Genomic DNA, 57,671 nt, shown 5'->3' on the forward strand with positions numbered 1-57,671 from the left:
TAGCCTGAACGATAGGAGGCCCTAAGGTAATATTGGATACAAAATGACCATCCATGACATCCACATGAATCCAGTCTGCTCCTCCTGCTTCAGCTTCCGCAACTTCACTGCCCAAACGGGCAAAATCAGCGGATAAAATCGACGGTGCTATTTTTAACATATGCTCAGTACCTCCGCTTTTTTTCTTTTAACTCCTGATAAAACTGTAAATAGTTATCATACCGGCCCTGCGAAATATGTCCTTCTGACAAGGCCTCTCTCACTTTACAGCCAGGTTCGTGAATATGAGTACAACCTCGAAATTTACACCCATCAGCGTACGGTTGGAATTCACGGAAACACGGGGATAACTCATCCACGCCCAGCTCCAAAAAATCCAGCTGGCTGAAACCCGGTGTATCTGCTACAAAACCGCCATTGTCGAGTGGAATTAATTCTACATGACGAGTCGTGTGCCGTCCTCGGCCCAGCTTATTGCTAATGGCACTCGTCTCCAGCGTTAGGCCCGGTTCCAGCGCATTAAGCATGGAAGACTTCCCGACACCTGACTGTCCGGAAAACACGCTGATTTGACCAGCCAACAGCTTTTTAAGCTCAGCCGTACCTTCCCCGGTACGAGCACTGGTCACCAGTACCTCATAACCAATCTTCTGGTACATTTCCTGAACAGCCAAAACCGTCTCATCCTCCGAAGGACTACCCTCATACAAATCGCGCTTTGTCAGACAGATAATCGTATCCAGCCCTGCGTGCTCAATATGCACCAAAAATTTGTCCAGCAGAGGCAGATTTAAATCCGGCTCACGCAGGGAAAACAACAATACGGCAAGCGTAGTGTTAGCCACTGGCGGGCGAATGAGCTCCGTCGTGCGCTTCCGAATCTCATTAACCATACCTTCCCCGTTTTCAGTCAGTTCGTAAACGACCCGGTCGCCGACAAGCGGCGTAATCTCTTTTTTCTTAAAAATTCCGCGTGCTCTGCATTGTACCGTAGCTTCGCCGGATACCGGCCGCCCATTCTGATCCAGACTGGAGACATAATAATATCCGCTGAGCGCCTTGACGATCAGACCTTCAGGCATGTGTAAGCTGTCCTCCTTTATTTTTTTAGGTTCCAAAATTCGAATAGTGAAAGCGAATAACGGATAGTATTATACTGACCTCCGGCAAGATTACTGATGCTTTACAGCCTCAATGACTTCACCCTGTTTTTTGTGGAGGCCCTTTTCCTTACCTGAATGGTTTGTGTGTTTAACAGCAAACTCACCACCCGCTAGGCCCGTGGAGCCCGTTTCGGGGGCAAGAGCGGACGGTTCACCGTTACTATTGGTACCATCCTGATTGCTTGGGTCACCCCCAGTATTACCATCATTTGAAGTATCCCCGCTATTCCCTTGTTCGCCACTGCCATTCTGTGAAGAAGTACCTTCTGGCGTATCCGTCGGTGTAGTTCCAGCAGGCGGAGCGATTTGAGGCATCGTCACCGTTCCATTCTTCGCGTCAATATAAGAAACGGGATACGTATCAACAAATTGTCCATCTCTGTATACAGAGACAACACTGTCCTTGTTCGGAGCCAGCAACAGATTAATAGTGAACACTTGTGTCGTATTAATCGTACGGCTTCCCCATTCCTGGTTTTCTCCACGTGCATCCGTATAAGTAATACGAATCTTGCTGTTTTTACCCTCTTCCTTCGGCGCAACTGGCACATTAAATGGCAGTGTAATCGCTTCTGGCGGATAACCAGTGCTTACATAAAACGTAATTTCCGTATTTGGAGGCAAATCACTGCCAGCCTCTGATGGCCACTGCTTGGTTACTTTTCCTTTTTCCTGCTCATAGCTGAATTCCTCTTTAATCGAGCCAACCTTCAAGCCCGCCTTTTTGACCTCATTTTCTGCTTCCTTCTGTGTATGCCCGAGCAGATCTGGCATTTTCACTGTAGCAGCGCCCTTGCTGACCGTCAGCACCACCTGTACCGTATCCTTATCAAAGGACTCATTCGCCGTCGGTGTCTGACTAAGGACGGTTCCTTCGGCCTTGTCACTGAACTGCTCATTCCGCTGAATCTGTGTCTCCTTAATTTGCTGGGAGGTCAACAGCTTGACAGCATCATCATAGCTCTGCCCTTTGACATCCGGCATCGGAGTAAGTGGCTTCGCAATCCCGACTTTCAGCTCAATTTCTGTTCCCTTCTTAACCACAGATTTCTCTGGATAGCTCTGATAGTAAACAATTCCAGGCGCAACCCCATCCTTATACTCACGCTTAATCGGATCCTTAATAACCAACCCGGACTGACTGATCAGCACTTTCGCCTGATCCTCGGTTTTGGTCACCACATTCGGCACTTCAACGTCAGGGACGACGAGCAAATTTTGCACATAGTACACTACGCCGCCCATGCAAAGAAGCAATACGAGCACCAGCGTTATCCATAAGATCGGCTTCTTTTTACTTTTTTTAGCCGTTTGCTTGCTCTGAGGCTTTTCAGAATTGCCGGATTGGACAGACACGTCGTCTCCATTGGAGGACATTCCCATTTGCTGAGGCTTAATAGCCGGAATAACCCGCGTTTGATCCTCGTCGTCCAAATGTGTAAATTCCAGCTTGGATTCATTACGTCGTCCTGGCAACAGGCATGTCTCCAAATCTTTTAACATTTCATCCGCTGATTGATAACGTTCCTCCGGATTTTTGCGCATGGATTTTAAAATGACGTTTTCCACGCTTTGCGGAATCAGCGGATTAATTTTGCGTGGTTCCTCAAACTCCTCTTGCAAATGCTTGAGTGCTACACTGATCGGGCTTTCCCCCAGAAAGGGGAGCTGCGCCGTCAGCATTTGGTATAAAACAATCCCAAGAGAATATAAGTCCGATTTCTCGCCGGTGACGATTCCCTTCGCATGCTCAGGTGAAAAGTAATGGACAGAGCCCACGACAGAGCCTGTCTGGGTAATCGTCGTTGACGTGACGGCTCTAGCAATCCCAAAATCGGTTACCTTAACCCGTCCGTTGCGCCCGATCAATATGTTATGCGGTTTAATGTCCCGGTGAATAATCTGATTTTGGTGAGCGTGTTCCAGCGCATCACAAATTTGAGAAGCGATTCGTACCGCTTCATCCACTTGCAGCGGAGCACGTTCCTTAATGATTTCGTTCAGATTTTTGCCCTCCACGCACTCCATTACGATATAATGGATTTCATCCTCTTGGCCGACATCATAAATACTGACCACATTAGGATGGGAGAGCGAGGCCGCAGACTGCGCCTCACGCCGAAACCGGCGAATAAATTCATCATCATGAACAAATTGCTGACGCAGCACCTTGACCGCCACATTACGATTCAGCAAAATGTCTTGAGCCCTGTACACCAGCGCCATACCGCCGCCGCCGATACGCTCAATAATTTCGTATCTTCCCCCAAGCAGGTGCCCGATCATGCGTCACACCCCTTTTCACTCAATGAAACTGTGTCATCGGGTAATTCAAACAAAGCTACCGTGATGTTGTCGTCGCCTCCGGCAAGCAGTGCCAGATGCAGCAGACGATCTGCTCGTTCTTCCAGAGGATTCTCGGCGGCACCTACTACTTTACTAATTTGCTCCTCTGTCACCAGATTGCTCAGCCCGTCGCTGCACAGTAACAGTACATCGCCTTTTTCCAGAGAAATGGAGTCCATATCCACCTGCACCTCGGAATCAGTACCCAGCGCCCGTGTTAACACATTGCGACGAGGGTGGTTCTCCCGCTCTTCCTTACTGATCTGACCGTTTTTGAATAACTCATTGACCAGCGTGTGATCTTCCGTAATCTGACGTACCGCCCCTTTAGAAATCACATAGGCACGGCTGTCCCCGATATGTCCGATAATCCCGGAGGCATCGTTTAGCAAAACGGCTACAACTGTTGTTCCCATATTATGATACTTGTCATCGTGGGCAGCCGTCTGGAAGATGACTTCATTAGCATGCAAAATAGCGTCGCTAAGCGCCGCTGTCAAAGAATGCGCGGATAACCCGCTCTCCAGCGTCGCCAAATCAGCGGCAAGTGTCTCAACCGCAAGGCGGCTGGCCGTATCACCGGCCAAATGCCCCCCCATGCCGTCGGCAACAATTCCAAGAATATATCCCTGCTCCAAGTGCCTGATCCAGGCAGAATCCTCATTCACCGAACGTACACGTCCGACGTGGCTGACATGAACTGTTTTGATCAAATGGTCTCACCCCAACTCCATATGCTTTGCACGCAACTGGCCGCACGCAGCGGCGATATCATGACCCTGCTCACGCCGGATCGTCACATTGACGCCTTTCTCGGCAAGAATGCGCTGGAAATTAAAAATATCGCTGCGCGATGTGCGCACATACTTGCGCTCAGGCACATGGTTAACCGGAATCAGGTTGACGTGGCACAGCATGTCCTTCAGCACGTCCGCCAGTTCTTCAGCATGTTCCGCCTGATCATTCACTCCACCAATCAAGGCATATTCAAACGAAATTCTCCGGCCTGTTTTAGCAAGATAGTAACGAAGCGATTCCATAACATCCTGAAAAGGATAACGTCGGTTTACAGGCATCAGCTTCGAACGAAGCGCATCATTGGGGGCATGAATGGATATTGCCAGATTAATCTGGGTATCCTCGTCCGCAAATTTGTAAATATTCGGCACGATACCGCTGGTCGACACCGTGATGTGACGCTGACCAATATTCAGACCCTTTTCATGAATCATCGTACGCAAAAATGTCATGGTCGCTTCATAGTTTTCAAAAGGCTCGCCCGAACCCATAATGACGATGCTGCTCACACGTTCATTCGTCTTATCCAAAATTTTCTGTGCCTGAACGACCTGCGCAGTTATTTCACCGGCGGTCAGGTTACGTTTGAGTCCGCCAAGCGTCGAAGCGCAAAATGTACAGCCGATCCGGCAGCCCACTTGAGTCGTTACACAAATACTGTTTCCGTAATTGTGTCTCATAATAACTGTCTCGATAGCATGATCATCATGCAGACCAAACAGAAATTTTACCGTACCGTCCTTCGACTCCAGCTTTGTAATTTCATGAAGCGTCACAAAACTGAACTGGTCCTCAAGCTTCTCTCTCAGCGACTTGGACAAATTCGTCATCTCACTAAAATCATTGACCCGCTTCACATACAGCCAGTCAAAAATTTGTCCTCCGCGAAAAGCAGGCTCGCCATTACGCTTGGTCCAGTCCTGCAACTCCTCCAGAGTTAAATCATATATAAAAGGTTTCATCAATGTTTGCACCCGTTCCTTCTTCATTAAGTTCTGTTTCATTCTCACAGACAGTGTTTTTCATTCTTCCTATTTTAGCACAAATCCCTTAGGGGGTAAAAATTTTTCGTCCCAATGCAAAAACCGCCGGATGATGTCCGGCGGAATGTGGAAATGTTGGTGGTTGACTGCCTTCGGGATTCTTACGAACTATTTTACCCGGCGCAAACGCGCGATATAAAATCCGTCGCTGTGAAAATGCTGCGGCAACAGCTGTATCGAGCCGCGCTGAGCATGATCCATGCCGTCAGTTACGTCTGATAAGAAATGTCCTTCTGCCAGTTCATACTCGGGATGGTCACTTAAAAAACGGGTGATTTGCCCTTCATTTTCATCCGGTTCAATCGTGCATGTACTGTACACCAGAATACCACCCGGCTTCAAAAGCTCAGCTACGCTGTCCAGCAGTTCATGCTGGAGCTGCGTGATGTCACGAACATCCTGGAGAGTTTTACTCCAGCGCAAGTCAGGCTTGCGGCGGATCACTCCAAAACCGGAGCATGGCGCGTCCAGCAAGACGCGGTCAAATGATGCCGGAGCATAACGATTTTTCAACTCAAGTGCGTCCCCGGTGACCGTTTCCACGGCATCCAGCCCTAGCCGATCTGCCTGTTCCTGGATTAGCCGATGTTTGTGAGCATGCAGATCGTTGGCGATAATCCGGCCCTGATCCTTCATTAACTCAGCCATATGAGCTGTTTTGCCGCCCGGAGCAGCGCAGCAATCCAGTACCAGCATATCCGGCTCAGGCGCAACCGCCTCGGCGACGAGCATGGAGCTTTCGTCCTGCACGGACAGCAAACCGTCTGTATACCAGGAAGTGAGCGCCATATTTCCGCCGCTGCGAACGACAATTCCGTAAGGGCTAACCCCCGATGGAACAGCATCCATCCCTTTCGCAAGCATCTCGTTCAAGAGTTGATCACGACTGGTCATTGTCGTATTCACCCGCACGCTGACCGCAGGTGGCTCATTATTAGCGCAGCAGATGGCTTCCGCAATATCCACACCGTATTGCTTAATCCAGCGCTTGACCAGCCACTGCGGATGGGAATGCTCCAATGCAATCCGTTCCTCGGCTGACAGCCCGTCCGGAATGCGCAGCTTGTCCGGCTCACGCAGCATGCTGCGCAACACGCCGTTGACCATCCCTGAAATCCCCTGGTGTCCGCGACGCTTGGCAATGGTCACTGCTTCACTAACGACTGCATGATCCGGAATGCGATCCAGATATACGATCTGATACACACTCATTCGCAACAGCGAACGTACCCAAGCCTGGAGCTTGGCTGTTCCTTTCTGAACAAACTTGTTGAGAAAATAATCCAGCGTATTCCGGCGTGCAACCGTACCATATACAAGTTCCGTGGCCAAGCCAGCGTCACTCGCGGACAAGCCCGCCTGTTGAAGCCGACGGTTCAGCTCAAGGTTGCTATATGCACCTTCCTGCTCAACTCCCGTCAGCACGTCCAACGCAACTTCCCTAGCCGTCTGGTTACGGGTCTTGCCTGCTCTTGCACCAACGTCCCTGCCTTGGCCTCCCTGACGGGAGTGACCGCCGCTCACCCGAGCACCGTGCCCGGCTTCATCTGGCCGCCACACGCAAAGTTCCCGGCTTCCATAACCTTCTTGCCTGCCGGCTGCACCTGTGTCAGCCAGAGCGTGCCCTTGCCCGTCTGTACTTCAACGCCACGGGCAGTCAATTGCAGAACTGTTCCGGGTGCTGGAGCATTTGGACCAGCCGCTTCACTATGGATGGAAGGCTGCTCAGCCGCCCATATTTTAAAAACATTTTCTTCCCACAGCGTAAATGCACCTGAAAACGGAACCAGCCCGCGAATCCGGTTGTATATTTGCTGCGCACTGTCATTCCACGGAATGCGCTCATCATCGCGGTTCAGGTTCGGAGCGTAAGTTGCCTCTTCCTCGTTTTGCGGCGTTCGACCCGATTGCCCTGCCAGCAGCTTAGGCAGCTCATCCTGTAAAAGCTCTGCTCCAGCTATGCTCAGCTTCTCAAAAATCGAACCGGATGTATCCTCCGGTTCAATAGCAACCTCAACCCGCGATATCATATCGCCGGTATCCAGTCCTTCCGCCATATACATCAGCGTTACACCTGTAACGGTTTCACCGTTAATAATTGCACGCTGGATTGGCGCCCCTCCCCGATAACGAGGAAGCAGCGAACCATGTACGTTAAGACAACCGAAACGGGGCAAGTCCAATACGGATTTAGGCAAAATCTGCCCATAAGCCGCTGTTACGATCAGATCCGGACGCAGCTCCGCCACCTGAGCCACCGCTTCCGGCTGGCGTAAGCGGGTCGGTTGAAGCACGGGCAACCCGCGCTTCTCCGCCGCTTCCTTAACTGGCGTAGGCGTTAATATTTTTTTCCGTCCCTGCGGCTTATCCGGCTGCGTAATGACACCGACTACATTATAGCCATTGTCCAGCAGCATGTTTAACGAAGGCACAGCGAAATCCGGCGTGCCCATAAAGACGATACGAATGTCTTGACTCATCGAACCTCACTCTCCTGTCTGACGGTTCGGTCCTGGCTGTTCCGGAGCAACCTCATATACTTTTTCCGCAATATCCGTAAATAAAACTCCGTTCAAATGGTCAATTTCATGTTGAAAAGCCCGAGAAAGCAATCCTGTCGCTGTAACCGTAATCGCCTTACCATCACGGTCCAGCCCCTTGACGGTAACCTTCTCGGCACGACGCACATCACCATTTAACCCAGGAATACTTAAGCAGCCCTCAGCACCCAATTGCTCGCCTTCTTCGGACATAATTTCAGGATTTATCATTTTAATTAAACCATGCTCATCCCCGGCATCCACAACGATTAGACGTTTCAAAATACCTACTTGTGGAGCAGCAAGGCCCACTCCCTCAGCTTCATACATGGTATCTGCCATATCGTCGAGCAGCTTTTGCACGTTAGGCGTAATTTTAGTAACTTCCTTTGCTACTTTGTGCAGTACATCATCCGGTTCCAACACTATAATTCTAATTGACATGACAATAGAACACCTTCCTCTTTATCCTTCATTTAAGCTTCGTCGTATTCACAACAAGCGCGACTGCTACATTATCCTATGTACGGACGGCTTGTCCGCATTAACTGTGCCGAAAACTTTTGCGCATACGCTACATAAGCATCTGCGGATCGACATCCAGACTGACCAGCAGCTTTTGGGCCTGTGCGGATTCCGCCATTTCATCAGCTACCTGCTGGGCCAGACCAATCGCATCTATATTTCCACGCCATTTTATCATACATTGAAATCGGTATCTATTCTTGATTCTCGAAATCGGTGAAGCTACAGGCCCTAAAATGTCAAGCACATCCGATGTAAGCCGATCCATATTGCCGAACCAGCCCCTTTGCCTCGCTCTCCCTTGTACTGTGGCTGAATAGTTCTCAGCCAGTCGAACCAGTACAGGGAGCTGTTCATGAGAGAAGGTCACCAAAATGAGACGGCAATACGGTGGATAATGCAGATTACGGCGGTGTTTTAACTCTTCCCTGACAAAAGAACCGTAGTCGTGCCGACTCGCGTGAATAACCGAGTAATGTTCCGGTGTATAGGTTTGCACGAACACTTCCCCAGGCAATTGATGCCTCCCGGCGCGTCCGGCTACCTGTGTTAACAACTGGAATGTCTTTTCCGCAGCCCGAAAATCCGGTAAATTAAGCGCCGAATCCGCAGTGATGACACCTACCAGCGTTACATCGGGAAAGTCCAGCCCTTTGGCAACCATTTGGGTGCCGAGCAGTACATCCGCTTTTTTATCACGAAATTGCTTGAGCAGCTTTTCATGGGCATTTTTCTCCGTCGTTGTATCGACGTCCATCCGCACGACACGTATACCGGGAAACAGCTTTGCCAGTTCCTCTTCCACTCGCTGAGTACCTGTGCCAAAGTAGCGAATATGCTCACTACCGCATTCCGGACAAACCTGAGGCACGGGCTCAGAATAACCGCAGTAATGGCAACGTAAATTGTTTGACCGCTGATGATATGTGAGCGAAATATCACAATGCGGGCAACCCGCCACATAGCCGCAGCTACGGCACATGACGAACGTAGAATGTCCGCGCCGATTCAGTAGCAATACTGTCTGTTCCTTGCGCTCCAGCCGCTCTGCGATTCCGTTATGCAATGCGCGGCTGAACATGGAGCGGTTGCCAGCACGCAGTTCCTCGCGCATATCCATGATATGCACCTCGGGTAATGAGTTCCCTAGTGCGCGAGTCTGCATTTCAAGCAGCAGCGGTGCAAACTCGTCATTACTTTGCGAGCGGGCCGCGTAATAGCTTTCCAGAGACGGCGTAGCTGAACCAAGAATAACCACAGCCCCATGCTGATGGGCTCTGCGTACAGCCACGTCACGCGCGTGGTATTTGGGTGTCTCTTCCTGCTTATAGGAGGTTTCATGCTCCTCATCCATAATAATAAGGCCAAGTTCACGAAAAGGCGCAAATACAGCCGAACGGGCGCCAATCGCCACCTTCACACGGCCTTCGCGTATTTTACGCCACTCGTCGTAACGTTCGCCTCCGGACAGTCTGCTGTGCATCACCGCGACCTGATCGCCAAAGCGACCTTTAAAACGCTCTACCATTTGCGGTGTCAACGATATTTCCGGAACCAGCACAATCGCCTGACGATTCTGCTCAATACAGCGCTGAATCGTCTGTAGATAAATTTCCGTCTTACCACTGCCCGTAACTCCATGCAGCAAATAAGCTCCTTGCTCACGCGTATCCAGCTGCCGGATGATCCGTTCATACACGTATTGCTGCTCTTCGGTGAGCGGCAACGGCTTCGTAGGCTTGAAGTTTCTACCCCGATAAGGGTCGCGGAACACCTCTACATCCTCAAGCACCGCATAGCCCTTATCCTCCAGCGCCTTGACCGTTGCGGCTGATACACTAAGCGAGGTCATGACTTCCTTCAGCGGCAGGGGCAGAAACTCGCTGCGTTCCAGCAAAAAAGCAAGTACCTCCCGCTGACGCTGCGCTTTGGCGGAAAACTGTTCAAGCGCCGCTGATGCCTCTTCTATGCCGATAGCCAAATCCACGGCCTTCATGGTCTTCTTGCCAAGCTTGTCCTTAATAACCTGACTCTCCTGAAGCACCCCCCGGCGCAACAGCGATTTAATAATCTCTGCTTCTTCGGGGAAACGGCGGCTTAGCTGCTGAAGCGGGACTTGCTCCTTCTCCTGAATAAAGCTGACAATCTGGCGTTCAGCCGGGTCGCTCATACCATCGTCGGTCAGAAGAGCCCATTCGGGTTCTCCCCTCATATCCGACCGCATGGCTCGATGTGTATCCGCTTCTGAACCGTAATTCAAAACGTCAGCAGCAGGCAGATGATCTGTGAATTCATGCTGCTCAGCGATAGAAATATAACGTTCGGCCTTGCCCTTTAACGCTGTAGGAATCATCACTTGCAGCGCCATAATTTGATTGCAGGCATAGCGTTCGCTTATCCATTTACCCAGTTCTACCAGATCCGGAGACAGGGGCGGTACCAAATCCAGCAGCTCCTGTATCGCCCTCATCCGATATTTCGGCGGCTCCTCGGCCGGTACTACCGAGATGACAAATGCCTGCACCGTCCGTTTGCCGAATGGCACTGCAACCCGGCTACCCGGCTCAATCCATGGCCGCATTGACTCAGGAATCAGATAATCGAAAGTACGATCCGTATCCTTGGCGGGCACATCTACAATAACTTTGGCAACTAAATTGCCCATTTCCATTAATGCAACACCCCACCCATACGTCCAGCCGCTATCGTAAGGAGCTTACGCGCTACTTCTTCCTTTGACTGCACAGGAATACGTTCTACCATTCCGCCACGGTCATAAATTTGTACAGCGTTCGTATCGACGCCAAAGCCTGCTCCATCAGCAGTTACGTCGTTAGCCGCCAGAAGATCACAATTTTTTCGCTCCAGCTTATCCATGGCATACGTCTCCAGGTTCCCGGTCTCCGCAGCAAAGCCGATTAAAAATTGATGCTTCTTGCTTCGTCCGAGTGACTCCAGAATATCGATATTCTTCACTAACTCCAGTGTAAATGTACTATCCTTCTTCTTGATCTTGGTCAGTGCCGCCTCACGCGGTCGATAGTCTGCAACCGCAGCAGCCATCACGACCAAATCGCTCTCTTCCCACTGTCTGAGCACAGCGCTATACATGTCGTCAGCGGACTGAACTTTTTCAATCGAAATGCCCACAGGAGGCTCCGCACTTGTATTTGCAGCAATCAAATGTACATCGGCACCCAACTCCTGAGCCACTTTTGCGATGGCAAAGCCCATTTTACCGGAAGAGTCATTCGTAATGTAACGTACCGGATCAATTCTCTCGATCGTGCCTCCAGCGGTTACAATCACTTTTTTGCCTGACAGCAACCGTTTATTGCCATTCAGCAGCGAACCTTGCGATTGTCCACCCGAATCCACAGCTTCTCCGCCAAACCAACGTGGCTCCGGCTTGTTGGTGACGCCCTTACCTTCCTGTTCTTGCTGTTCAAAAAACCGTTCTACCGTTTGTACGATGGTTTCCGGCTCTTCCAACCGTCCTTTGCCAACATAACCACAAGCCAGCAATCCTTCACCCGGCTCAATCATCATGACACCCCGGGATACGAGCGTCTCCATGTTTTGCATTACTGCGGGATGAGTATACATATGCACGTTCATAGCAGGTGCTACCATAATAGGTGCTGTCGTTGCCAGCAGCGTTGTGGATAGCATATCTTCAGCAAGCCCATGCGCCATTTTCCCGATGATATTTGCGGTTGCAGGTGCAACCAGCACCAGATCGGCTTTGTCCGCCAGATGAATATGGGATACGACGGACGGTTCTCTTTCATCAAACGTGTCACTGTATACCGGATTACGAGAGAGCGACTGAAGCGTAAGCTCGGTAATAAACTCCTTCGCGGATGCCGTCATAATGACATGAACCTCGGCTCCCTTTTGCGTTAGCTTACTACACAGCGCAGCCCCTTTATAAGCGGCAATTCCGCCGGTAATACCAAGAATAATAACTTTCCCCTTCAACATCGTTAACTCCCCCTGACCGAAAAAAATAACAACCTTGCGGTTGTCAAAGAAATTGGCATTGCGCCCGGTTATAATAATTGTCTATAATTCTTATTCGTCTTCGCCACTTTCAAGACGCAAATGATCCGCGTAGATCTCTTCCAACGCCACTCCAACTTGCTTGTGGGATTTAGGATTCTTGAGAGTCGTCTTCTCACCCTCGCGCAACTGTCTGGCACGGCGTGAAGCCGCTACAACCAACGAATACTTACTATCTGCCTTTTTCATCATTTCATCAATGGAAGGATACAGCACGAATAGACACCTCTTCATGTAGTTTTGGGACTATACAAGCTGAATTCCAGTGTACATTTCCGAGTTCAGCTTGTATAGTAATTTTCTCTTTAAGTACGCTTGGCATATATATAGTCCTCGTTTATGGATGGACCTTACAATGTTCGGCGATAATAATGGATTCTATTCGTTTACAAGCGAAATCAATCTCATCATTGACAACCGCATAATCATAGTGACGCAACAGATTCATTTCATCCACAGCTACCGACATGCGGTGATCAATGGTTGCCTGAGTTTCTGTGCCCCGTCCCCGAATCCGGTCCTTCAATTCATCCAGCGAAGGCGGAAGCAAGAAAATGAAAATGCCATCAGGAAATTTCTCCTTCACTTTGAGCGCTCCCTGAACCTCAATCTCCAGAAAAATATCTTTTCCCTGCGCAAGCGTCTGATCTACAAAATCACGTGGAGTGCCGTAATAGTTACCTACGTACTCTGCATGCTCCAGCAACTCATCCCGTTCAATCATGCCCAAAAACTGTTCACGCGACTTAAAAAAATAGTTAACTCCGTCCTGTTCACCCATGCGGGGCGTGCGGGTTGTCGCGGAAACCGAGTATGTCAATTCCGGCAGTTTTTCACGCAGTGCGTTGCCTACTGTTCCTTTGCCGACACCCGAAGGTCCGGATAATACAAATAATAATCCCTTAGCCATAGTACACTCCATTTTTATTCGTCATTGTCATCATCTTTAGTGGATAGTCGATGAGCGACCGTTTCCGGCTGCACCGCAGACAAGATCACATGATCACTGTCCGTTATAATAACAGCTCGTGTCCGGCGGCCATAGGTAGCGTCAATCAACATATGACGGTCCCTAGCTTCTTGTATAATCCGCTTGATCGGAGCAGACTCCGGACTGACGATGGAGATAATTCGGTTGGCCGACACGATATTGCCGAAACCAATATTGATCAATTTGATTGCCATATTCAGGTCTTTCCCCCTATACATGTGACTATTGCAGCCGTGCCGCTACCAGGTAGCTACTCGATGTTTGCAGCCTGCTCACGAATTTTTTCCAGCTCCGCCTTCATCTCGACGACTAAATTAACTAGCGCAAGATGATTGGCCTTGGAGCCGATCGTGTTGACTTCCCTGTTCATTTCCTGGATTAAAAAATCTAATTTGCGACCGGCTGGCTCGTCCGACAGCAGCAATCCCCTGCATTGCCCAAAGTGACTTTGAAGCCGGGTAAGCTCCTCATCAATACTGCTGCGATCCGCGAATAAAGCAATCTCCATTCCGAACTTATGCTCATCAAGCGTAAATGAACCATCCTGAAGCTCAGTAAGTCTATGTTTTAGCCTGTTACGGTAGTCGCTCACAACATGAGGAGCCAGCACAGTCATTTCATGATGCAGGGACTCCAAACGCGAAATACGGGATTCCACATCCTGCGCCAAATGCCCGCCTTCTCGTCTTCTCATGTCCAGCAGTCCCTGCAATGCTTCATTCAGAGCTTGCTGAAGCTGCTCTCCCCAGCCCTCTTCGTCTCCATTGCAAACCTCACCAGGCTCACCCAGAACGTCAGGCAGCGCAAGAATGTCGCTTATACCCAACGTTCCCTTCACGCCGTACCGATCCGCCAGCTGCTCCGCTGCATGCAAATAAGCCTGCACTACAGTGTCATTCAACCGTGCGGCGGGTATCTGTTCTTCATCACGTTCCCTGTGAATGAAGACGTCGACACGGCCGCGCTTGATTTGCTGTTGAACCGTTCTTCTCAAGCCATCTTCATAACGAGTCCATTCGCGCGGAATCCTCATCATCACTTCGCAATAGCGGTGATTCACCGATTTCAGCTCCAAGCGCACTTTATAGCCTTCATAATGAAGGATGGCTTGACCGTATCCGGTCATACTCAATGACATCGGCATCACATCCATTATACTATTGTAATTGATTATTATAGTCGAAACAAGGGGGCCTGCACACGGCCGGATTTTTGCCATACATAAGAAGTCAGCTCCGCCGTCATTTCATAGAACATAAATGGAGTCATTAAATAGATACCGTTAAAATGCTCCATCGCCGTATCTAGCAGCTCCTTGGCAATGGTCACGCCCATCGCGCGGCCTTCCGCCCCCTCCAGACCAGACATACGTGCACGAACCTCGTCCGACAACTGGATGCCGGGTACCTCGTTGTGCAAGTACTCCGCATTGCGCCCGCTGGCCAGCGGCATAATACCGATAAAAATCGGCACCTCCAAATGACGGGTCTGTTCCGCCATGGCTATAATCAGTTCGCGGTCGTAAACAGGCTGGGTCATAATGTAATCCGCACCGGAAGCAATTTTTTTCTCCAGCCGCTGCACAGCTTTGCCCAAATGCTTGACATTGGGATTAAAAGCGGCACCCACCACAAAATTAGCTTTTTGCTTGAGTGGCTTGCCGGAAAAAGCGATACCGTCATTCAATTGCTTGATCATACGTATAATTTCAAAAGAAGTCATATCATACACCGAGCTGGCACCAGGCAAATCACCGAACCGCGCCGGATCTCCTGTAACGGCCAATACATGATCAATGCCCAGCGCATCAAAGCCCATCATGTGGGACTGGGTACCAATCAGGTTACGATCACGGCAGGCAATATGAATTAACGGGCGCATGCCCGTTTCAAGGCTCACCAAATGTCCAAGCGCCATGTTGCTCATGCGAGTAACCGCAAGTGAATTGTCTGCCAGCGTAAGCGCGTCGGCCCCGGCCGCTTTCAGTGCCTGTGCCCCCTGCATGAACCGTGTAATGTCCAGATCGCGCGGAGGATCAAGCTCTACAATCACCGTATGCCGTTCCTTGACCAATTCCACAATGTTGGGTTCGCTGGCGCTTCTACCGTTGCCCCGTTCCCCTTCACGTGCAATCTGTTCCGGCTCAGCCACAATGACTGGCGCATCTGTCAGTATCTCTCTTGGAGCCAGAGGAGGAGGCTGCAAACCATTCAAAGCTTTTGAAATCGCTGCGATATGCTCTGGTGTGGTGCCGCAGCAGCCACCGATGATTCTCGTACCCAGCTCTACGAAGGAAGCAGCGCATTCCCCAAAATATTCAGGCGATGCACCATACACATAGTGACCATCCACATAATCCGCCAGACCCGCATTAGGATATACGGACAGCGGTACAGACAGCGGACCGTCCAGCTGCTCCATCACACTCATAATCCCCTGTGGGCCAGAGTGGCAGTTAAATCCGAGGATATCCGCCCCTTCATTTCGCAGCACCGTAAAAGCCTCCGCCACCGAAAATCCATCCTGTGTACGCCCTACCTGATCTACCGCAAACTGACAAATCACCGGGGTATTACTATATTTACGCACACCACGAAGGGCAATGCGCACTTCATCCAGCGAATAGAACGTTTCGCACAAAATGCCGTCCACCCCTTCGGAGAGAAGTGCATCAATCTGCTGATCATAGTTACGTGCCAGCTCTACCTTTGATATATTAAGCCGTTTGCCACCGCATATGGAGCCTACCGCACCCACCACATAGTGCTCTGGGCCAGCCGCTGCTCTGGCAATTCTCACCCCGGCACGGTTAATTTCTTCCACCTTGGATTCCAGCCCGAAGCGGGCCAGTTTATAATCGTTTGCAGAAAACGTATTGGTCTCCAGCAACCGTGCTCCCGCTTGTACATATTGACGATGCACGTCTGATATGACGTCAGGCGACGTGATATTCAGCTCTTCGTAAGACGTATTTACCGGAAATCCAAGCTGATATAAAAAGGTTCCCATTGCGCCGTCTCCGACAATAATTTCACGATCCAGCACAGTACGCAAATCCGGTTTCATGTCCTCTTCTCCACCCCGCTCTTTATTTTCATACTAATGTAACATAAAGAGACTGCAAACATAAGCCAAAAACAAAAAAAGCCGCCCCACTCCCCATATTTATGCGATCAGGAGCGAAGCAACTTGACTCATCATAGCTATATTCTATTACCTTTATTGCAATTTCCCATCGGCAGAATGAAGAGAGAATGCGTAAAAAGTTCCTTTTTTATTCACTTTACCCACAATAGAGGGCGTCCCCTTTTGTTTTTTGGAAAATGTATATGCATTCCCCTGGATTTCAACACTATAATCGGATAAGTTAATGTTAAATAACAGTTGGACCTTGGGCTTGGCCAGCTTCAAAGCTTCAGAGGCCGTATATTTAGGGCTGGTAAACGATTTTTTGAAATCCGTGTCATCGTTCCAGTCCACCCCAAAGGTGGATACAGCCAGCACTTTGCCGGTTACTGCGCCAATTTTGACCTCACTCGCCTCGCTTGCATCCTCAAACGACCAATAAGAAAGCCCTTTTGCCTCGTCCTTGTAACGTGAAGCATGCAGCACCGTGATACGCTGTCCGCTAACACGCTTGAAGCTGTTCACTGCACGATTTAGCAATACAGGGTCCACCTGCTTCAGCGGATAGTCGGCATTAATGGTGATGCTGTTGCCGCGATCCACATCAACGTACAGCGAGGAAGCCTTTTCCCCGGCCCCCCAGAACACCCAATAATTCGAAGGCTTGTTAGACTGGTAAGGGGATTTGACCCGCCAGAATGCCTCAAATTGCTGGGGACGCTTGCTATCAAACGCTTTGGCGCTGTTCAGCACTTTAGTTTTGAGTGGCGCGTCCATCGCTTTTGCCAAGCTGCTTATTTTATATCGAACGGTTGTAGAATCCACTCTGTTTTTTTCCTTATTATATTCCGTCTGAATCGTAGCTGTTCCATCCTCCAGTTCGCCCTCGACAATCCAGGTTTTACCCATATCCGTCACATCGTCAAATTGAAATGCCGTCTTCGTACCGATGAGTTCTTGTACTGCCTTTTCCAAACGATTCACGACAGTAGGGGTTAGTGAGCCGACCTGCTTATCAGTCGTTTTTTCCGCAGTAGCAGGAACGGTCGCGGCCTGAGCCGGAAGCGCGGCGACTACAAATATAAGAGCTGCAAACGCTGAAATCCAACGAAATTTCCGCACCATGAACGGCCTCCTTATCGTTTTCTCATTTTCTATATTATACATGGTTCAGACGTCAAAAAAAGACAGAATGTTGCTTCATGCCCCGCATTTCCTTCATTTTATACGAAAAAAGGCGAAAAAAAGAAGACCGGCTAAGGTCTTCATCACACTTATCCCAATCTTCCTCTATCACAATGCTGCATTCGCTTATTTCAGGACAAACGACCATCGTACACAATCTCAGCCGGCCCCGTCATATATACATGATTGTCATTCTCGTTCCATTCGATATCCAGATCTCCGCCCTTCAGGCTGACAATCGCGCGGCGGTCGCTATATCCGTTCAATACAGACGCCACAAGCGTAGCACAGGCTCCGGTTCCACATGCCAACGTAGGCCCGGCTCCCCGCTCCCATACTCTCATGTCAATGTGGTCCCGGCTTCGTACCGTAGCGAACTCGACATTTGTTTTTCTAGGGAACAGCGGGTGGCATTCCAGCTTCGGCCCCCAGGCTTCCAGATCAAAGCCAGGTGCATCCTCAACATAAATGACACAGTGCGGATTGCCCATGGATACAGCTGTAAAACGAAAGCCGCTGCCTCCAGCTTCGATGGACTGGTTGATGACACTAGCCAGATCCAGCGTTGTTGGAATTTTCAAACCCTCCAGAATCGGTTCTCCCATATCCACCTTCACTTGACGTACAAGTCCGCCCTCTACGGTCAATTCGACCTGCTGCACACCTGCACCCAGCGTCTCAATCGTAATCTGATCACGACTGATATGCTTGCGGTCATACACATATTTGGCTGCACAACGGATGGCATTTCCGCATTGCTCAGCCTCCGAGCCGTCTGAATTAATGATGCGCATGCAGAAATCCGCTCTTTCAGATGGCAATATATATACCAGACCGTCAGCGCCGACACCAAAATGTCGGTCACACAGCCGAACAGCCAATTCCGAAGCGTCAGGCGGCAATTCCTGATACCCAAACCAAACGATAAAATCATTACCCAATCCGTGCATTTTTGTGAATTCCATAGCTTCCCCCCGCCGTTGCTGCTAATCTCATGCTCCTTATGAAGCTTTGGTTCCATGATAGCATACGGGGCAAAAAGGGAAAAGTGATGCAAGTATGTCTGTCCCGAGCAGGAAGCTTAAGCCGAAAACTTCGTGCGCCCTGGAGCGAAGCGCGTATGTCCGCCACGACGACGGTTGCGTCTGCCACCCCATACGCTTCCCGCCCCCATCAGGAAGGTCGGAATACCGGCAGCGACAATGGAAAGCGCCCATTCGCGGAAGCCGAGCGGTACCGTTTTGAAAATAGGTTGCAGCACAGGTACGTACATAACCACCAGCATCAGCACCACCGAAGACAGCACGGCAAGCACGAGATAACTATTTTGAAACGGATTACGGTGGAAAATAGAACGGGAGCTGCGACAATCAAACACATGAATGAGCTGTGCCAGCACCAACGTGGCGAAGGCAACCGATTGTGCCTTGACCAGTTGTGCCGCGTTATCAGGCGCGATACGCAGTGTCAGCCAGAACGCCGCAAGCGTACATAAGCCGATCAGCAGGCCGCGACTAATGATTTTCCAGCCAAGACGGCGGGCGAAAATATTTTCCTTCGCGCCGCGTGGTTTGTGCTCCATAAGATCCTTTTCCGGCTGATCTACACCCAGAGCCATCGCGGGAAGCCCGTCAGTCACCAGGTTCACCCATAAAATCTGAATCGGAAGCAACGGCAATGGCAAACCGGCCATCATCGCGAAAAACATCGTCAAAATTTCACCGACATTGGAGGCAAGCAGATAACGGATAAATTTACGAATATTTTCGTAAATATTTCGCCCTTCCTCAATCGCTGCTACAATCGTCGAGAAATTATCGTCGCTGAGCACGAGCGCAGCCGCTTCCTTGGTCACATCCGTTCCTGTTATGCCCATCGCAATACCGATATCCGACGCCTTAATCGCTGGCGCGTCATTCACGCCGTCTCCAGTCATGGCTACGACATGCCCGCGTCTTTGCAGCGATTTGACAATCCGCAGCTTATGCTCCGGGGATACCCGCGCATATACAGAGACCATGTCTACTGCTTTGTCCAGCGCCGCATCATCCATCACAGATAGCTGCTGTCCGGTCAGCACATGCGAGCCGCGCTGAAAAATGCCTAACTGCTGCGCAATGGCCTCAGCTGTTGTACCGTGGTCGCCCGTAATCATCACCGTGCGGATGCCAGCGCGGCGGCACTTGCTAATAGCTTCGCGGGCCTCGCGGCGCGGCGGATCAATCATACCCGTAAGGCCGATGAAGATGAGCTGATTCTCAGCCTCTTCCACCGAGACGACACGCTCATGCGAGCGGATATCCCGGTAAGCGACACTCAGTACACGGAGTGCCTCCGAGGCCATTCCTTCGTTGGCTGCCAGCACCTTTTGGCGCAGCGTGCCCGTTAGTGGAACGACATTCCCTTCCCATAAAATGTAGGAGCACTGACCTAACAGCACATCCGGCGCGCCTTTGGCAAATACGATATGCCCTCCTTGATGCCTTACAAGTACAGACATCCGTTTCCGCTCCGAGTCAAAAGGAAATTCGCGTTCCCGTGTATACAGCTCATTCAGCCCCTGGCGCGTAACCCCGCCCTTGGCGGCTAACGTGACAAGCGCCCCCTCCGTCGGGTCGCCTTTCAGCTCCCAAACAGCGGACGGCATCGGCTCCTTGGTTTTCTTTTTTGAGCGTAGCTCATCCATGTCGGCTTGAACAATTTCCGCGTTATTGCACAGCACGCTGGCTTGCAGCAGTCTGCGAAGTGATTGTCCGTTTTTGAGGTCCGCAGGAGCATCCCTGTCCATAATATGTCCGTGCGGGTCATAGCCCTCTCCTGTCACTCCCCAGAAGCGACCGTCCACCCATAGCTTGGTGACCGTCATTTTGTTCTGGGTCAGTGTACCTGTTTTGTCAGAGCAAATGACAGACGCACATCCGAGCGTTTCAACCGAAGGCAGTTTTCTCACAATCGCCTTGCGTTTGATCATACGCTGCACGCCCAAGGCGAGCGCAATCGTCACAATGGCAGGCAAGCCTTCCGGTATAGCTGCTACAGCCAAGCTCACCCCTGCCAGGAACATACTCATCGCTGGCTGTCCATGCAGGATACCCGCTACGACGACAAGCACCGTTAACGCCAGTGCTACAATGATCAGAATTTTACCCAATTGCTCCAGTCTGTGCTGCAACGGGGTCTCCTGAGACTCCGTATTTTGGATCAAGTCTGCGATTTTGCCCATTTCCGTATTCATGCCTGTACGAATAACGACTCCCTGAGCTGTACCTCTGGTCATCATTGTGCCCATAAAGCCGATGTTCTTTTGATCTCCCAGCGGTACCTCGGCGGCATGAATAGGACGGCAATGCTTGCTCACTGGAACCGATTCGCCAGTCAGGGCGGATTCCTCCACATCGCAGCCATTCGTGCTCAGCCATCTTATATCTGCGGGAATACGATCGCCGCTTTCCAATAGCACGATATCACCCGGTACCAGCTCTCTGGCCTGAATCTGAATCCGTTTGCCTGCTCGCAGTACTTTAGCGGTCGGAGCGGACATCTGCTTCAAAGCTCGAAGCGAACGTTCAGCTCTAAACTCCTGCACAAAACCAAGAATTCCATTCAGCACAACAATAGCAATAATGGTAATCGCATCCAGATATTCGCCGAGCAGGCCGGATATCAGTGTGGCTCCCATCAGTACGAGCATCATAAAATCCTTGAACTGATTCAGCAGCAGCAGGATCGGCGAGACACGCTTCCCCTCGCTCAGCTCATTCCATCCTGACCTTTCTCTTCTTTCCGCAAGCTGTTCCTCCGAAAGACCCTGCTTCGGGTCGACTTCCAGGCTTGTTGAAAGCTGTTCATTGCTTAATTGGTGCCAGTGTGCTTGTTCCATTCTCCCCAATTCCCTCCCGGTCAGATAGTCCGTTTCCGTCGGTAGTGCGTAGGATGGCTGCCCGTAATTGCGTTTTTGTGCCACGAATGCTGATAAGCTGGACAGACTTTCTAGATTCAATCTATTCGGACAGGACCTGAAATATCACAATGCCGCTTAAGTTTTGTCCCAAAGTTATGTATCATAGAAGGAAGGCAAAAATATTTGCTTCAAAGGAGAACAAACATTATGGCATTGGACGGAATCGTAACCCGCGCTATCGTACACGAGCTGCAAGGCATCCGGGGCGGGCGCATCAATAAAATACATCAGCCGAACGATCACGATATCTTACTGAATCTGCGGGCTCAAGGCGGGAGTGTCAAGCTGCTGCTGTCGGCCAACCCGACATTCCCGCGTGTACATTTTACAGAACAAAGCTTTCTCAATCCGACGGAGGCCCCTATGTTCTGTATGCTGCTTCGCAAGCACTGCGAAGGTGGTATCATCGAAAAAATTAGCCAGGTGGGCATGGAGCGTATTATTCACATGGATGTGCGTCAGCGTGATGAGCTGGGGGATATTTCACTCAAGCGAATTATCATTGAGCTGATGGGCAGACACAGCAACATTATTTTGCTTGACCCGGAAACAGGCGTTATGCTGGACGGCATCCATCATGTTACACCGTCTATCAGCAGCTATCGGATCATCATGCCCGGCTTTCAATACACGGAGCCTCCTGAACAAAATAAGCTGAATCCGCTGGAAACGGAAGAAACAGCTTTCGCATCCTCATATCAGACAGCTATCGAAGCAGAAGAAGCTCCCAAACGCTGGATCGTGAACACCTTTACTGGACTGAGTCCCCTTATTGCCGAGGAGATGCTGACCCGAGTTTCCAACGAAGCACCTGCTGAGGATTATCGTCCGCTGTGGAATACATTTAGTCACATCATGGATGACGTCCGGGATCATCGTTTTCAGCCGGTATCCGGTCTGAACGCACAGGAAAAAGTGATATTTTCTGCCATTCCCCTCACGTTGATTCAAGGAGAGCGCAAAGAATACACTACGATCAGCGAGTGTATGGAGGACTTTTTCGGTGAAAAAGCAGAACGGGATACGGTCAAGCAAAAGGTCAGTGACCTGCTGCGCTTCCTGCAAAATGAACGGAGCAAAAACGTAAAAAAACTAGACCATCTGCATCAGGATTTAGCTGAGGCCGAGGACGCTGATCAATTTCGCATTTACGGGGAGCTGCTGTTCGCTTCGCTGCATGAAGTGAAAAAGGGCGACAAGGAAGTGACGCTCACCAACTTTTATGATGAAGAACAGCGTCCAATGACTATCCCGCTGGACCCGTTGCTGGGTCCATCAGATAATGCGCAACGGTACTTCAAAAAGTACAATAAATATAAAAACAGCCTGGCTGTCATTGATGAACAACTGGAGAAAACACACGAAGAAATTCGGTATATGGACAATCTCCTACAGCAACTGGCTCATGCCTCCATGAACGATATCGAGGAAATACGTGAAGAATTGGTTCAGCAAGGCTATCTCCGAGACCGGGTCAAAAAAGGGAAGAAAAAGAAGAAAACTGACCGTCCAACCTTACACGTATATACGTCATCCGAAGGCATCGAGCTGCTGGTCGGCAAAAACAACTTACAGAACGAATATGTAACGAACCGACTGGCCGGGCCTAATGACACGTGGCTGCACACGAAAGATATTCCGGGGTCACACGTCGTTATTCGCGCTGAGCAATTCGGAGACACAACGCTGGAGGAAGCAGCTCAGCTCGCTGCCTATTTCAGCCAGGCCAAACAGTCCAGCAGCGTGCCCGTAGACGCCACCTTGATCCGGCATGTGCGCAAGCCTAGCGGAGCCAAGCCCGGCTTTGTTATCTACGATCATCAGCGCACGCTCTTCATCACACCCGACGAGGAGCTGGTCAAAAAGCTGCCAAATCGCATCAAAAACGGCTGAGCCGCACTAGCATAATCTAGTAAATAAGTATCCATTCAGGAACGCCCGCCACGAAGCATAGCATAGCGGACAAGTTCCTTGCATGCACTTAAAGCCCCTTATCTTGTGCAAAGCCACACTTCATGTGTGCAGACACAATACAAGGGGCTATTTGTGTTTCCTATTGCTGTTTCCTATCGTCATTCTGTGATACATTTTCATATATGTGCAATAGCAGCCTTTCTCAACTCCTCCACGACCTGACTCTCCACACTACGGCTGCCCAGATCACCGTGAAAAATAACGCCTTGGCGTGCACCATGAAAATCCGAGCCACCAGTCGGGATCAGCCCGTAGTGTGCCGCCATTGCGGCATATCGACTCTCAGCCGCATCATCATGGTCTGAATGTCGCACTTCCAAGCCCGCAGGCTTCGCCTCCTCTACAATGGAGCGAACCAGCTCATCATTGCCATACAATCCAGGGTGAGCCACCACTGATACCCCTGCTGCTTCCCGAATCCAGCTTATGGCCTCCGCAGGCTCCACTCGGGGCACAGACACATAACCGGGCGCTCCCTCTGCCAAATAACGGTCAAACGCATCCCTCATATCCTTCGCATAGCCTTTTTGCACCAGCGTATCCGCCATATGCGGACGTCCAATGCTTTCATCTTGCGCCAGCGGTCTGCCCATCGTAGCTACCACCTCATCCAGTGTGATTTCCACACCCAGGCTACGCAGCCGACTCAAAATCAGATCATTGCGGGTATCCCTCGCCTGACGTAGCTTTTCCAACCGTTCCAAAAAAACTTCATTACGGTAATCCATAAAATAACCGAGTATATGAATATCCTTACCACCTGCCCGTGTGCTAATTTCCACACCCGGCACCACTGTAATGCCCAATCGCCGCCCTTCCTCAAGCGCTTCCTCCAGCCCAGCTACCGTATCGTGATCCGTAATTGCAACCCCTGCCAGTCCTTTTTCCTTGGCCCAACGCACATTGTCCGCTGGTGGCTGCATTCCGTCAGATGCCTGAGTGTGAGTGTGTAAATCGTATCGTCCCGAATTCGTCTGCTCCTCCATTACGCATTCTCCTCCTCTTTCATCTCTGCAAGCTCGTCCACCGTATCCCCGGACACGTTCGTTCCCTGATCATGACGACGCAAGAATGACAGAAAGGTCACCACCGGAATCGGCAATAGCGCTGATTTCAGATGAATGGCATAAAACTCGCGTTTAAAGGTGATATCGGAAATATTTACGATTTTCAGCAATCCGAGTGCAACCTCGTGCTTCACCGAAGAAGGCGATAGCATCGTAATGCCTAATCCCGCCTCCACCGCCGATTTGACCGCTCCAGTGCTGCCCATCTCCATAACGATGGAAAGTCGGGACGTATCAACACCACGGCTTTTCAGCTCATCCTCTATCACCTGCCTTGTACCTGACCCCTTTTCTCTTGCTACAAAAGGATGCTTAAACACGTCCTCCAGAACTACCTTTTTGGCCTTGGCCAGTACATGATCCGAAGGAACAATCAGCTTCAGCTCATCCTGCATCACGGGCTCCACCACGATATCCGGGTGTTGAATCGGTGCTTCAATCAGCCCTAAATTCAATTGATGCTTTAAAATATCATCCATAATTTGAGTCGTATTCATTACATTCATTGCCATGCGTATATGAGGGTACTCCTGACCAAACGGCCCCAACATTCTCGGCACAATGTACTCGCCAATCGTAAGACTTGCGCCAATATGTAATCTCCCCTCCAGCATGTGAGTAAAAGCAGACATCGCCTCATCAGCTTCACGAATTAGCTGCATGCTTTTTTTCGCAAAAGGCAGCAGTGTCGCTCCTGCCTCCGACAGCTCGATTTTTTTGGTAGATCGATGCAGTAGCTTCGTACCAAAATAATCTTCCAAAGACTGAATTTGCATCGTCACGGCAGGTTGCGTCATATGCAGCGCTTGCGCCGCTGCCGAGAAGCTCCCCCGCTCCGCTACCGTATAAAAAATATGCAGCTGATGAAAGTTCATACTAACAGCCCTCTCCCCTCTCTGATCTCCTTATTTTAACATAAGAAAAACATCTGTCGAAGGATTCCCAAGAAAACAGACCTAAATTAGTGGATTTTTATTATAGATTTTATAAATAAGCATTTTGCATAAATCCCAAGAGCGATTTCAAATCAGCAATATATAGATCAAAATCGGTCTAGTTTGTCTATATATTGTACTTTTAAGCGTCGGAAATCGAATGATGCAAAATGCTGAAATAAAAAAAGTATGCAGCTGATTCCTGCATACTTCTAATAGATAAGGTACTAGACGATATCCCTTCCGCCAAATCAACGTCTATTTCCGTTTGCGGGTGCTTTTCATCAGTGTCATACGCCGCGAATGGCGCAACCAGGAATAGTATGACTTCAAATCCCGCAGTTCAATGGTCTCTGACATCCTTCCCAAAAAGGTGATCACAATCATTTTGTGGAGCGGGTTACCCGCAATATCCATTTCGCCAGGCAACTCACCAAACTCGGCCACGACGACCAGGTCACCATCAATTAAATATACATCCTCTTCATTGTGATAATAGGACTCCATCCTGTTTTGCTTCAGGCATTCCCAAAGCCAGGCGGCGATATGATTCGTTTCGTACTGTTTCTGTTCTATACGGTCTAAGTAGCGTGTTTGCGCATGATTTGTAATCACAATATCGGCGACCTTCTTGTCGCCCATCTCTACGTAGAACGGTTCGTATGTACTCCATCGCTGCATTGCCTTGTCACGCACGGGATCACTCTCCCCACCAGATAGGTCTTTATATCTACCAATATATTCATATGTTACCTCAACAGACCCGGGACTACAAGTTACAAAATTGAAGTTTATCGCTAATTTTTAAAGATTATTTTAGGTCTATCAGCATTAAGGCTATTATGCAAAAGTCCTGACTTTATAAAAAAAAGCCAGCCCATAGGCCGACTTTTTAATAAAACTTGAAAAATAACACCTTTAAAAATTATATTTCATACTCTTTTAATTTTTCCTTATCGTCGTTATACTCCGTCCTTATCTCATTTCGGAAGGAGCGTTCGACCTTGCGCACATAGGAAAGCCTGCGAATATTTTTAACGGTATCCTCTGCCCGATCCGCATTCATGTAAATGACAACATAATGCATACGCCTCGAAATATAGTGGACATTCCCGTATTTCTCCAAATTGCGGGCAGCCTTGATATCGCTTACCCAAATGATGTACCCTGTCCGCTCGGCAAACATTCGCTTCATCTCCCCTCCATTCGATATCATCCCTATGGCCTATCCGCAGGAGCACTTGCCTCCGCTACCGCAGCCACCCTTTTTCACATTCGGATCATTGCTCGGCACCTTAATGGTGTCGGACACAGAATAAGCAATCGTTTCGGACATGGCATGGAGCATATCATCCAACGCCCTTTCTGCCCGTTTGAACTCCTGAACCTCCTGAAATTGTTCAAGTTCCAGTTCAACGAGCTGCACTGCATCCTTCGCTTCATGAAAGTTTGGGTGAAAATGCCCAAAGCGTTCCGTTTCCGCGAACAGCTCCTTTTTGGCATCCAGCTTGCGTACACACGCCTGAATCGACGGATTCAATTCCACACGCTGTTTCCAATATAAATAATCCGATACCTCAAAGGACCGGTTGACCATATCGCCCAATTCATAGGCGTTAATAAGCACTTCTGCCATATTGACCGTATTCAATTCGGCTACGCTCATGAATGTTCATCTCACTTTATATAAAGTTCTACTGGTAAAGTAGACTCATTTATCATACCACATCCTTCTTTTGAGAAGAAGGAGTTTCATGCACATCCTGGCTCTTCTATGTAAAAGGAACCAGCAGGCGCATGTCCGACCATTCCCCCGGCTGTAAAGTCGTGCGGGGCAACGTCTCACCGTCCGTTCCGGTAGCATACCAGCCAGTCACACTCCACGGCTCACCGGGAGCCACCGCTTCCGGTATCCATTTGACCTCTTTTTCACCGATTCGCAGTCCTACCGCCGCTTGCCAGCGAATCGCCTGTTCCATGAGCTGCCGAGCGGTGGATGCATGGTAGCTTCTCCATTCTTTCGTCCATGACGCGGGTACTGCCAATTTCTCTGGAAAATAATCGGATGGGTCAGGTAGCGTATGCTCCCGTTCATAAAAATGCAACGTCCGCCCCGTATAAACCAAACCTGCCCTTCCCTCTTGAGAAAACATCGGCCATTCCTGAGTTGAGTCTGTTAACGTTTCGCCAACCGTCGTTTCTGTATCATCCACATCAAATAGACTGTTGGAACTATCCGTACAAATTCCCTCCGTTTCCGCAACCAGCGGATAACGGTGAACAGGCTCGTCCACCCCCTCCAGCTCCCGGCGCGGACTTAGCCCAATCGTAGCAAGTGTCCTGCGGATTTTGGCAGCCGAACGTGCCGGAATAATAAAGTCCCTTTCACCAATCCGTTCAAGCAATCCAGCCAGTCCGGGGTGACGTGCAGCAGTGTCTGCGTCCTCTCGGGTACCACAGCGCAGAAGTGTTACCGTTGCAAACGCTATCCGTCCCACATCTCCTGCCCACTGCTCCACTGCCACGCGTACATGGTCAGGCACGCCTGTCCGGCTAAACTTGTCCAGAAGAGCAGGAATAGCTTTGGCCTCCATCCCCAACTCGATCGCCTCTGTAACACTGTCTCGGGTGATCCGGTATACCACCATTCGGTCCCCCGTCACACGTTTGCAGAAGCATTCCAGCTTCCAGCGCACATCATAAGCTACATCCGGTGGCACCAATATTTCAAAATCCGGCTGTACATAAAAGGTACCTGGCTCCTGAACCGCATCCTTCTCATCATCGGAACGAAGCATATCCAGCACCGGTACGTTCCAGCGAAAACACAGTTCTCCCGACGCGGTCAGCCCCCAATCACCCATTCCAAAGGCGGTCAGTGCGGTCAGCCATCCCTTAACCATATCTATGTATTGTCCGTTAAAGTTGAAATCAGAGACTGTGTTGCCCTCAATTCTTACGGGGCTTGCATGAATAGCAGCAAATTCCAAAGTATTACTACTTTTCCGATCCTCTTTACTCAGACTCTCCTGCGTAATCAGTCCCGTCTGAGTCATCCATTGGAGCAACGGCCCGATATGTATCCAGCCTTCTGGTCCCGCATGAGTGGAGGCCACACACAGCATATACCGAAAATGCTGCATAGACGCTTCGGCCTTGCCGTACCTTTCCATGAGCGTGACAAGAATATGCTTGCGCATTTGCCAAGCGGACAAGCGAACCCACGCTGCCAGCCCGGATTCCTGAACATGAAAAGAAGCAGCTTCCTTCACCAGCAGACCCAAGCTGAGCAGCAAGTCCATCATCACCACCGTTTGCACCGGATATAGCTCGGCGTGCGCATATTGTAGCCCAAGTCCAGTCAAATCTTTCGGATGAAAGGGAGTCAGCTCGTTTAGCTTTTGCAGCGACCGTTTATGAATGGTCCCTTTCGCTGTCAAAGGTACTCCCTGCACTGCAATACGGGACAACACATGTAGCAGCTCCGCTTCCAGTCCCGTCATTGCTTCATGCACCGTCAGCGGTTGGTCTGTATCCATCGCTTTCATCGTACTTTGGCTTTGCTCCAACAGCATTTCGTACAGATCTGGCAGCCGATAAACCGGAATATATAACATTCGTTCGCCCCACGATTTGGTAACCGCCTCCAGCCAGCCCCGGTCGCGCAGTCCGTGCAGTGCCAGTTTCGTTTCGGCTCCGCTCAATGCTCCCCGGGTAAGCCGTAATGGCTCTTCTTCCTTCATGGGCTGTCCCGCGTGTCGGATAAAGCATCGACGTAGCACCAACAGCTCATCCGATGCAAGCTCCTTCCAGCCGCCTTCCGTGTCCGTTACGCCCATCCTTGATTACGCCTCCCTTTTCTTTCCACCAGCTTCGGTCTCATCATTCAGGTTACTGATAACCTCCCCGGAGCTGAATCTGCGAATCGCATATTCATAGCCCTGCTCAATCAGAAACAGCTGACGACGGGCTGCAAATTCCGTCTCCTTACTGTTTTCCGTCACCAGCGCATAAAAATAAGCCTTATTTTCACCAGACTTTGGTCTCAAAATGCGGCCAAGCCGCTGTGCCTCCTCCTGACGGGAGCCAAAGCTGCCCGATACCTCAATAGCTACGGCCGCATCCGGCAAATCCACAGCAAAGTTCGCCACCTTGGACACCAGAAGAGTCCGAATTGTACCGTTGCGGAACGCATCGAACCACCGCACCCGTTCAGCCTGGCTCATAGACCCGGTTATCAACGGCACACTCAGCTCCTGCGCCAATATACGCAATTGATCCAAATATTGCCCAATAATAAGCGTGGGCAAGCCCTTGTGCTGTTGCATCAGGCTGCGCACCGCTTCCAGCTTGGCCGGATTTTCGGCGGCAATCCGATACTGCTGCCTGCCTTCAGCACGCATACTACGCTCCAGAAGTGCAGCCGACATGGGAAGCCGCAGCTCCACACAATCGACCTGAGCGATCCAGCCCTGTCGCTCCAGTTCTTTCCACGGCATGTCGTACCGTTTCGGTCCGATCAAGGAGAACACATCCCGCTCACACCCGTCCTCCCGAACCAGCGTCGCGGTCAATCCCAAACGACGGGTGGCCTGAATATCCGCCGTTGCCCGAAATACCGGCGCAGGCAGCAAATGCACCTCATCATATACAATTAACCCCCATTTGCGCTCGCTAAGTAGCTTCATATGCTCAAATCCTCCATCTTTAGTACGGCGATGCGTTAAAATCTGGTAGGTTGCCGCTGTAATCGGACGCACTTCCTTTTTCTGTCCACTGTATTCTCCAATGGAATCAACAGGAATATCCGTCTTTAGCTTCAATTCCTCAATCCATTGCCGAACAGATGTGGTATTGGAGGTTAAAATAAGCACCTCGCACTGAAGCCGCTCCATCACCGCCATACCGATTACGGTTTTTCCCGCTCCACATGGAAGCACCAGCACACCGCTGCCACCCAGACCGTCTGCCCCTTCAAACGCATCGGCTGCCTCCACTTGATAATCACGAAGCTTCAGCTCCGTTTGTCCCTGACCCAGAGAAAAACGAAGCTGATTCCCCTCAAGATAGCCTGCCGTATCCATGACCGGGAATCCAAGTCGTGCCAGTTCCTGCTTGAGCAGGCCCCGATTTTCTGGCAGAACCGACACGGTCACTTCACTGTCACGAAGCAAACCAAGCTGCTGAAGATCCTGCTTGAGCAGCAGTTCATCCAGTAAAGCCGGGCTGTCCGCCGTTAGTATCAAGCGGTCGACCGCTGTACAGCTATGAGTTTTATCCGTTTCCATGCCTATAGTTGCATCCTGCTCTATACTGTTCAGATCAGCAGTATGCATGCTGTAACGGCCCTCTTCTTCCACTCTCGCCCGTGACAGCCTAAGCGTCCCGTAACGGGCGACGAGCTGTTCAATATCCTTTAACAATTCACGGGGAATTTCCCAACGGGACATGGATTGTAGACTATGTTGAACATCGGCGGCACTCCACCCAAGGGCGGCCGCATTCCACAGGGACAAGGGAGTGATGTGATATGTATGAAAAGCGGATGGGCTTTTAACCAGCTCCGCATAGACCTGCAACTGTGAACGTGCATGCTCCGAAGCGGGCAGGCCGATTTCCAGCAAAACGGTAAAATCGCGTTGTACAATACAAGGGTGATCCGGATTCATAATTACCTCCCGTCAATCTATAACACATCATCTTAAAATCTATATAACAAACAGTTTGTCCGTTTATTCGCAGATCAACCGGAATAGCAAGAAGTCCAACCCGTATATGGGTTGAACTCCTTATCATCCAAGCCTATCCTTGCTTTTTTACCTAGTGAACCTGCTCTGAAATATGGCTAAGCGCCTCTCCAGCGTTGTCTGCAAAAATATTACGTACGGCCAGATCGCCAATCGAAACAATCCCGATCAAACGATCCCCTTCCGTTACCGGCAGACGGCGGATTTGCTGCTCCGCCATCAGCTCGGCTGCTTGATCCACCGACATGTCGGCTTGAGCGGTACGGATGCCTGTTGTCATCACTGTGTCGACCGAACTAGAGCCGGAATGCTTAGCCGCATAACCGCGAACGACAAGGTCACGGTCCGTTACCACACCGATGAGCTTGTCACTGCCTTCACTCTCCACAACCGGGATAAAACCGGTGTCGTTGTCCTTCATTTTGAGCGCAATTTCATAAATATTGTCTTGCGGGGTAACCGTTACACATTTTTCAGTCATAACTTCCTGAACCTTTTTCATGGGTACTCCCTCCTTTTCAAGAGTAGGGTACCCCATTTCATTCTGCTCATACACCGAATCAGCTCATACCGTTTCAGCTCCGTTAGCTGTCAACGGCTGGAATTTTCTGCTTTTCGCTCCGCTGCATATCCGGTAGACATCGCAATAAACAAACGAACCGCCTTAATCATCGCGTCCTCGTCAAAATCAAACTTAGGGTGGTGATGCGGATAAACGGCTCCTTTAGCAGGGTTACCCGCTCCCACGAACATGAAGCAGCCAGGCACACGTTCCAGATAATAAGCAAAATCTTCGGCAGGCATCAGCTTCGACGCTTCCTGAACTTTTCCCTCACCGAAAACGGGTCCTGCTTCCTTAAAGAAACGCGAAGCTTCGTGCGCATCATTTACAACAGGCGGGTATCCCATAATATAACGAATATTGGCTGTTGTTCCGTAAGTTGCCGCTGTAAGCTCCGCAACCGCATGTAGCCGATCCTTCATCACCATCCGGGTTTCCTCATCAAACGTACGAATCGTCCCACTCAGACGGCATGTTTCCGCGATCACATTTTGCGCAGCCCCCCCTTGAATCGTTCCTACCGTCAACACAGCAGGTTGCAAAGGGTCTACTGAACGGCTCACGATGCTTTGCAGTTGCATAACAAGAGCTGAGCCCGCTACCACACTATCATGGGTGGACTGAGGCATACCGCCATGACCACCCTTGCCCGTAATTTCAATATAAAAATCGTCCGCCGCCGCCATCAACGGACCTGCGCAACTCGCAGCCGTTCCGACCGGAAAGGGTGTCCACAGATGGATGCCGTAAATAACGTCCACACCTTCCAGCACACCATCCTTCAGTACATTGACCGCACCGCCGGGCAACAATTCCTCCGCAGGCTGGAACAACAACCGTATTTCTCCTACCAGCTCATCCCGATGCAGACTAAAATAGTAAGCCGTTCCTAGCAAAACGGACGTATGCCCGTCATGTCCGCATGCATGCATGACTCCATCTATGCTGGAACGATATTTGCATTCTTTTTCATCCTGAATGGGGAGAGCATCCATATCGGCGCGCAGCATCACAACAGGCCCGGGCTTGGAACCACGAATGGTACCGACAACACCGTGCCCCCCTACTTGACGGCGGACCTCAATACCCCAGCTCTCCAGCTTGTCCGCTACAAAGGCTGCCGTTTGGCTTTCCTGAAAAGAGATTTCAGGATTTTTATGTAAATATCTGCGCCACTCCACCATATGTTCCTGTAGCTGGTCAAACCAGCTCTTATCTGTCGAATGTTGTGTCATATTGCTCCACCTCTCCTTTTAAGGCACCGGTTAAAACACCGGGTAGCTTCCCGATAAATCTTGCAGATTCACAACGTATGTGCCACTGCTCTCAAACCTAATTTTGTATTCTATTGTAGCAGATATGGAATTGTTGCGATATCCGTTGCTGTATGGAGGTTGCAGAACCCCTCCAAAAATACTATGATTAAATGGATAAACGATAAAATAATAATGATAAACGTCTGCGAGGTATAACTTGCGGCGAATACCGGGGGAAGCTGATATGAGAAATACGAAGCCGGAGACTCGAAGAAGAGGCACACCGGATTTCCAATTGCTGATCCTCACCTTGTTGCTGGTTGGATTCGGCGTAATCATGGTATTTAGCGCCAGCTCCAGCGTAGCTCTGCTGAATAAAGATTACAATTTTGACTCTTTGTATTTTGTGAAGCGTCAAGCTGCGTTTGCTATACTTGGACTTTTCATCATGTTCGTAGCTATGAATATTAGGATGGAAAAATATAAAAAGCTGTTTGTACCTTTATTTTTCATTACAGTTTTACTGCTGGTCATCGTTCTTTTTACAGGCTCTCTTAACGGCGCAAAAAGCTGGCTCAGATTTGGTAGTATTGGTTTCCAGCCAACCGAGCTTGCGAAAATATCCATTATCCTGTACTTATCCGCGCTGATTGTCAAAAAAGGGGATCGCTTTAGAGATTTACGAACCGGCTACATACCCGTAACCGTCATTGTAGGCTTTGTTGCAGGACTCATTATGCTTCAGCCGGATTTTGGGTCTTGCTTCATTCTGGTAGCCACCAGTGGCCTGATTATTTATGCCGGGGGAGCCAGTGTCAAGCATATTACGGCTTCGATTGGTCTGCTCTTACTGGGCGCTGCCCTCGTTTTCGGTGTAGGCTCGTTGTTTGGAGGAAATTCTGGAACAACAGATGGACAAGCCACAGCCAAGCAAGATTACAAAATCGGACGTTTTCAAGCTTTCCTTAATCCTGAGAAATATAGGCAGGGAACTGGATATAATCTGGTGCAATCCTTGCAAGCTATAGGGGAAGGCGGAATAAATGGGTCGGGATTCGGTAAGGGCATTATCAAGCTTCACTACTTGCCTAACTCTTTTAATGACTTTATTTTTTCCGTGATTGGTGAAGAATTCGGATTCATCGGAACAGCCATATTTCTGATGCTGTACCTGTATTTCATTTGGCGAGGGATGATTATCGCCTTGCGTTGCCATGATCCGTTTGGGACGTTGGTGGGTACAGGTATTATGGGCCTGATCGCCATTCAGGCGTTCATTAATATCGGCGGTGTAACCCAGACTATTCCGATCACCGGGGTTACGCTTCCTTTTATCAGTTTTGGTGGATCATCGCTTCTCGTCACGATGTTCTCCATTGGAATCATGCTCAGCATCTCCCGCGAAAACACCAAGCAGGCAGTACAGGAACGTACTACAGGAGTAGCAGTTCGGACCGAAGTGCCTAACCGTTTTCAAACTCGTAGAGCCAACCGTTCCCGTTAAAAAAAGAACTTCCCCGATCGCCGGCGACGGTGGTTTGGAAGTTCTTTTGTATATGTATATACATGCGTTCAATCTGGCGATATACGATGCTGCTTATCTGCAAACAAAAACTGGCGATCCTGAAACCGCCAGTTTTTGTGTTTTATTTGTATCTTCGCGGGGAAATTCCCTGCATGTATAAAACTGGCGGAAAACGTCGATGTACCCGCCTTGTCTTATTTACACTGCGTCGTCCTTGAAAGCGACACCCTCTACTTTTACGTTCACTTCCACAACCCGCAGACCTGTCATGCTTTCGACAGCTTCCCGCACATTTTGTTGAAGAATTCGGGACACCTCATGAATAGGTGTTTCGTAGAGCACAATAATACGGAGATCAATGGCAGCTTCCAACTGTCCAACCTCCACTGATACGCCTTTTTGCACATTTTTACCACTCAGCCTTTTGGCCCAGCCTTCAGATAAGCCACCTGACATTGCAGCAATGCCGGGCGTCTCCAGTGCGGCCATCCCCGCAATTTTACCTACGACATCGTTGGAAATCTTGATGTTTCCTGCTTCCAGTTGTTGAATTTGCTCTGCCATGACCTATGTCCCCCTTCATCCATCCTTTATTTGTATTGTAAAGCCTCAGCCACTGCAATTGCAAACCTTACGTATGAAAAATAACTTTCGTTTACAACCTATATCAATTTGGGTATATTAATTTAGAAAATCCATACAAGTGACAGCATTCACCAAACTTGTACATATCCTTTGATATCGAGGTGCACTACATTGAAAAAATGGTTATCTCCCAGCTTGCTGGTAGCGACCTTTGCCCTTAGCGCAGTCGCTCATTACGCACATTGGAACGCGATCGCTCAATTCGTCATTTGCGCAATCTCTGTCGTGTTCGTAGCCGGGTTTCTCGGCAGAGCCACCGAAAGCGTAGCACATTATGCAGGCCAACGTCTGGGCGGATTTTTGAATGCCACTTTCGGCAACGCAGCCGAACTGATCATTGCCATCTTTCTCGTAAAAGAAGGTCTTTACGATATGGTGAAGGCGAGTCTGACCGGCTCGATCATCGGCAATTTGCTGCTAGTGCTTGGAGCAAGCCTGTTCGCTGGTGGGTTGAAATACAAAGTACAAAATTTTAATGTATCACTGGCTGGCTTAAGCGGTTCACTGATGATTGTGGCGGTCATTGCCCTGTTTGTTCCGGCTGTATTTCTGAATACACATGTCATTACGGAAAGTGAGTCGGATACGCTCAGTCTCATTGTGGCAGGCACACTGATTGTGGCCTATATTGCGTGGCTTATTTTTTCCATGATTACACACAAAGACTATTTATCTGACGTAACTGAACAACAGGACGAAGAACTGCCGCATGAGCACGCCCCTGTGTGGTCCAGAAACAAATCTATTACTTACCTGGTAATCGCTACCGTTATGGTCGCCTTTGTCAGCGAATGGCTTGTAGGAACACTGGAGGTATTCACGACCCAGTTCGGACTCAGCGAATTGTTCGTGGGTGCATTCCTCGTTGCCATTATCGGTAATGCGGCTGAGCACAGCGCGGCCATTTTGCTGGCGATGAAAAACAAAATCGGCGCATCTGTCGAAATCGCAGTCGGCAGTAGTCTGCAAATTGCGCTATTCGTTGCACCTGTGCTGATTTTTGTCAGCTACTTCATGGGAAATACGATGAATATCGTTTTCACCACGATTGAGCTGGTTGCCATTGCCGTCGCTGTATTTATCGCCAAGTCTATTACCCAAGACGGCTCAACCAACTGGTATGAGGGATTGATGCTGCTGGTTGTGTATGTTCTGTTAGGCGTATCATTCTTCCTGGTGTAGACACCTTTCAAGGTAGGTTGACTCGTTCCTATTGCATATGTAAAGGCATCAAAAAAAGCATGCTCTCAGACTCGCATGCTCTCATCAATTAAAACCGTCTTCCTAATTGGCCTTATTGTTCATGGCCTCATATAGAATAGCCAGATTGCGTTCCAGCTCACTGACCAGCTGTTTACCTACCATTTCCGGAAGAAGGCCGGCGCGAACCGCAAAATCCACTTCCTTGGAAAATCCGTACATCTGAGTATCCAGCACTTCCTCATAGAGAGGGCAGTAACGGGTTGCCAGATTCTCCATCTGTACTTCAATAAGCTTCTTTATTTTATCTGCATCGTCCTGAAGCAGATTAATGGCCCTGATGTTCAATTGTTCCTGCAAATCAGATGAAGTCATGGATTCTTCCCCCCTATGTCTCAATGTCGCACAAGACGTCCTAACGTTAATATTAGACCAAATTGCAGGCTAATACAAGAACCTGACAAAAAAAGCATCCCTACAGTTACAGGTAGGGATGCTTTTGATCCAAGAATATAGTCAGGAGGCTACCGTTATGTGTAGCCCGTGCTTCTGGAACACTTCAGTCATCGCTTTCTTGGCTTCCTCCGCGTCAGGTCCGTGAACATGCAGCTCATAGCTGTGGCTGCTGACCAATGTCGTAAACAAGCCAAGTATACTTTTCACATCAATATACTTATTTTCGGAATGAAGGACGATGGAAGAAGTAAACTTGCTCGCTGTCTGTGCAATTTCAACAACCGCCGCATTATTATTAGACATAGAGATCCCTCGCTTTACTGGATTATCATGTATCATTACTCATCCATTATAATACATTGAAATCGCTTTCTCAGCAAGGAGAGATATCGTTATTTTAAATTCTCAGGATTTAACGGCTCCAGCTCAGGAAGTACAAATATGCCGTCTTTGCGGATTAGAACATCGTCAAAATAAATTTCGCCGCCGCCATATTCCGGACGCTGAATCAAGACCAAATCCCAATGGATCGAAGAACGGTTGCCGTTGTCTGCTGTTTCATAAGCCTGACCCGGCGTAAAATGCAAGCTGCCTGCAATTTTTTCATCAAACAGAATATCCTTCATCGGATGCAAAATATACGGATTGAACCCAATCGCAAACTCGCCAATATAGCGTGCTCCCTCGTCGGAATCCAAAATATCGTTTAGCCGCTTTGTATCATTACTCGTTGCTTCTACAATTTTACCATTCTCAAAGCGGAATTTTACATTTTCAAAAGTGATACCATTGTACAACGTTTGTGCATTATAGCTAATGGTTCCGTTAACGGAATCTCGCACGGGTGCGCTATATACTTCGCCATCCGGGATATTGCATTGACCGGAGCATTTGATGGCACCGATTTGCTTAATAGAGAAATTCAGATCCGTGCCCGATCCGCTAATCCGCACCTTGTCCGTCCGGTTCATCAGGTCTGCCAACGCATCCTGTGCCTTATCCATTTTCGCGTAATCCAGATTGCACACATTGAAATAAAAATCCTCGAACGCCTCTGTGCTCGTATTCGCTAACTGCGCCATGCTGTCATTCGGGTAACGCAATACAACCCATTTCGTATGCTTCACCCGCTGCTCGCTATGTACCGCATGCTGATAAATCGAATTATACAATTTCATCTTATCTTCCGGCACGTCTGACAGATCATTGACATTTTCACCAGCGCGAATCCCGATGTAGCAATGCATTTGTTTCATCCGATTAAGGTCTATTTCAGCCCAGGTTTGCACCATTTCCTTTGTCGCATGGCGAAGCATGGCGCTCTGTACCTTACGATCAGTAAGTTGAACGAAAACGTTGCCGCCTTTTTTGCCCACCTCATGAATAATGGCGTTAAGCAGGTCACGTTCTGTACCGATCATTTCAACTAACACGTTCTCACCCGGCTGTACCTCAACAGAGTAACCTACCAGATTTTCTGCCAGTTTAAGTATTCTGGGATCTTTCATTTGTTGTCTCTCCTTCTCTATTTCATTCTTTTTGAACAACGGTTAATTCGAAATCCATTGTATCATGCCCGCCCTGTTACTTGTAGCCCTCAAAAGCAACTCTGGTAATCAGAGCTTCCTCATGCTCCTCTCCGATTGCCTCCTGCCGGGCAATTCGGCATTCCGACGACAACTTCAGGGGCAGACCTGTTTGACGTTCTATCGTCAGATGATACACAGCCTGCACATCAGAATGTTCTAATTGGCTACTCATATCCTCGCGACTCTGCGCCCATATTCGATTCAATTTTTGCTGTAGCTCTCGATTCGTCCCGTCATACTTCATTTTCGCTTGCAAGAGTTGAGGATTTATGGCATTCATTTCTTTCATTAAACGCTCTTTCAACCATCGCTTTGCGGAAGCAGGCTCCGGCTCAATCCTCACTACCCAGGTTCCCCTCGCTGCCCCGGCCTCCATACGAACAGTCTTATTCAGTGCATTCAGTTCCTCCAGCTCCTGAATCGGATTAAAACGATTTAACATCCCTGCTCCATTCATAGCTATACGATCAGGCGTCACCGCAATCCATTTTCCATCCAGACGAAGAAAACGCTCCTTTGTTACCCCATTCCCGGATACGCCTTGTTCGAATGCAGCATAGCTTGACTGTTTGTTAAAAGCCGCCGCAGAACCCCAATGCATGGTCAGTTCATCGTGATTGCTCACTTTCCCATGATATGCAAATTGTTTGTTCATCAGCAAACCGTTTTTGGTTATGACACCAGCCTGTCCTTTGAACGTTAACATTTCTTTGCCCGCTATTCCTGCAACTGCTCTTTTAAAAATCTGCTCCGGCGCATTTTGCTGTTCTGTCAGTGTACATCCACTCAACGAGCACATCACGAGCAATATACAAACTAGCATAACCCATTCTCTTCTCCAACGCATCCAATCATCCGCCCATCATGTCCTGAAATAACCACTACCCAGTAAACAAGGAATCGCACTTCAGGAAAACTACGTTACTTGTACTTATCCATTCTAGTGCCGCTTATGCGCCACACGTCTGAGTTTGTTATTTTTATAGCTACGATTAGGGTTTCCTGTCTACAAAAGGTTATGCACAGCAAAAAAAAGAGAATATTCCATTAGGAACATTCTCTATGAATTACTGACATGATCAATAACAATCCGGTTGCGCCCTTCATTTTTCGCCTCATACAGAGCCATATCTGCCCTGTAAAATAAAGATTCAATACTAATCTGCTCATCCAGCCAATTCCATTCGGCAATTCCGCAGGAGACGGTCACCTGTGGCTGGGTCTCATGTTCTACGCGATAACGGATTTTTTCCGCATATTCCAACGCCTGCTGCACCCCAAGCTGCGGCAAATAGATCGCCAGTTCCTCGCCACCCCATCTGGCACATACATCCACACTGCGAGTCGCCGAACGAACAATATCGCTGACGCTTTTCAATATTTGGTCACCTATCTGATGCCCGTATGTATCATTCACCTGTTTGAACTGATCAATGTCCACCAGAATGAGAGATCCGCAAAAATCTTTCTCCTGATGCCTCTGAATTACTTTGTCCACATAATGACGTACATACAAACCCGTTAACATGTCCATATTGGCCAGACGCCGTACCTCAGCATGCAGCATGGCATTTGTTACAGCCAAACCGATATGGGGCGCCAGCATTTGCAGCATTTTGTAATTATCGTACGAAAAAAAGTGAGGGAGCTTACTAGACAATAAAATAGCCCCTCTCGGCGTGCCGCTGGTCTTCATAGGTACCGCCATCAAAGAAAGGGAGTCGGTCATATCCATAAAATCGGAGGATATCTTCCCTTCCTTTCTGTAATCCGACACGATGAGAGGCTCTCCTGTTCTGCGTATCAGCCCTGCAAACCCGTCCTCATCAGAGTAACTATGCAGCCTCGAACTTTCTACGTTGCTTGACGTGACCTTAAAGCAATTTTCCTCCTGATCGAGTTGCACAATACAGCAAAAGTCAGCCAAGAACATTTTCAATAATTCCTGCACAGCAAACTCGAATATTTCATTCAGTTTAAGGCTTTGATTCAAGCGCTGAACGAGTTCATTAATGAGGCGCAACTCATGGATGAGCACATTGGATTGCTCCAGCAGCTTTGCATTTTCAAATGCGGTGCCGGCTGTGTCTGCCATCATGGCGATCAGCTCCACATCCACTTTCTTCATGCTTTCGACACCTGATGGAAGAATCATATGGAATACACCATATACTCCTTGCTTGCCACGTAAAGGAATGCCAATTTCGGTCATTTCTCCTTCTGTGCCTCCAGGCTCATTTACAGCCATTTGACCTTTCATAAATGCACGTACACATACATCCTCGTCCCGCTCGTGCAACAACAAAGGTTTGACCTGTGGATTACGACTGTGTCGATCCTGGCTCATATATAACGTGATATCCACATGAGGAAACAAGTAAGCTATGCTGCCAAATACCTCGTCCAGCACGCCTTCAACATCAATCTTGTCATGCATCCGCTTTACAATCTGAAATAAAATAGAGCGTCGCCTGCCTTCGCGGTCGCTCCGGTTCTTCATCCCGAGGATGTCTTCCATAAATATATACTCAAATCTCGTATAAAAGCAGGATCTAAAATGCAAAGCTGCCGCCAATAATGCATCCTGCTCAGGAACAGAATGTTGAGCAGGCAGTGTAAAACGAAGAGCAGCAAAAGTCTCACCCTTATAATTGCGGCAAAATACAGGAATCATGTACACAAATGCAAGGCTTCCGTCCCGAAGTTTGCGTTGGCTTATTTCCATTTCTCTGGACAAACAGCAACGTTCGACCAGCTCCAAATCCTCGTCATCATCCTCTTCCCTACCTGCAACCCGAACACCTGTAAAATTAAAAACGGCGGTATGTTCTTCATTAACCCACGATATGCCATTGCTCTGCTGCAACCAGTTTCGATACCCTTGGACAAGAAGCTGATTAATATAGGGGAAATCAAATGGTGTCATATCCATGTTTTGGAGCCAGGCAAAAGACGTATATCCTTTATCATCAAACAGCGGGGCATCGCTAGCCTGGGCTGTTTTACCGTCAAGCGTTTGCTGATCCGTTGTTGAAAAGTCCGACATATTAAGGCGCTCCTTCACAGCAAAATTAGCTGTACCAAGACAGCGGCTATACACCACTATAGCTTATAATATGATCTATTTTACTCTTAACTACAGAAATATGCATCCATTTTCCAGAAATTCGTCCCACTTTTTTAGTTCTAAAGCCCTATCGACAAATTTTGACGTTTTCATTCTTTTTCTCTTCTTGACATTGACCCACTATTACATATAGTATATATTAATGAAAAAGACTGTACGGCAGAATTATCTACTGTGCGGATCTTAAATTTTGGGCGTAACAGTTTGTGTCACCCTCATCTTATTTGTTGCTGACAGGACAGCGGCTGAACTTTTCTGTCAGTAGTGCGCATCACCTTGATAGGGAGCGCCGAACAAATTGGAGCGCAAAGAGAGCCCCAACTCAAATTTTAATTATGAAGGAGTTAACTCTATAATGGCACGTTACACTGGTCCTAAATTTAAATTGAGCCGTCGTCTGGGAATTTCCCTGAGCGGCACAGGTAAAGAATTGAAACGCCCTTTCCCTCCGGGACAACATGGTGCAAACCAACGGAGAAAAATCAGCAACTACGGTATGCAGCTTCAAGAAAAACAAAAGCTGCGTCACATGTACGGCTTGGGTGAAAAACAATTCCGCACTCTGTTCAACAAAGCTCAACACATGCACGGTATCGCTGGTGAGAACTTCATGTTCTTGCTGGAAAGCCGCCTGGACAACCTCGTGTTCCGTCTTGGCTTTGCTAACTCCCGTGCAGGCGCACGTCAATTGGTAGCACACGGTCACGTTACTGTGAACGGTAAAAAAGTTGACATCGCTTCTTACCAAGTAAGCTTGGGCGACGTGATCGGCCTACGTGAAAGAAGTCGTTCCCTGTCTTCCATCAAAGAAGCTTTGGAAAACCGCAACCACTTGGCAGCTTACCTGGAGTACAATGACGCAGCTCTGGAAGGCAAATACATCCGTTTGCCTGAGCGTGGCGAATTGTCCCAAGATATCGACGAAAAACAAATCGTCGAATTCTACAACCGCTAATCCTTGTGATAGCACCGAAAAGCACCCGAACTTCGTTCGGGTGCTTTTTTTCGTGTTACTGTTGCGTGAAGCTTGCAACATTTTATTCGATCGGTATATATACCTTAATATCCAAATCGGGAAAGGAAGAATTCATCACATCGGTGATTTCAAAATCCGGTCCTTCCCTACGCTCAAAATTAGAGTTGGGAAGCCATGTGCCGTAGATATAGTTTCTTACATCCTGAACCCGGCCATTTGGACCTGAAGCGTTAAATTCGGCATACCTTCCAGCTGGAATCTCCATATAGATAAAGCCCTTTGCCAAATCCTCCGCTTCTCCCTCAACTTCCTCGCCAATCACAAATGAAAATTCACCATTATCTTGAAAATAGCAAGCAATACCATACGACATCCCCGGTGCAATTTTGTTCGGAATGCGCATAAAATGCTCATTCTTTCCAAAGTGATCATAAAATCCTGGAATCTCATTATAATGCTGCTCATGATTCAGGTTTGTTTTGTATTCATGCCCTATAATCTTAATCGTATCGAGTTGCAGCATCACCGGCTTATTAACATCTAAATCTCCTTTGGTGTTCTTTTGATAATCCAGAAAATTGATCTTGTGTTGTCGAGAAATATCTATATCACGGTTCCGGTATCTCCCCGGGGTGACACCAAAACTTTTTTCAAAAGCACGTGTAAACGCTTCTTGCGAGCTGTACTGGTATTCAAGAGCGATATCTAATACGTTTTGATGGGACCGTTTCAGCCCTACAGCCGCCTCCGATAATCTTCTCTTCCTTATATACTGTTGAACCGTAAAGCCCGATATCGCCTGAAAAAGCCGCTGAAAATGAAAGGCTGAAAAGCAAGCTTGCGAAGCAATTTCAGTAATTTCTAACTCCTCCCGAAGATTCATTTCAATAAACTCAATCGCACACTGTATTCTTTTAAAGTAGTCCATACGATCCTTCCCCTTACTCGTTGTGGTTTGACCATTCATCCGCCAAGCGAATTTAATAAGACTTCGTAATCCATTATGTACAATCCTACACAAGCTTGTTTGATCATTTGTGCTAAGTTTACCACGGTTTTTCACTTCAAATAGAATGTGTAAAAAAGCAACGCTAAGACATGAATATCGTCTCAGCGTTGCTTTTAAAAGCATTTTTATTTCCCAACTATAAAAATCAACCCAGCTTGATTTTGGCGAACTTCCGTTTACCAACCTGCACAATATCGCCTTCCTGCGGCGTGTATGCTTCGTTTACATCGGTCCATTTCTCTTCGTTAATTTTGACCGAGCCCTGCTGAATGCTGCGTTTGGCTTCACCGTTAGAAGCCGCAAAGCCCAATTGAGTCAGCAATTGGATGACACGGATGCCGCCATCTTCCAAATGATCCTCCGTCAAAGTGAACTCTTCAATATCGTCAGGCAGTGCTCGTTGCTGGAATACAGTCACAAAATGCTGCTTCGCTGCTTCCTCCGCTTCCTTACCGTGGTACATGCGTACCAACGTTCCGGCCAGCTTCATTTTGGCGTCACGCGGATGCACTGAACCGTTCTTAATACCTTCCGCGAGCTCAGCCAGTTCCTCATTGTTCAAATCTGTTGCCAGCTCAAAATATTTAAACATCAGTTCATCAGGAACCGACATGGATTTTCCATAGATTTCGTTCGGCTCTTCATCGACACCAATGTAATTGCCCAGACTTTTGCTCATCTTCTGCACGCCATCCAGCCCTTCAAGCAGTGGCAACGTAATGGTGGCCTGTGGCTCCACTCCGTATTCCTTTTGCAGAGTTCTGCCCATCAGCAAATTGAACTTTTGATCTGTACCGCCCAACTCAATGTCGCTTCGGAGTTCCACGGAATCCATCCCTTGCATCAACGGGTAGAAAAATTCATGGATGCTGATCGGCAAGCCGTTTTGGTATCTTTTCGTAAAGTCATCCCGTTCCAGCATACGTGCGACAGTTACTTTAGCGGCCAGCGTTACCACATCCGCAAAAGACATGGGCGCCAACCAATGGGAATTGTAGTATACCTTTGTTTTTTCGGGGTCCAGAATTTTGAATATCTGCTCCTTATACGTCTGAGCATTGCGCTGGACATCTTCCTCGGTCAGCTGCTTACGAGTTTCCGATTTGCCTGTCGGATCACCAATCTTGCCCGTAAAATCGCCGATGATAAGTTGTACCTGATGACCAAGCTCCTGAAACTGGCGTAGCTTATGCATAACGACCGTATGCCCGATGTGAATGTCCGGCGCCGATGGGTCAAGTCCTAATTTAATTTGAAGCGGCTCACCGCTAACGACCGATTTAATAAGCTTACGCTTCAGCTCGTCCTCCGGTACAATTTCTGCCACACCACGTTGAATCACATTTAATTGACGTTCTACCTCTACCTGCTGTTCAGGCTTCAACTCTTCCCATTTCATCCTGTATACCTCCTGTTTTTATCCAAAATATTACATATTAAACAGACCAAAAAGCCCCTTTCATCCCAAGGGACGAGAAGGAGCCGCTCGCGTTACCACCCTAATTAAAGAAACATATGCCAAAGACAAGCGTTTCTTTCACTTCATTCCTATAACGGGCCTACACCCGGTACTGGATTACTATAGTCAGCTTCACAAATCTGCAAAAGCTACACCATTCATCCAGACAGCTCCAGACAGTAATTCAAAGGAGGGTCGTTACCGATTCGCACCACCCATCGGCTCTCTGCACAACGTGATTCCACCTTCTACTGAAGTCTTTCTCTGCTTTTCACGATATTTACTTTGACTTATTTATAACACACCACTTTTATAGAGTCAACGACACCAAAAGACAGGCTTTTTAGCATATGGGTTCATTTTGTAATTTTATGCTATAATAATGGCTGTTATAAAGGAGGAAGACTTAATGGTTGAAGAAAAAAACAATGTGTCAGAGCCAAAGCCTTCCCGCTTACGGACATACATGCGAAGGCTCGGCCGTGTCATAAAGTGGGTCGTCATCATCGGTTTTATGGGAGCGCTGTTTGCAGGAGGAGCCGCAGCCGGCTATGTAGCCTCTATTGTAAAAAGCGAGCCTGTGCGCTCCAGATCCATGATTGAACAGGAAGTAGACAAAAACGCAATTACAGGCTTCGCTTATTTCAATGATGGCTCCCCTATCGGACAGCTCCGGACAGAAGAAGATCGGCGTCCTGTCACGTTTAAGGAGATTCCGCAACTCGTTATTAACGCAGTCATTGCCATTGAAGATAACCATTTTTACGAGCATAAAGGTGTCGATCTGTCGGGAACGCTGCGGGCTATAAAACAAAAAGCGCTGCATGAATCCGTACAAACCGGGGGAAGCACCCTAACCCAGCAGCTCGCCCGTCGTGTCTTTCTGAATCTGGATCGCACGGATGACCGCAAGGTCAAGGAAATTTTGCTCTCTCTGCGCCTTGAGCGCTTCCTGAGCAAGCAGCAAATTATTACGGCCTATCTCAATAAAGTACCTTTTGGTAACGGATCAAGCGGTTATAACGTCTTTGGGATCAAAGCAGCGGCCAAAGGTATTTTTAATGAGAATGATCTGAATAAGCTGAATGTGGCTCAAGCCGCCTATCTGGCAGGTCTGCCACAGCTTCCTTCCTCTTATTCCGCTTACAACGGTAAGGGTGAATTTAACGAGTCCGGCTTTAAAAGGGCGATCAACCGCCAGCACCTGGTACTTAGCAGGATGCTAGAGGAGAACAAAATCAATCAGGCACAGTATGATGAGGCGATGGCTTTTGATATCAAAAAGTCGCTCGCTCCACGCACTGTTAAAGCCTACAACACGTATCCGTATCTTATGATGGAAACGGAACGGCAAGCGGCACAGGCACTTATGTCAGTCACAAATCCGGGTCAAGCGGCCAATGCCAGTGCAGATGCCAAAACCAAGGATGATAACGACTTGCTCAAAGAAGCTGAACAACAGCTTCGAACAGGTGGTTATATGGTATACACCACTATTGATAAAAGTATCTACAAGTCGATGCGCCAAATTGCAGAAAACAAGGATAATTTCTCTTCCACAAGTAAAACCAAGGGTGACGAGCAAGCGGCCGCCATTCTTATCCAGCACAAAACAGGCGCGATTCTCGGTATGATGGAAGGCCGGGATTTCCAAAAAGAACAGATGAATTATGCTACCCAGATGGTACGCCAGCCGGGATCGGCTATGAAGCCGATTGCCGCCTATCTCCCTGCATTGGACAGCGGTCTCGTGCAGCCTGGCAGCATCGTGGATGATGCACCTATTATTTTGAAGGATGGCAGCAATGGGTATCACATCCCGAAAAACGCCAATAACCGCTATCAGGGGCTGGTTACGGCCCGTTATGCGTTGAATCAGTCACTAAATACGATAGCACTCAAGCTGTTTAACGAAAAGGTAGGTATCAGCAAAGCTTGGGATTTTGCCAAGAAGCTAGGCATTACCACCTTGGAACCAAGCGATAACAACGCCCAGACGGGTGTACTCGGCGGTTTGGCCCATGGGGTCACAGTCGAGGAACTGACGAATGCTTATGGTGCGATTCCAAACGGCGGTGTATTTAATGACGCCTACATGATCGAAAAGATTGTGGACTCGCAAGGGAATATCGTTTATAAGCATCAGCCTAATCCCGTACAAGCCTTTACACCACAAACCGCCTATCTGATGACGGATATGCTGCGTACAGCTGTGTCGGAAGGTACAGGCAGACTGGTGAAGCGTAATTTCAATCAAGCTGGCAAGATTCCGATTGCTGGTAAAACAGGTACTACACAATCTTATACCGATGTATGGTTCGAGGGCTTTACGCCTGACGTCACACTGGGTGTATGGGTTGGTTACAAGCAACCTGTCAATAAGCTTGAAACGAAAGCACAAAAAGAGCGGGCACGCCGCCTGTGGGCGCAAATCATGAATGAAGTGACCGCAAAGGATCCGGATCTGTTCCGAACCGACAGCTTCAAGCGACCAGACGGTATTGTAACAAGAACAGCATCCGCATACGGTTCGGATATTTACAACAGTAAGTATCCACCCAAAAACAGTGAAAATGGTGTCACTCGTGCCAAATATATTACCTATCAAGGTGTCAATTACATTCCACGGGACGGCACACCGGATGATATGTTGAACGAGCGGACCGTTAGCAAACGGGAAAAACCGATTTCAGAGCTGATTAAAGAGCTCCAGCAAGCCTTTACCGTGATGAGACGACATAATTCGTTGTCCTACTATCTGCCTCAGGATGCAGATAAGGCGGCTCCTACCCAGATTGATCCGCGCAAAGACGATGGAGCCGATCCTAGTGCTCCGTCTAACGTTAGCGTAAGCTATAGTGACGGCAAAGCTATGATCAGCTTTAGCCCAAGCGGAAACAGCGATGTCGTAGGATACCGTCTATATCGTTCTACAGATGGGGGCAGCTTCCAACGGCTTGGCAAAGTCGTCATGGCTGACGGCTCCAAAGTGTTCTCTGACAGCCCGGGTGGTGGCAGCTCCAGCTACTACGTAACCGCCGTTGATGTAGGCGGACATGAGTCAGGGCCAAGCTCCCAAGCAAGTGCAGCGCCTGTAGCACCACCTGTTGATCCCGAGAATCCAGTTGTACCGAGTGAAGGAGATGGACCAAGTGCGCAGCCTACGGAGATTCCTACCGCTCCTGGGCAGCCTCAAGCGAAAGCAGCAGGCTCAGCCGTAGCGCTCCAATGGAGTGCAGGAAAGCCTGCGGATGCGATTACAGGCTATAACGTGTACTACAGTGAAAGCGGTGCGGAGCCTTTTACAAACATCGGCTCCACCGCATCCACCAGCTTTCAATATAAAGCGGGCAGCAAACCGAAGGGTTGGTTCCGCATCACTTCCATGAATGCCTTGGGGGAATCAGCTCCTTCCGGAGCCGTTCGTCCATAAAAGCTCACAACAGCAACAAATACTGATATTTGGTAAAAACCCACTTTATCAGAACCAACAAAAAGGGAGTTCCTTAGCCATCACGGCTTTGGAGACTCCCTTTTTTGTATCTTTCTTAAAAAGCATTTCAATCCTCTATGGTAGACAAATCTCCTGTAGGAAGATTAAGCTCCCAAGCTTTCAGTACACGTCTCATAATTTTACCGGAACGGGTTTTGGGCAGCTTTTCCTTAAACTCAATTTCACGTGGTGCAGCATGGGCAGACAGCCCTTCTTTGACAAAGCGATAAATATCCTGCTGCAAAGCTTCAGAGGGGGTGTAGCCTTCACGGAGTGCGATAAAAGCTTTAATGATCTCTCCCCGCACAGTATCCGGCTTTCCGATCACTCCAGCCTCCGCTACAGCGGGATGCTCCAGAAGCTTGCTCTCGACCTCAAAAGGACCAATTCGCTCCCCGGACGAATTAATGACATCATCAATTCGTCCCTGAAACCAGAAGTATCCGTCCTCATCCATATAAGCAGAATCACCAGACACATACCAGTCGGAAAAACGGAAATACTCCTGAAATTTGTTCGGGTTGTTCCATATACGGTTCATCATAGACGGCCACGGCGTACGAATCGCCAAATGCCCCATTCGGTTAGGCGGAAGCACTTGCCCCCTGTCGTCCAGAATAGCGGCCTGAATGCCAGGCAATGGCTTTCCCATCGAGCCGGGCTTAATCGGCAGCTCAGGGTAATTACAGATCATTTGGCCACCCGTTTCCGTCATCCACCAGGTATCATGAATACGCTGCTTATATACCTGCCAGCCCCAGCGCACCACCTCGGGATTCAGCGGCTCTCCGACGGACAGCACATGCCGCAGGCTTCCGAGATCATATTTGTCAACGATATCCTCCCCTGCGCTCATGAGCATCCGAAACGCCGTAGGAGCGCTATACCATACGGTCACCTCGTAACGCTCAATGGTTCGATACCAGTCCTCGGGGCTAAAACGACCGCCACGAATAACATTTGTTACTCCATTCAGCCATGGGGCAAAAATGCCATATGACGTTCCGGTAACCCAACCGGGATCGGCTGTACACCAATACACATCATCTTCACGCAGATCCAGCACCATTTTTCCGGTATAATAGTGCTGGATCATCGCGTTTTGCACATGATACACGCCTTTAGGCTTGCCCGTTGAGCCTGACGTGTAATGAATAATCAACCCATCCTCACGACTCAGCCATTCCGGTTCAAGTTCCTCGGAGGACGCAAGCATTTCCGTTTCAAAATCAATAATCCCTTGTTCCCGTTCGTCCACGTCGCCAACCACAAAAATATGCCGCAGCTCCGGAAGTTCCTCACGCTGTACGCGCGAGAGAAGTCCAGGCGTGGTCACCAGCGCCACCGCCCCGCTATCCTCCAGCCGATCCTTGACCGCCGTTTCCATAAATGCCTCAAATAAAGGTCCGACGACTGCTCCTACCTTCAAAATGCCAAGCAGACTAATGACCAGCTCAGGTGAACGCGGCATAAATATAAATACCCGCTCCCCTTTGCCAATTCCGTATTTACGCAGCACATTACCAAACCTGTTGGAGCTGGCACGCAACTGAGAAAAGGTGTAGGCTTCATGGCGGTTCGCGTCACAATACAACAACGCCGTTTTGCTGCCTCTCCCTTCCTCTACATGCCGGTCAATCGCTTCATGCGCCATGTTCACCTTGCCTGATTCATACCACGTAAAATGACGCTCTGCATCTTCCCACTGAAAGCGGTTGTAAGCTTGTTCATACGGGCCCATGTTGGATGTGGGAACTACAGCCTGGAGTTCTTCAATCTTCATGCGTTCAGCCTCCTCACGATATAATGAGAATAATACAGAACAAGATAACGCTTACAAATTCAATACAAGCATGTCAATTCCTTTGTTTAACATCTGATAAAAGCGACTAATTGTGAACAATTTATGTCTAAAACAGTATATCATAGGTGAGGATGTGACGACCATCCTTTTCATTTATTTGTTTTTTTGCTATAAGTAGGGGATATGGAGAGCTAGGTCACGGTAAAGAAGGAGGCGCATGTATGCAGCATTTAAAACTGCACCATTTGGACACGCTGAGTTATAACGGGCAAAAGATTTACGTAGAAGGCCCCGTATCCGCTGATCAACTGCGTTCATTTCAAATGCATCCACAACTGGACGCCTTTCGCAAGCCGAAGGAGCAATTCGACGCGCTGATGGATATTTCGGGACTGCCGGAAGGCAGGATTATCATCGCACATGATGGGGAAACCATTCTCGGATACGTGACTTTTCACTATCCGGATGAGATGGAACGCTGGTCGGAAGCCGGAATGAAGGACCTGCTGGAGCTTGGAGCGATTGAGGTAGCCGACGAATATCGCGGACTGGGTCTGGGAAGCCAAATGATCCGTGTCGCCTTTGAGGACGGACAACTGGAATCCTATATCATTTTTACGACTGAGTACTATTGGCATTGGGATTTAAAAGGCAGCGGTCTCTCTGTATGGGAATACCGCCGCATGATGGAACGTCTGATGAAAACCGTGGATATGATCTGGTACGCAACGGATGATCCTGAAATATGCTCTCACCCGGCGAATTGCCTAATGGTCCGAATGGGAGAGGATGTCCCCCTCACATCACGGGAACAGTTTGATCGTATCCGGTTTGTGAGAAGGTTCATGTATTAAATGTTACACTACTAGCCATTTAAGCCAAATACTTCAGCATATACTCCACAATCCGATGCGAACGATGGGAAGATTCTACTGTAAATTCGCCAAAATTAACATGGGCAGATCCGTCTGCCTTATCAGACATAGAGCGGAGGACAACGTAAGGCACAGCGTTCATATGGGCTGTCTGAGCCACTGCTGCGCCCTCCATCTCGGTACAAGCACCGTCCATCTCCTGATGCAATGCAGCTACCAGCTCACGACTGGCGATAAACTGGTCACCGGAAAGCACCTTGCCGATAATATAACGATCGCCGAAGGATTGACAGGCTTGCTCAGCCAGGCGAACAAGATCAGGATCAGCCGCAAACTCCGAGGTATCCTGATAAGGAATGACCCCTTTGGCGTAACCCAAAGGCGTTACATCCATATCATGCTGCATGCACGTCGAGGAGATCACGATATCCCCAATATTTAAATCCGGATGCACCGCCCCTGCCACTCCTGTAAATATGATTTGTTCCGCTCCAAAGCTATCGATAAGGATTTGTGTCGTTACCGCAGCATTGACCTTACCTACACCGGACTTGCATACGACAACCTGTTGACCGTGAATGACTCCCTTTGTATAGGTGATTCCAGCCTTGACCGACTTACTAGCTTCAGTCATTGCAGCAAGCAGCAGCTCAATTTCTTCATCCATGGCACCAATTAATCCATAAATTCGGCTCATCTCAAATCCCTCTATTCTTTGTTTAATGATGTGCATTATGGACTATGTATTCACGAAAAAAGCTCCATAAAAGGAGCTTTCATCGAAGGTCTATCCTGTTAACAAATTTGTCTAGTCTAAATAATTAACCGACAACCGCAAAATCGTTTCATGCGGCAAAATAACGCGGGGATTTTCCACATTTTCCTTCTTCATCAGCTTGGTCAGCAAACGCATCGCTACTGCACCCAAATCGTACATCGGTTGCGCTACTGTCGTAAGCTGCGGACGAACCATGGAAGCCATACGGATATTGTCCACACTGATGACAGAGAAATCGTCCGGTACTTTCAAGCCTTCATCCTGAATGCTATGAATCGCACCAATTGCCATTTCATCCGTAGCCGCAAAAATCGCGCTTGGCTTCTTCTTGAGGCCCAGGAAATACTTCATTGCCTCCACACCGGACTCATAACGATAGTTCCCGATTCGCACGAGATCTTCCTGATACTCCATTCCTGCTGCTTCCAGCGCTCTCTTGTAGCCTTGGAAACGTGCATAGCCGTTCGCAGGGTCCTGAAGAGTACCACTAATCATCGCGATTTGACGGTGCCCGTGGCGGATCAATGTATTCACTGCATCAAAAGCAGCGGCTTCATGGTCAATATCAACCGAAGGGTAGCTGCCTTTCTCATCACTCGTTGCGCACAGAACGATAGGAACCGCAGCCGTATGAAAAGCCTGAATATGCTCGTCCGTTACTGTGCCACCCATGAACAGAAGTCCATCAACCTGTTTTTCGAGCAGCGTATTGATGACACGAATCTCTTTTTCTTTCCTCTTATCGGCATTACACAAAATAATGTTATAGTGATACATATTCGCAATATCCTCAATGCCCCGCGCAATCTCTGCGAAAATTGAGTTTGATATATCAGGGATAACCACGCCGACGGTTGTTGTCTTCTTGCTGGCCAGACCTCTAGCCACCGCATTAGGCCGATATCCCAATTGCTCAATCGCTTCATATACCTTCTTGCGTGTCTGAGGTTTTACGTTAGGATTATTGTTAACTACACGGGACACTGTCGCCATTGAGACACCAGCTTCGCGAGCTACATCATAGATCGTTACCGTCAAATTCCTTCTCTCCATTGCCAATAAATTTTCAACCGAATCCAAGAACAACTAATTAGAACTATGATACGACAAAATACTACTTTATGCAACGACAGCGCTCATTCTATCTATACCAAATGATCGTGAAGCGCACGCGCAGTGATATTCGAATGGGATGTATGCCAGACAGCCTCTCCGCCCTTGATCAAAATGGCCTGCGGTGATTCATGCTGCAGTTGGAGCTTGTTCGCAGCCTCATTGGACACCGGCCGGTCTTCTACTACATAAATGATACCGTATTCAATATTTTCGTTGGGAGTGCCTTGCAAATAGGACTCCAGTTCCTGATGTGCGCCAGAGCTAATCGGACAGCGCGTGCTATGTTTAAAAAGAAGCAATGCCTTGTCTGATGACGCTTCCAGCGCCGCATTTAATTGTTGAACAGTAGTCATCTTTGTCATCGTCGCCATTGGATATACATTCCTTTCCTCGTATTGTCGTATGTCCTATTCACATCCTAACAAAAAGAACATGTAAAATCCAATGGTGACCATGAAAATTTTCATTTTTTTTAGTTTTTTGTATTCATAAACACCGATTCACTGGTAAAACCGGATAATTGCCCCAATCTTTTCTGTACATCGTTCATCCAATCCTCATCTCCCAGACTTCTCGCATAACGATAAAGGTCCAGCAGCAGATTGATTCGAAGCTCCATTCGCTCCTCCAAAGAGGATTGCCAGTCCACATTAGGATTGTCCGCTTCCTCCAGCACCAGCCTGCGAATAATTTCAGCCAGCTCGTTGTTACGGGCAAAGGAAATGCGCCGAGCCGTAGGCTTGCTTCCCAAATTTTGCAATAGCTCCTTGATGTCCTTCGTTACATGCTGCAAAACCTCACTGGAGAAGCATGAAGGGCATGAAAATACGGGAACATGTAAAATTTCAACCTTGCCCGCATAAACTACCTTTCTCAACTCCAGCCCCATCGGTTTACCGCATTGGCATTGCTTATGCATTTAACCACCTCATTACGTAGGATCAAGCTATATGAGGATTTCATCAGAATCCAGATATATCTATCTACTAGTCTATAAAAGATTTGTTAACTCTATAAAATTTTTCACACTCTTTTTTATTTCGACTTTGGGACCTCAAATCCTTCCACAGATTGCAGCTATGAACAAATTACCAAAGGTTTAGTGGGTTTCAGAATGGTGATGCTAGTATTAAAAGAGCTAGTCAATTTATGAGAATGTGCAGAGGAATGGACTTCCGGCGCTCTTTTTCTTAAGATGTATAGGTGCAGATATAAAACAGCGTGTCATCAAGTGACGCACGAAAGGATGGTTAGATGTCGAGACTTGCCGGAAAAAAGGTTATCGCCCTGGTAGATGAGGAATTCGAGGATCTGGAGCTATGGTACCCCGTGTACCGCGTCCGTGAAGAAGGCGCAGAAGTGCATTTGGCCGGTGCTGAAAAGGGTAAAAAATATTTTGGAAAATATGGCGTACCTGCTGAAGCGGAATATGCCTTTGAGGAATTGAACAGCCGCGATTATGACGGGATTCTTGTCCCCGGAGGCTGGGCGCCGGATAAACTGCGCCGCTATCCCAAGGTGATTCAACTTGTACAGGAGTTTCACGCCGCCCACAAACCCATCGGGCAGATCTGCCACGCAGGCTGGGTGCTGATCTCCGCCAAAATTTTGGACGGTGTCACCGTAACATCCACACCGGGCATTCGTGATGATATGGAAAACGCAGGAGCCATCTGGAAGGACGAAGCTGTCGTGACAGACGGACATATCATATCTGCCCGCCGCCCGCCTGACCTTCCGCCATATGGAAAAGCGTTCTGCGATCTGTTGGCAAACAACGCAAAGAAATAAGGCAGTCCAATATAATGAGCAAAAACACCTTCAAAATCACCACGTTATCCATGGTTTTGAAGGTGTTTTTTTATTCCAAAACAAGCTACACAGCCATTGCATGATTACTGCCGTCCAGGCCCGACTGAAATACAACTGACACTAACTGCGGTCAGCTTGTCTTCGATCGCCGCGCCGGTAGACATGCTGAAGCACGCCTGGGCAACCAGTGTTGCCTCAGCTGCGGACGTGTTCAGCACACGATGCTTAACTCGCAGCAAGGACTGGGGAGACATGCTTAGCTGGTGTATTCCCAACTCCAGCCACAAGGGAATGGAGCGTTCATCCCCTGCCATTTCACCGCACACACTCACATCAATTCCCGCTTGATGAGCCGCCTGTGCCGTCATACGCAGCATCCGCAGCACAGCCGGATGGTATGGATGGTACATATGGGCAATCTGCTCGTTCATACGGTCTACGGCCAGCACATACTGTACCAGATCATTCGTGCCTATACTGAAAAAATCTGTTTCAGCAGCGAGTAGATCGGCAATCATTGCTGCCGCTGGCACCTCGATCATAATCCCTTGCTGGATATGTGGATTGTAGGCAACCCCTCTCGCATCCAAATCCGCCATAGCTTCCTTCAAGATTGCATCCGCCTGGCGGATCTCCTCCACCGATGAGATCATCGGATACATGACCTTGATATTCCCTGCCGCACTGGCACGTAAAATAGCTGTCAGTTGTGTCTTGAATAATTCCTTCCAATCGAGACTGATGCGTATAGCGCGATAGCCGAGAAACGGGTTTTCTTCCACCGGCAGTTGAAGATAGTCCAGCGGTTTATCCCCGCCGATATCCAATGTACGGATAACAACGGAGTGGTTTCCTGCCTTTTCTGCTACCAGCCGATACACTTCATACTGCTCATCTTCATCCGGTGCAGAGTTTCGATCCATATATAAAAATTCCGTGCGGAACAGTCCAACACCCTGCGCCCCATGCTTCAATGCCGCCTCCAGTTCCTTGACAGAACTGATATTCGCTGCCAGCCTCAGTTCAGTTCCATCCTTGGTCACGGCTTCCACGGAAGCGAGCACCTGAAGCTGTTCTTTTCTGCGGAGCTGCTCATCACGTAATGCCGTATAATGATCAATAATGGATTTCTCCGGCTTCACATAAACCTTACCCAAGTCTCCGTCGACAACCATCATATCCCCAGTCTGGACAGGCAAATTGAGATTGCTCTCCAGTCCCGAAACAAGCGGAATGCCCATCGCACGGGCCATGATCGCGGAATGCGATGTTTTGCCCCCATTCATAGTTACAATTCCTAATACATAGCTTGGATTCAAGTGGGCCGATTGAGATGGAGAAAGCTCCTTGGCTACCAGAATGTAAGGCTGTGTGTCCTTCGGAAGAGTTACTTCCGGCGCACCCAGCAAATGCTTGAGCAACCGATTCCCCACATCCTTGATGTCGATCGCCCGCTCCTTCATATATTCATCATCCAGCAGATCAAACATCGTCACAAAATGGTCAATTGCTTCCTTAACAGCCACCTCGGCTGCTTTATATTGACGCTCGATGATTCCACGAACTTCGTTCATGAATTCAGGGTCCTCCAATATAGCCAGATGCGCATCAAAAATGCTGGATTCTTCCGGTCCCACCATTTCCCGAAACTCATCCTTAATAAACTGGATTTCACTTTTGGATGTGCGTATCCCTTCATACAGCCGCTCGAATTCCTTTGCGAGATCCACCGCATCCATTTTCTGCTCAGGTAAATCCCACTCCCAGCTCGGCAGGACAAAAGCCTTCCCGATTGCCACACCTGCTGCGGCGCCGATGCCTTCTATCATGTCTCTACCCCTCCAACATTCCTGTCATGCAGCACAACGGACATTACCGAGGTCTGACCTTTTTTCACTGTTTTAAACGGAGCAAAGCTCCATGACTTCACGCGATCCGGATTCGTAATGACCATAGGGGTCACTAAAGATGGAGCTTGTTCCCGCAGCGCCTGCAAATCAAATTTGATCAGCAATTGTCCCGGTTCCACCGTATCGCCTGCTTCTACCATAGCAGTAAAATTCCCTTTTAGCTGTGAAGTATCAATCCCTATATGAAGCAGAACCTCAAGTCCCTCTCGTGTAGAAATGCCCAAAGCGTGCATGGTCGGATACAAATGCATAACCGTACCATACACCGGAGACACAAGTTCACCTCGTTCGGGAACAAAAGCAACTCCGTCTCCGACCAGCTTCGTCGCAAAAATTTTGTCCGGCACCTCGTGAATCGGCAGCATTTTTCCATGCACAGGAGCGTTGAACAACACTTGAGGAAGATCACGATCCATAAGCTTCGCGATTTCCTCACGAATCAGCTCCGAATACGTCCCGAACACAACCTGCAAGTTGCCCCCTCCCAGGTTGATGAGTCCAGCCGAGCCCAAGGCTTTTATCGCTCCAGTATCAATCAGCCGGTCATTGTGGACGGTGAGGCGCAACCGTGTAATACAGGCTTCCACCCGAACAATATTTTCCTTCCCGCCGAGCG

At 48.7% G+C, this 57,671-nt stretch carries 49 protein-coding genes and 1 other annotated feature (2 of these 50 only partly in view); of the genes, 7 read left to right on the top strand and 42 right to left on the bottom strand.

Features of this window, described 5'->3' with window-relative positions; translation table 11 throughout:
• The 18 genes from rpe to QMK20_RS16005 all read right to left on the bottom strand — a co-directional run.
• Positions 1-160, bottom strand: partial view of a ribulose-phosphate 3-epimerase gene (gene rpe / locus QMK20_RS15920; RefSeq protein ID WP_283652380.1) — the 5' portion only. 509 nt of this gene lie to the left of the window's left edge; the window shows 160 of its 669 coding nt (coding positions 1-160); its start codon is at positions 158-160; its stop codon lies beyond the left edge, outside the window.
• Positions 161-164: 4 nt separating this feature from the next.
• The gene (gene rsgA, locus QMK20_RS15925) at positions 165-1,082 is read right to left on the bottom strand and encodes a ribosome small subunit-dependent GTPase A (protein WP_283652381.1); all 918 of its coding nucleotides are present in this window, start codon (positions 1,080-1,082) and stop codon (positions 165-167) included.
• 90 nt (positions 1,083-1,172) lie between these two features.
• Complete coding sequence (gene pknB / locus QMK20_RS15930) at positions 1,173-3,449, bottom strand: Stk1 family PASTA domain-containing Ser/Thr kinase (RefSeq protein ID WP_283652382.1); 2,277 nt, start codon at positions 3,447-3,449, stop codon at positions 1,173-1,175.
• Positions 3,446-4,222, bottom strand: a complete 777-nt coding sequence (locus QMK20_RS15935) for a Stp1/IreP family PP2C-type Ser/Thr phosphatase (RefSeq protein WP_283652383.1) — start codon at positions 4,220-4,222, stop codon at positions 3,446-3,448. The genes pknB and QMK20_RS15935 overlap by 4 nt, the downstream gene beginning before the upstream one ends.
• A 6-nt stretch (positions 4,223-4,228) precedes the next feature.
• Positions 4,229-5,269, bottom strand: coding sequence for a dual-specificity RNA methyltransferase RlmN (gene rlmN, locus QMK20_RS15940; RefSeq protein ID WP_283652384.1), 1,041 nt, complete (start codon positions 5,267-5,269; stop codon positions 4,229-4,231).
• A 189-nt stretch (positions 5,270-5,458) separates the two neighbouring features.
• Positions 5,459-6,874, bottom strand: a complete 1,416-nt coding sequence (gene rsmB, locus QMK20_RS15945) for a 16S rRNA (cytosine(967)-C(5))-methyltransferase RsmB (protein ID WP_283656291.1) — start codon at positions 6,872-6,874, stop codon at positions 5,459-5,461.
• Complete coding sequence (fmt, locus tag QMK20_RS15950) at positions 6,871-7,830, bottom strand: methionyl-tRNA formyltransferase (RefSeq protein WP_283652385.1); 960 nt, start codon at positions 7,828-7,830, stop codon at positions 6,871-6,873. The genes rsmB and fmt overlap by 4 nt, the downstream gene beginning before the upstream one ends.
• Positions 7,831-7,836: 6 nt before the next feature.
• Positions 7,837-8,334 carry a peptide deformylase gene (def, locus tag QMK20_RS15955; protein WP_283652386.1) on the bottom strand — a complete coding sequence of 166 codons (498 nt, stop codon included), beginning with the start codon at positions 8,332-8,334 and terminating at the stop codon, positions 7,837-7,839.
• A 130-nt stretch (positions 8,335-8,464) separates the two neighbouring features.
• On the bottom strand, positions 8,465-11,086 hold the full coding sequence (priA, locus tag QMK20_RS15960) for a primosomal protein N' (protein ID WP_283652387.1): 2,622 nt from the start codon (positions 11,084-11,086) through the stop codon (positions 8,465-8,467).
• Positions 11,086-12,399 (bottom strand): bifunctional phosphopantothenoylcysteine decarboxylase/phosphopantothenate--cysteine ligase CoaBC, encoded by a 1,314-nt coding sequence (gene coaBC / locus QMK20_RS15965; protein WP_283652388.1) that lies wholly within the window; start codon positions 12,397-12,399, stop codon positions 11,086-11,088. Before coaBC ends, priA begins: the two co-directional genes overlap by 1 nt.
• Positions 12,400-12,489: 90 nt before the next feature.
• Positions 12,490-12,693 carry a DNA-directed RNA polymerase subunit omega gene (gene rpoZ, locus QMK20_RS15970; protein WP_013310893.1) on the bottom strand — a complete coding sequence of 68 codons (204 nt, stop codon included), beginning with the start codon at positions 12,691-12,693 and terminating at the stop codon, positions 12,490-12,492.
• Positions 12,694-12,814: 121 nt separating this feature from the next.
• Positions 12,815-13,387: a guanylate kinase gene (gene gmk / locus QMK20_RS15975; protein ID WP_137063621.1), complete on the bottom strand. Its 573-nt coding sequence runs from the start codon at positions 13,385-13,387 to the stop codon at positions 12,815-12,817.
• 14 nt (positions 13,388-13,401) lie between these two features.
• Positions 13,402-13,662, bottom strand: coding sequence for an extracellular matrix/biofilm regulator RemA (gene remA, locus QMK20_RS15980; RefSeq protein ID WP_005548256.1), 261 nt, complete (start codon positions 13,660-13,662; stop codon positions 13,402-13,404).
• A 56-nt stretch (positions 13,663-13,718) separates the two neighbouring features.
• Positions 13,719-14,606, bottom strand: coding sequence for a YicC/YloC family endoribonuclease (locus tag QMK20_RS15985; protein ID WP_283652389.1), 888 nt, complete (start codon positions 14,604-14,606; stop codon positions 13,719-13,721).
• 35 nt (positions 14,607-14,641) lie between these two features.
• Positions 14,642-16,534 (bottom strand): bifunctional homocysteine S-methyltransferase/methylenetetrahydrofolate reductase, encoded by a 1,893-nt coding sequence (locus QMK20_RS15990; protein WP_283652390.1) that lies wholly within the window; start codon positions 16,532-16,534, stop codon positions 14,642-14,644.
• Positions 16,535-16,687: 153 nt separating this feature from the next.
• On the bottom strand, positions 16,688-17,716 hold the full coding sequence (locus QMK20_RS15995; RefSeq protein ID WP_283656292.1) for a hypothetical protein: 1,029 nt from the start codon (positions 17,714-17,716) through the stop codon (positions 16,688-16,690).
• A 194-nt stretch (positions 17,717-17,910) separates the two neighbouring features.
• Positions 17,911-18,744, bottom strand: a complete 834-nt coding sequence (dapF, locus tag QMK20_RS16000; protein ID WP_283652391.1) for a diaminopimelate epimerase — start codon at positions 18,742-18,744, stop codon at positions 17,911-17,913.
• 116 nt (positions 18,745-18,860) lie between these two features.
• Complete coding sequence (locus tag QMK20_RS16005; protein WP_283652392.1) at positions 18,861-21,659, bottom strand: calcium-translocating P-type ATPase, SERCA-type; 2,799 nt, start codon at positions 21,657-21,659, stop codon at positions 18,861-18,863.
• Between the two features lie 228 nt (positions 21,660-21,887).
• On the opposite strand from QMK20_RS16005, the gene QMK20_RS16010 reads away from it, so the two are divergent.
• Positions 21,888-23,633, top strand: a complete 1,746-nt coding sequence (locus QMK20_RS16010) for an Rqc2 family fibronectin-binding protein (protein WP_283652393.1) — start codon at positions 21,888-21,890, stop codon at positions 23,631-23,633.
• Positions 23,634-23,830: 197 nt separating this feature from the next.
• On the opposite strand, the gene QMK20_RS16015 is transcribed toward QMK20_RS16010, so the two are convergent.
• From QMK20_RS16015 to QMK20_RS16055, 9 genes are all read right to left on the bottom strand, one after another.
• Complete coding sequence (locus QMK20_RS16015) at positions 23,831-24,700, bottom strand: PHP domain-containing protein (RefSeq protein WP_283652394.1); 870 nt, start codon at positions 24,698-24,700, stop codon at positions 23,831-23,833.
• Positions 24,700-25,656, bottom strand: a complete 957-nt coding sequence (locus tag QMK20_RS16020; protein WP_283652395.1) for a selenium metabolism-associated LysR family transcriptional regulator — start codon at positions 25,654-25,656, stop codon at positions 24,700-24,702. The genes QMK20_RS16015 and QMK20_RS16020 overlap by 1 nt, the downstream gene beginning before the upstream one ends.
• Positions 25,657-25,974: 318 nt before the next feature.
• Complete coding sequence (locus tag QMK20_RS16025) at positions 25,975-26,412, bottom strand: hypothetical protein (RefSeq protein WP_283652396.1); 438 nt, start codon at positions 26,410-26,412, stop codon at positions 25,975-25,977.
• Between the two features lie 229 nt (positions 26,413-26,641).
• The gene (locus QMK20_RS16030) at positions 26,642-26,902 is read right to left on the bottom strand and encodes a YlbG family protein (RefSeq protein ID WP_014282311.1); all 261 of its coding nucleotides are present in this window, start codon (positions 26,900-26,902) and stop codon (positions 26,642-26,644) included.
• Between the two features lie 39 nt (positions 26,903-26,941).
• On the bottom strand, positions 26,942-27,382 hold the full coding sequence (locus QMK20_RS16035) for a YlbF/YmcA family competence regulator (RefSeq protein ID WP_014282312.1): 441 nt from the start codon (positions 27,380-27,382) through the stop codon (positions 26,942-26,944).
• A gap of 106 nt (positions 27,383-27,488) precedes the next feature.
• Entirely contained in the window at positions 27,489-29,555 is a 2,067-nt protein-coding gene (locus QMK20_RS16040) for a helicase-associated domain-containing protein (RefSeq protein WP_283652397.1), read from the bottom strand.
• 6 nt (positions 29,556-29,561) lie between these two features.
• Entirely contained in the window at positions 29,562-31,385 is a 1,824-nt protein-coding gene (locus QMK20_RS16045) for a DNA repair helicase XPB (protein ID WP_283652398.1), read from the bottom strand.
• Positions 31,386-31,536: 151 nt separating this feature from the next.
• Positions 31,537-31,965, bottom strand: coding sequence for a CBS domain-containing protein (locus tag QMK20_RS16050; protein ID WP_014282315.1), 429 nt, complete (start codon positions 31,963-31,965; stop codon positions 31,537-31,539).
• Positions 31,966-32,054: 89 nt separating this feature from the next.
• Positions 32,055-33,260: a M20 metallopeptidase family protein gene (locus tag QMK20_RS16055; protein WP_283652399.1), complete on the bottom strand. Its 1,206-nt coding sequence runs from the start codon at positions 33,258-33,260 to the stop codon at positions 32,055-32,057.
• Between the two features lie 265 nt (positions 33,261-33,525).
• Here QMK20_RS16055 and ftsW point away from each other — a divergent pair, with 265 nt between their 5' ends.
• The gene (gene ftsW / locus QMK20_RS16060; RefSeq protein ID WP_283652400.1) at positions 33,526-34,785 is read left to right on the top strand and encodes a putative lipid II flippase FtsW; all 1,260 of its coding nucleotides are present in this window, start codon (positions 33,526-33,528) and stop codon (positions 34,783-34,785) included.
• 219 nt (positions 34,786-35,004) lie between these two features.
• On the opposite strand, the gene QMK20_RS16065 is transcribed toward ftsW, so the two are convergent.
• On the bottom strand, positions 35,005-35,370 hold the full coding sequence (locus QMK20_RS16065) for an Asp23/Gls24 family envelope stress response protein (RefSeq protein WP_013310912.1): 366 nt from the start codon (positions 35,368-35,370) through the stop codon (positions 35,005-35,007).
• Between the two features lie 192 nt (positions 35,371-35,562).
• Here QMK20_RS16065 and cax point away from each other — a divergent pair, with 192 nt between their 5' ends.
• Positions 35,563-36,633 carry a calcium/proton exchanger gene (cax, locus tag QMK20_RS16070; protein ID WP_283652401.1) on the top strand — a complete coding sequence of 357 codons (1,071 nt, stop codon included), beginning with the start codon at positions 35,563-35,565 and terminating at the stop codon, positions 36,631-36,633.
• A 102-nt stretch (positions 36,634-36,735) separates the two neighbouring features.
• On the opposite strand, the gene QMK20_RS16075 is transcribed toward cax, so the two are convergent.
• The 5 genes from QMK20_RS16075 to QMK20_RS16095 form a co-directional block, all read right to left on the bottom strand.
• Complete coding sequence (locus QMK20_RS16075) at positions 36,736-37,026, bottom strand: Fpa/YlaN family protein (protein WP_014282319.1); 291 nt, start codon at positions 37,024-37,026, stop codon at positions 36,736-36,738.
• Between the two features lie 141 nt (positions 37,027-37,167).
• On the bottom strand, positions 37,168-37,410 hold the full coding sequence (locus QMK20_RS16080) for an HPr family phosphocarrier protein (RefSeq protein WP_044649319.1): 243 nt from the start codon (positions 37,408-37,410) through the stop codon (positions 37,168-37,170).
• Positions 37,411-37,499: 89 nt separating this feature from the next.
• Positions 37,500-38,615 carry an aminopeptidase gene (locus QMK20_RS16085; RefSeq protein ID WP_283652402.1) on the bottom strand — a complete coding sequence of 372 codons (1,116 nt, stop codon included), beginning with the start codon at positions 38,613-38,615 and terminating at the stop codon, positions 37,500-37,502.
• Positions 38,616-38,691: 76 nt separating this feature from the next.
• Complete coding sequence (locus QMK20_RS16090; RefSeq protein WP_283652403.1) at positions 38,692-39,543, bottom strand: hypothetical protein; 852 nt, start codon at positions 39,541-39,543, stop codon at positions 38,692-38,694.
• A gap of 213 nt (positions 39,544-39,756) precedes the next feature.
• Positions 39,757-41,742, bottom strand: coding sequence for a sensor domain-containing diguanylate cyclase (locus tag QMK20_RS16095; protein ID WP_283652404.1), 1,986 nt, complete (start codon positions 41,740-41,742; stop codon positions 39,757-39,759).
• Between the two features lie 436 nt (positions 41,743-42,178).
• Between QMK20_RS16095 and rpsD the strand changes: the two genes are divergently transcribed.
• On the top strand, positions 42,179-42,778 hold the full coding sequence (gene rpsD, locus QMK20_RS16100) for a 30S ribosomal protein S4 (protein WP_025684247.1): 600 nt from the start codon (positions 42,179-42,181) through the stop codon (positions 42,776-42,778).
• 82 nt (positions 42,779-42,860) lie between these two features.
• Here rpsD and QMK20_RS16105 read toward each other — a convergent pair whose 3' ends face one another.
• Both QMK20_RS16105 and tyrS read right to left on the bottom strand, forming a co-directional pair.
• Positions 42,861-43,727, bottom strand: coding sequence for an AraC family transcriptional regulator (locus QMK20_RS16105; RefSeq protein WP_283656293.1), 867 nt, complete (start codon positions 43,725-43,727; stop codon positions 42,861-42,863).
• Positions 43,728-43,953: 226 nt separating this feature from the next.
• Entirely contained in the window at positions 43,954-45,207 is a 1,254-nt protein-coding gene (gene tyrS / locus QMK20_RS16110; protein WP_283652405.1) for a tyrosine--tRNA ligase, read from the bottom strand.
• A gap of 65 nt (positions 45,208-45,272) precedes the next feature.
• Positions 45,273-45,541 (bottom strand) — a binding site (T-box leader).
• Positions 45,542-45,676: 135 nt separating this feature from the next.
• On the opposite strand from tyrS, the gene QMK20_RS16115 reads away from it, so the two are divergent.
• Positions 45,677-48,700 (top strand): transglycosylase domain-containing protein, encoded by a 3,024-nt coding sequence (locus tag QMK20_RS16115; protein ID WP_283652406.1) that lies wholly within the window; start codon positions 45,677-45,679, stop codon positions 48,698-48,700.
• Between the two features lie 127 nt (positions 48,701-48,827).
• On the opposite strand, the gene acsA is transcribed toward QMK20_RS16115, so the two are convergent.
• On the bottom strand, positions 48,828-50,543 hold the full coding sequence (gene acsA / locus QMK20_RS16120) for an acetate--CoA ligase (protein ID WP_283652407.1): 1,716 nt from the start codon (positions 50,541-50,543) through the stop codon (positions 48,828-48,830).
• 242 nt (positions 50,544-50,785) lie between these two features.
• Here acsA and QMK20_RS16125 point away from each other — a divergent pair, with 242 nt between their 5' ends.
• Positions 50,786-51,418, top strand: a complete 633-nt coding sequence (locus QMK20_RS16125; protein WP_283652408.1) for a GNAT family N-acetyltransferase — start codon at positions 50,786-50,788, stop codon at positions 51,416-51,418.
• A 19-nt stretch (positions 51,419-51,437) separates the two neighbouring features.
• Here the strand turns inward: QMK20_RS16125 and QMK20_RS16130 are convergent, their stop codons facing one another.
• The 4 genes from QMK20_RS16130 to QMK20_RS16145 all read right to left on the bottom strand — a co-directional run bounded on the left by QMK20_RS16130 (position 51,438) and on the right by QMK20_RS16145 (position 54,252).
• On the bottom strand, positions 51,438-52,136 hold the full coding sequence (locus tag QMK20_RS16130; RefSeq protein WP_283652409.1) for a 5'-methylthioadenosine/adenosylhomocysteine nucleosidase: 699 nt from the start codon (positions 52,134-52,136) through the stop codon (positions 51,438-51,440).
• A gap of 111 nt (positions 52,137-52,247) precedes the next feature.
• Positions 52,248-53,255 carry a catabolite control protein A gene (gene ccpA / locus QMK20_RS16135; RefSeq protein WP_044648625.1) on the bottom strand — a complete coding sequence of 336 codons (1,008 nt, stop codon included), beginning with the start codon at positions 53,253-53,255 and terminating at the stop codon, positions 52,248-52,250.
• 107 nt (positions 53,256-53,362) lie between these two features.
• Entirely contained in the window at positions 53,363-53,704 is a 342-nt protein-coding gene (ytxJ, locus tag QMK20_RS16140) for a bacillithiol system redox-active protein YtxJ (RefSeq protein WP_283652410.1), read from the bottom strand.
• A gap of 101 nt (positions 53,705-53,805) precedes the next feature.
• On the bottom strand, positions 53,806-54,252 hold the full coding sequence (locus QMK20_RS16145; protein ID WP_283652411.1) for a hypothetical protein: 447 nt from the start codon (positions 54,250-54,252) through the stop codon (positions 53,806-53,808).
• A gap of 335 nt (positions 54,253-54,587) precedes the next feature.
• On the opposite strand from QMK20_RS16145, the gene QMK20_RS16150 reads away from it, so the two are divergent.
• Positions 54,588-55,124, top strand: coding sequence for a type 1 glutamine amidotransferase domain-containing protein (locus QMK20_RS16150; RefSeq protein WP_283652412.1), 537 nt, complete (start codon positions 54,588-54,590; stop codon positions 55,122-55,124).
• 104 nt (positions 55,125-55,228) lie between these two features.
• Here the strand turns inward: QMK20_RS16150 and ptsP are convergent, their stop codons facing one another.
• Together ptsP and QMK20_RS16160 are read right to left on the bottom strand one after the other, a co-directional pair.
• Complete coding sequence (ptsP, locus tag QMK20_RS16155; RefSeq protein ID WP_283652413.1) at positions 55,229-56,974, bottom strand: phosphoenolpyruvate--protein phosphotransferase; 1,746 nt, start codon at positions 56,972-56,974, stop codon at positions 55,229-55,231.
• A protein-coding gene (locus QMK20_RS16160; RefSeq protein WP_283652414.1) for a glucose PTS transporter subunit IIA crosses the window boundary here: on the bottom strand, positions 56,971-57,671 show its 3' end. Its footprint extends 1,183 nt past the window's final position; 701 of the gene's 1,884 nt are visible here — the last part of the coding sequence; its start codon lies off the right edge, out of view — the gene reads right to left on this strand; the stop codon is at positions 56,971-56,973. The genes ptsP and QMK20_RS16160 overlap by 4 nt, the downstream gene beginning before the upstream one ends.

The sequence above is a fragment of the Paenibacillus sp. RC334 genome (assembly GCF_030034735.1).
Classification (GTDB): domain Bacteria; phylum Bacillota; class Bacilli; order Paenibacillales; family Paenibacillaceae; genus Paenibacillus; species Paenibacillus terrae_A.

Coding starts and splice junctions, on each gene's coding strand:
- QMK20_RS15985 (WP_283652389.1), bottom strand. CDS start 14,606: ATGTCATTGAGTATGACCGGATACGGTCAAGCCATCCTTCATTATGAA.
- gmk (WP_137063621.1), bottom strand. CDS start 13,387: ATGGCTAAGGGATTATTATTTGTATTATCCGGACCTTCGGGTGTCGGC.
- ptsP (WP_283652413.1), bottom strand. CDS start 56,974: ATGATAGAAGGCATCGGCGCCGCAGCAGGTGTGGCAATCGGGAAGGCT.
- pknB (WP_283652382.1), bottom strand. CDS start 3,449: ATGATCGGGCACCTGCTTGGGGGAAGATACGAAATTATTGAGCGTATC.
- priA (WP_283652387.1), bottom strand. CDS start 11,086: ATGGAAATGGGCAATTTAGTTGCCAAAGTTATTGTAGATGTGCCCGCC.
- QMK20_RS16020 (WP_283652395.1), bottom strand. CDS start 25,656: ATGAACTTTCATCAGCTGCATATTTTTTATACGGTAGCGGAGCGGGGG.
- acsA (WP_283652407.1), bottom strand. CDS start 50,543: ATGAAGATTGAAGAACTCCAGGCTGTAGTTCCCACATCCAACATGGGC.
- QMK20_RS16065 (WP_013310912.1), bottom strand. CDS start 35,370: ATGGCAGAGCAAATTCAACAACTGGAAGCAGGAAACATCAAGATTTCC.
- QMK20_RS16075 (WP_014282319.1), bottom strand. CDS start 37,026: ATGACTTCATCTGATTTGCAGGAACAATTGAACATCAGGGCCATTAAT.
- rlmN (WP_283652384.1), bottom strand. CDS start 5,269: ATGAAACCTTTTATATATGATTTAACTCTGGAGGAGTTGCAGGACTGG.
- QMK20_RS16125 (WP_283652408.1), top strand. CDS start 50,786: ATGCAGCATTTAAAACTGCACCATTTGGACACGCTGAGTTATAACGGG.
- ytxJ (WP_283652410.1), bottom strand. CDS start 53,704: ATGGCGACGATGACAAAGATGACTACTGTTCAACAATTAAATGCGGCG.
- QMK20_RS16015 (WP_283652394.1), bottom strand. CDS start 24,700: ATGGAGGAGCAGACGAATTCGGGACGATACGATTTACACACTCACACT.
- QMK20_RS16005 (WP_283652392.1), bottom strand. CDS start 21,659: ATGGAACAAGCACACTGGCACCAATTAAGCAATGAACAGCTTTCAACA.
- QMK20_RS16040 (WP_283652397.1), bottom strand. CDS start 29,555: ATGGGCGTAACGGACACGGAAGGCGGCTGGAAGGAGCTTGCATCGGAT.
- fmt (WP_283652385.1), bottom strand. CDS start 7,830: ATGAGTCAAGACATTCGTATCGTCTTTATGGGCACGCCGGATTTCGCT.
- QMK20_RS16115 (WP_283652406.1), top strand. CDS start 45,677: ATGGTTGAAGAAAAAAACAATGTGTCAGAGCCAAAGCCTTCCCGCTTA.
- rpsD (WP_025684247.1), top strand. CDS start 42,179: ATGGCACGTTACACTGGTCCTAAATTTAAATTGAGCCGTCGTCTGGGA.
- dapF (WP_283652391.1), bottom strand. CDS start 18,744: ATGGAATTCACAAAAATGCACGGATTGGGTAATGATTTTATCGTTTGG.
- QMK20_RS16010 (WP_283652393.1), top strand. CDS start 21,888: ATGGCATTGGACGGAATCGTAACCCGCGCTATCGTACACGAGCTGCAA.
- QMK20_RS16055 (WP_283652399.1), bottom strand. CDS start 33,260: ATGACACAACATTCGACAGATAAGAGCTGGTTTGACCAGCTACAGGAA.
- tyrS (WP_283652405.1), bottom strand. CDS start 45,207: ATGAAATGGGAAGAGTTGAAGCCTGAACAGCAGGTAGAGGTAGAACGT.
- def (WP_283652386.1), bottom strand. CDS start 8,334: ATGTCAATTAGAATTATAGTGTTGGAACCGGATGATGTACTGCACAAA.
- QMK20_RS16030 (WP_014282311.1), bottom strand. CDS start 26,902: ATGTTTGCCGAGCGGACAGGGTACATCATTTGGGTAAGCGATATCAAG.
- QMK20_RS16150 (WP_283652412.1), top strand. CDS start 54,588: ATGTCGAGACTTGCCGGAAAAAAGGTTATCGCCCTGGTAGATGAGGAA.
- QMK20_RS16105 (WP_283656293.1), bottom strand. CDS start 43,727: ATGGACTACTTTAAAAGAATACAGTGTGCGATTGAGTTTATTGAAATG.
- QMK20_RS16050 (WP_014282315.1), bottom strand. CDS start 31,965: ATGAAAAAGGTTCAGGAAGTTATGACTGAAAAATGTGTAACGGTTACC.
- QMK20_RS16090 (WP_283652403.1), bottom strand. CDS start 39,543: ATGCGTTGGAGAAGAGAATGGGTTATGCTAGTTTGTATATTGCTCGTG.
- ftsW (WP_283652400.1), top strand. CDS start 33,526: ATGAGAAATACGAAGCCGGAGACTCGAAGAAGAGGCACACCGGATTTC.
- QMK20_RS16095 (WP_283652404.1), bottom strand. CDS start 41,742: ATGTCGGACTTTTCAACAACGGATCAGCAAACGCTTGACGGTAAAACA.
- QMK20_RS16035 (WP_014282312.1), bottom strand. CDS start 27,382: ATGAGCGTAGCCGAATTGAATACGGTCAATATGGCAGAAGTGCTTATT.
- coaBC (WP_283652388.1), bottom strand. CDS start 12,399: ATGTTGAAGGGGAAAGTTATTATTCTTGGTATTACCGGCGGAATTGCC.
- QMK20_RS16080 (WP_044649319.1), bottom strand. CDS start 37,410: ATGTCTAATAATAATGCGGCGGTTGTTGAAATTGCACAGACAGCGAGC.
- QMK20_RS16145 (WP_283652411.1), bottom strand. CDS start 54,252: ATGCATAAGCAATGCCAATGCGGTAAACCGATGGGGCTGGAGTTGAGA.
- remA (WP_005548256.1), bottom strand. CDS start 13,662: ATGGCAATCAAATTGATCAATATTGGTTTCGGCAATATCGTGTCGGCC.
- rsgA (WP_283652381.1), bottom strand. CDS start 1,082: ATGCCTGAAGGTCTGATCGTCAAGGCGCTCAGCGGATATTATTATGTC.
- QMK20_RS16130 (WP_283652409.1), bottom strand. CDS start 52,136: ATGAGCCGAATTTATGGATTAATTGGTGCCATGGATGAAGAAATTGAG.
- QMK20_RS16045 (WP_283652398.1), bottom strand. CDS start 31,385: ATGAATCCGGATCACCCTTGTATTGTACAACGCGATTTTACCGTTTTG.
- QMK20_RS16085 (WP_283652402.1), bottom strand. CDS start 38,615: ATGAAAGATCCCAGAATACTTAAACTGGCAGAAAATCTGGTAGGTTAC.
- QMK20_RS15990 (WP_283652390.1), bottom strand. CDS start 16,534: ATGAAACCGGATTTGCGTACTGTGCTGGATCGTGAAATTATTGTCGGA.